Here is a 55,525-nt window from a genome sequence, read left to right on the forward strand (position 1 = left end):
GGCGGATGCCGGACCACCGGCATCCGCCCCTCCTTCTCCTCCCGGGAGAGAACATGACCAGATTCCTCATCGTCCCGCAGTGGCAGGGTTCACCCGCATCGCGTGCCATGCTGCTCGTCGACGGCGCCAACGCCATCGCCGGCGATCTGCCCCGCAGGGACACCACCATCCTCGACGTGCCGCTGGAGGCCGGCGAGTCGCTGGGCACCGGCGTGCGACGCCTGAGCGCGCTGCTGCGCGTGCGCGAGCTCATCACCGAGCACATGGCAGGCCCCGAACAGACCGTCCTGATCGGCGGCGACTGCAGCGTGAGCGTGTCCGCGCTCTCCGCCATCGACACGTCCGACCTGGCCGTGCTGTGGTGTGACGCGCATCCCGATCTCAACGACCCGGCGTCGTCGCCCTCCGGGGCGTTCTCCGGCATGTCGCTGGCGTCCGTGCTCGGCCACGGCGAGCCCCGGCTGGCGCTGACACCCGGCATCCCCGCCGAGCGCGTCGTGCTGCTGGGCGCGCGCAGCATCGATGAGGGCGAGCGGGCGCGACTGGGGTCGATCGCCGCCGTCGCCCCCGAGGATGCGCACGACCCGGATGCCGTCGCCGCGGCCGTCCGCGCGACGGGAGCAGCCCGCGTCTGGGTGCACATCGACGTGGATGTCATCGACCCCGCCGAGTTCGAGGGGGTCTCGGACGCCGAGCCCTTCGGAGTGGGTGCCGCAGCCCTCGCCGCGGTGATCCGGCGCGTTCGGGAGGAGGTCCCCCTGGCTGGGGCGACCATCGCGGGCTTCGCCCCGCGCAGCCCCGCCGACTCCGTGCGCGACATGGGCGCGATCCTGCGCCTGATCGGCGCGGTGGCATGAGCGACTGGCAGGCGGAGGCCGAACGGGCGCTGGTCCGGGGGCGGCGCTTCGACCGCCGCATCCCGTCATTCCTGCTGCGCTCTCCGATCAGCCGCCTCGGCTACTGGTGGGGCACCTCGGTCGGCTGGGTGTGGGGATCGCTGTGGAGCACCGGCCCGGTGCAGCGCAGAGCAGGGCTGTGGGTGTTCCGCGGCCTGCCGAGCTGGGCGTACGGCCGCGGCGGAGTGTGCGTGGGCGGCTGCTATCTGACCGGCGACGTGAATCCCTCTGTCGCGGTGCTGCGGCACGAGGGCGTGCACAAGCAGCAGTGGCTGCGCTACGGGTTCCTGATGCCCGTGCTGTACCTGTTCGCCGGACGCGACGCGCTGCGCAACCGCTTCGAGATCGAGGCGGGACTGGAGGACGGCGGGTACGTGCAGCGCCGCCCTTCACTTCGACTCGCTGACGCTCGCTCAGTACAGGCGACAGGCTCAGGGACCCAGATCAGTTCGGCTCAGAGGGCGTTCAGTCCGTAGGCTGCCGGCGCATGCACGGCTGACGGAGCGATGCCGCATCGCTCGATCAGGTGCTCGGCGATGTCGGCCGTGCCGAGGTCCCCGCCCAGCAGCGTCGCCTCGGTGCGCAGCGCTCCCTCGGACTCGTCGCAGAGCATCTCGTCCGCCCATGCTGTCGCCGCACGCGCGAGCAGTTCCCCGCTCGGATGGCGGACGCCACCCCGCCGCACGCGCGGCAGCCAGGACACCGTCATCCGCGGCGGCGCCGTGACGATGCCGATGTCATCGACGTCTGGCACCTCGATGAACACGCGCCCCACCGCGCAGAGCGGCAGCGTGACCAGGAGCGTCTCCAGTTCGGCGAGCGAATGCTCGTCCGCCGTGATCAGGTGCTGCAGCTGGGGACGCCGGGAGGCGCGGCGCGCGGCGCGCGCGCCTGCTGACGTCTCGACGATGCTCATGATCTGTTCATCGTACCACTGAGGAAGGGTTGCCTAACCTACCCTTCCATCACCAGCGCGACGCGCAGCGCCTGCAGTTCGGCATCCGTCAACCCCGACGCCTGCAGGTAGGCGGCGACGGAGCCGTACCGCTGCTCGAGGTCCGCGAGCAGGGCCGCCATGACGGTCTCCGGCGACTCGGTCGCCAGCTGGATCGCATTCCGCGCGTCGGGCAGGTGGGTCCTCAAGTACTCCACGACGGCCCGGTTCCGCTCCACCGGCAGTTGCGATGCCGTCAGCGCGTAGTCGGCCACCACGGCATCACGATCCGCACCCACGGCGCTCAGCGCCAGAGCGACGACCACGCCCGTGCGATCCTTGCCCACCGTGCAGTGCACGAGTGTCGGCTCCCCGTCCGACAGGATGCGCACCGCCGCGACGAGCTGAGTTGCGCAGTCGTCGACCAGATGCCGGTAGAGGCCTTCGAGATCCGTGTCCGCTGCGAAGAACGACTCCACCGAGCCCAGCAGCAGCGGGACACGCTCGACAGGCACCCCGGTGAGCGCAGACGGCTCGCGCAGCACCTCGGCGTCGTCGCGCAGATCGATGACGCGCGCGACCAGCGAGCGCAGGCGGCCCTGCCCCGCTGGCGTCAGCTGCGCGAGCTGGGCGGACCGCAGCAGGACCCCGTCGCGCACCCGTGATTCTCCGACGGGAATTCCTCCGACATCGCGGAGGTTGTGCACGCCGGGGATGCGAATGACAGTCACAGCACCAGCCTAAGCGAGCACTCGGATGCACTCCGCTCGATCCCTGATGCAGAATGACAACTCGAATACGGGCATTGACAGCACTTTATCCCCACCATGGTGAGTATTACTTGTCATGTTGCTCTCAAATTTCCTGTGAACCTCATCCCGATAGCAGAATATGGCCGTGACGAAAGACACCAGCGAGTTCCGCTACCTGCCCGCGCAGGCAGCCGCTCTGAACATCGCGCCGCCCGAGGCCCGACGCATCCGGCTCGACCTCCGCGACGGCCGAGCGCTCAGCGCACTGCGCTTCGGCGACGGCGCCCCCGAGGTCGCTCTGCTGCACGGCGCGGGCCTGAACGCGCACACCTGGGACACCGTGGTCCTGCGGCTGGGCCGCCCCGCGCTGGCCATCGACCTCTCGGGCCACGGCGACTCCTCCTGGCGGACGGACCTCGACTACTCCCCCGCCTCGCTGGCGGCCGACGTCGCCACCGCCATGGCCGAGTGGACCGGCGAACCGCAGCTGCTGATCGGACACTCGCTGGGCGGTCTGACCGCGGCGAGCGTCGCCGCCCGGCATCCGCAGCTCGTGCGCGCGCTCGTGCTCGTCGACATCGTCCCCGGGCTCGACACCGGCGCAGCGCCCGCCGTGCTGCGCGACTTCTACCAGGTGACCGACTTCGCCACGCGCGACGAGGCCGTCGATCGTGCCCAGAGCTTCGGCATGGGCGGGACGCGCGAGGACACCGAGCGCGGCGTGTTCTTCAACACGCGCGTGCGCGACGACGGCCGCGTGGAGTGGAAGCACCACTTCGCGCAGATCATCGGCCATGCCTTCGACGCACTGAACGCCGCGAATGCGGCATCCGCTCCCGGCGCCGATCCGTGGGACGATCTGCTGGCCGTCACCGCGCCGATCACCCTGGTGCGCGGCACGCACGGCTTCCTGCAGGATGCCGACGTCGCCCAGTTCTCCCGCCGGCTCCCCGCCGCGCAGGTGCTCACCGTCGATGCCGGGCACAACGTGCAGGAGACCGCCCCGGCCTCCCTGGCGGACCTGGCGTCCGAGATCCTGACTCATCCCTCCCGCTGACCCGAGCGGACCCTCCCGAGAGGACATCCCTGTGACACTCTTCCGCACCCCGCGCAGATCGGTCCGCCTGGCGGCCATCGGCATCCTCGCCGTCGGCGCCCTCGTGCTCACCGCCTGCACCGGCTCCGCAGACCCCCAGCCCACCTCGGGCGGCAAGATCGACACCAATGCGACGCTGACCGTGGGACTGGTCCTGGAGCCGGACAACCTCGACATCCGCCACACCAGCGGCGCCGCACTCGAGCAGATCCTCGTCGACAACATCTACGAGGGAGTGGTCTCGCGCACGCAGGACAACAAGGTCGAGGACCGCCTGGCGAGCTCGCACGAGATCTCCGCCGACGGCCTGACCTACACGTTCACGCTGCACGACGGCATCACCTTCCACGACGGCACCCCGCTCACCTCTGCCGATGTCGTCTCCTCGTACGAGACGGTGAAGACGGATGCCACGGTGCAGGGCAACACGGAGTTCTCCGGCGTCGCCTCGATCTCCGCGCCCGATGAGAAGACCGTGCAGATCGTGCTGGCACGCCCCGACCAGGACTTCCTGTTCAACCTCACCGGCCCCGCGGGCCTCGTCTTCAAGGCCGGCGACACGACCGATCTGAAGACCGCCGAGAACGGCACCGGCCCGTTCGTGCTCAAGAACTGGACCAAGGGCGCCGCGATCACCTTCGACCGCGCCGAGAAGTACTGGGGCGAGAAGCCGAAGCTCGCCGAGGTCGTCTTCCAGTACATCCCCGACTTCACCGCCGGCGTGAACGCGGCACTGGACGGCAGCGTCGACGTGCTGACGGCCGTGGACCCCAACCTGGTCTCCCAGCTGAAGGACACCGGCGACTTCACCATCACCACCGGCCAGACCACTGACAAGGCCACGCTGGCGTTCAACAACGCCAAGGCTCCGCTGAACGACAAGCGCGTCCGGGAGGCCCTTCGCCTGGCCATCGACCACAAGGCGCTCGTCGAGGCCGTCGGCGCGGGTCAGACCCTGTACGGCCCCATCCCCGAGCTGGATCCCGGCTACGAGGACCTGTCGAAGCTGGTGCCCTACGACCCTGCCAAGGCCAAGGAGCTGCTGAAGGAGGCGGGTCACCAGACGTTGGACCTGACCCTCACCATCCCGTCGTTCTACGGCACGACCGTCGCCCAGGTGCTGGTGTCCGACTTCGCGAAGGTCGGCATCTCGCTCAAGGTCGACCGCGTCGAGTTCCCGACCTGGCTCGACCAGGTGTACAAGAACCACGACTATGAGCTGAGCTTCGTGCTGCACGTCGAGCCGCGCGACTTCGGCAACTGGGCCAACCCGAAGTACTACTTCGGCTACGACAACAAGCAGGTGCAGGACCTGTACACGCAGTCGCAGGCCGAGCTGGACCCGGCGAAGTCCGCCGACCTGCTGAAGAAGGCCGCGAAGATCGTCTCCGAGGACGACGCGGCCGACTGGCTGTACACCGGCGAGACCCTCACCGCGCTCACCGCCGGCATCAAGGGATTCCCCAAGGACTCGATCAACTCGCGCATCGACCTGGCGGGCATCACCAAGACCGCCGGCTGAGCATGCTCCGCTACGCGCTGACACGAGGAGTCCTGCTGATCGCAGGGCTTCTCGTGTCGAGCGTGATCATCTTCTTCACGCTGCGGGTCCTCCCCGGCGACGTCGCCCAGCTGATCGCCGGCACCCAGGCGAGCCCCGACCAGGTCGAGGCCATCCGCGCGTCGCTGGGCCTGGACCGGCCGCTGCTCGCGCAGTACACCGACTGGATCGGCGGCATCCTGCACGGAGATCTGGGCACCTCCCAGCTCAGCGGAGCCTCGGTCGGCGCCGAGCTCGCCCAGAAGGCACGCGTGACGTGGCCGCTGGCACTGATGTCCATGACCATCGCCATGCTCATCGCCGCCCCGTTCGGCGTGATGTCGGCGGTGCTGCGCGGCCGCGCCGGTGGCACCGCGATGAACGTCGCGGCGCAGGCCGTTGCCGCCGTCCCCGTGATCTGGGCGGGAATGATGCTGGTCGTGGTGTTCGCGCACTGGCTGGGCTGGCTGCCCGCCCAGGGCTTCCCGCGCACCGGCTGGACGACGCCGGGCAGAGCCTTCGAATCCCTGCTGCTGCCCGCCATGACCATCGGGATCGTCGAGGGCGCCATGCTCATGCGGTTCGTGCGCAGCGCCACGCTGCAGGCGGCATCCCAGGACTTCGTGCGCACGGCGGCCGCCAAGGGCCTCACTCGCCGGCAGGCGCTGATCCGGCACGGCATCCCCGCCGTCGGCCTGTCCATCGTCACCGTGCTGGGCGTGCAGGTCGCGGGGATCATCGTCGGCTCCGTCGTGATCGAGCAGCTGTTCACTCTTCCGGGCATCGGACGGATGCTGGTGACCGACGTCGGCACCCGCGACCTGGTGAAGGTGCAGAGCGAGCTGCTCGTGCTGACCGGCTTCGTGCTGGTGGTCGGCTTCCTCGTCGACCTGGTGCACCACGCCATCGACCCCCGGCAGCGCGAGGAGGCCGTCTGATGCCCCGCTGGCTGCGCACGCTGCTCTCGTCCGGCACGGGACTGTTCGGCGTGATCGTCGTGCTGCTGATCGCCCTGACGGCGCTGGTCTCGGCGTTCTGGACACCGTTCGACCCGATGCTCTCGGACGTGCGCGGCCGGTGGGCGGGGCCCGGCTGGCCGCACCTGCTGGGCACCGACGGCACTGGGCGCGACATCCTCAGCCTGGTGATGGCGGGCGCCCGCACGACCGTCTTCGTCGCCGTCGGCTCGGGCGTCGTCGCCACCGCCGTGGGCGTCGCGTTGGCCGCGCTGGGCGCGCTCACGGCGCGGTGGATGCGCGAGACGGTGGCGGTGCTGGTCGACATCCTCATCGCCTTCCCCGTGCTGATGATCGCCATGATGATCTCTGCGGTCTGGGGCGGATCACTGTGGGTCGTCGTGCTCTCGGTGGGCATCGGGTTCGGGGTGAGCATCGCCCGCGTCACCCGGCCCGAGCTGCGTCGCGTGCAGCAGAGCGATTTCGTCGTGGCGGGTCGGGCGAACGGCCTCACCACCGGGCAGAACCTCGTGCGGCACCTGCTGCCGAACGTGGCGCCGGTGTTCATCGTGCAGCTGTCCTGGTCGATGGCGGTGGCCGTGCTGGCCGAGGCGGGGCTGTCCTATCTCGGGTTCGGCGCCACCCTGACGGAGGCGTCCTGGGGCACGCTGCTGGCAGATCTGCAGCGGTACATCGGCGTGCATCCGCTGACCGTCGTGTGGCCGGGCCTGGCCATCACGGTCACCGTGCTGGGACTGAATCTGCTCGGCGACGCGCTGCGCGAGGCCACGGACCCGACGCTCAGCCATCGCAGCGCACAGGTGCACGTGCCGGTGGTGGTCGCATGACCCTCCAGGTGCAGGACCTCGTGATCCAGTTCGACGGCACGCGTGTCGTGGACGGCGTGTCCTTCACGATCGAGGACGGGCAGCGCTTCGGCCTCATCGGCGAATCCGGATCGGGCAAGTCCCTGACGGCGCTGGCGATCCTGGGACTGCTGCCCGAGGGCGCGACCGCGACCGGCAGCATCCGCTGGAACGGCGCCGAACTGATCGGGATGCCGGATCGTGAGCTCGCGAAGCTGCGCGGCGACGACATCGGCATGGTCTTCCAGGAGCCCCGTACCGCGCTGAATCCCATCCGCACCGTGGGGCGGCAGATCGCGGAGTCGATCCGCATCCACGAGCGCGTCGGGCGCCACCAGGCCCGGGACAGGGCGATCGCCGAGGCCGAGCGCGTGCGACTGCCCGAGCCCGGGGCGATCGTCGACCGCTACCCGCACCAGCTCTCCGGCGGCCAGCGCCAGCGCGTGGCCATCGCCATGGCGCTGGCGTGCCGCCCGAAGCTGCTCATCACCGACGAGCCGACCACTGCGCTGGACGTCACGATCCAGGCCGAGGTGCTGAAGCTGCTGCTGTCGCTGGTGAGCGAGCACGGCATGTCGCTGGTGTTCATCACGCACGATCTGGCCGTGCTCTCGCAGGTGGCCACGCACGCGGTCGTGCTCGAGCACGGACGCATGGTGGAGCAGGGCGAGGTGGCGAAGCTGCTGAGCGCGCCCGAGTCCCCCGTCACCCAGGCGCTGCTGCGCGACGCCACCGCCACGCTGTGGCGCCCCGGGCATGTGCACGACGCCGACGAGGGAGGCGCGCCATGAGCATCATCGAGGCCACGGGCCTCAGCCGCTCCTTCACGGTTCCCGCGCGCTCCCTGTTCGAGCGACGCAGGCTCAGCACGGCGCTGCATCCGACCGACCTGGCCGTCGAAGAGGGTGAATCCGTCGGCATCATCGGCGAGTCCGGCTCGGGCAAGTCGACGCTGGTCAGGCTGCTGCTGGGACTGGACCGTCCGACCACCGGACGCATCGCCGTGGACGGCAGGGAGGTGGATGCCACGGCATCCGCTCGGTCCCTGCACTGGCTGCGCAGGCAGACCGGACTGGTGTTCCAGGACCCGTACGCGTCGCTGGACCCGCGCATGACCGCCGGGCGGATCATCGCCGAGCCGCTGTGGGCACTGGACATCCCGGGCGACCGTCGTGCCCGTGTGCGAGAGGTGCTCGCGCAGGTGGGGCTGGATGCCGACATGGCGGACCGCCATCCGCACGAGTTCTCCGGCGGGCAGCGGCAACGCATCGCGCTGGCGCGCGCGATCGCGCACCGACCGCGCATCCTCGTCGGCGACGAGCCGCTCTCGGCGCTCGACGTCACGGTGCGCGCGCAGATCCTCGAGCTGCTGACCGAGCTGCAGCAGCAGGAGGGCCTCACGGTGATCATGGTGTCGCACGACATCGGCGTGGTGCAGAACCTCGCCGACACGGTGGTGGTCATGAAGGACGGTCGGATCGTGGAGCGGGGCAGGACGGATGCCGTGCTGCAGCGCCCCGCGCAGGACTACACCCGCCGGCTGCTGGCCGCCATCCCGGTGATCCCCGAGGCCTAGAGACTCTTCTGCAGCAGGAGGACGCCCTGCGGCTCGCCGAACTTCTCCCCGACCTCGGTGAGCCTGCCGGCATCGGTGAACCCGGCCTTGCGGTGCAGGGCGATGGACGCGTCCGTCCCGCGATCGGAGATCACGGCGATCACCTGGCGGAAGCCCGCGTCACGGCAGGCGTCGAGGAACGTCGCCAGCAGCGCCCAGCCGATGCCCTGGCCTGCTGCCGAGGGCGCCAGGTAGATCGAGTTCTCGATCGTGAACCGATACGCCGACTTCGGCGACCACGGCTGTCCGAGCGCGTAGCCCAGCAGTTCGCCGTCCTCGCGCTCCGCCACCAGGAACGGGATGCCGGCGGCGGAGATGCGCTCCGCCTTGGCCGCCCAGGTCTCGGCCGTGGACTCCACCTCGTCATACGTGACCGTGGAGGTGCGGACGTAGTGGTTGTAGATGTCGCGGATGGCCGGCAGATCGGCATCCGCGACCGGACGGATGCTCAGCGGGCTCATGCCTCGCCCTCCACTCGCCAGTCGACGGGTTGCGCGCCCTGGGATTCCAGCAGCGCGTTGGCTCGCGAGAACGGACGCGAGCCGAAGAAGCCGCGGCTCGCCGACAGCGGCGACGGGTGCGCGGACTCGATGATCGGGGTGCTTCCCAGCAGGGGCTTCAGACCGCGGGCATCCGCTCCCCACAGGATGGCGACCAGCGGGCGCTGCCGCGCGACCAGTGCGCGGATGGCGAGCTCGGTGACCTTCTCCCAGCCCCAGCCGCGATGCGACGCGGGCGCGCCGGGCCGCACGGTCAGCACCCTGTTCAGCAGCAGCACGCCCTGGTCGCTCCAGGCCGTCAGGTCGCCGTGCGGTGCGGGAGGGATGCCGAGGTCGTCCTGGCGCTCCTTGTAGATGTTGCCGAGGCTGCGGGGCAGCGGACGCACCTCGCGGTCGACCGCGAACGACAGCCCGATCGGGTGCCCGGGCGTGGGATACGGATCCTGCCCGGTGATGAGCACCTTCACATCGGTCAGCGGACGCTGGAACGCGCGGAGCACGTTCGCGCCGGCGGGCAGGTACCCGCGGCCGGCCGTGCTCTCCGCGCGAAGCCGGTCGCCGAGCTCTGCGATCAGCGGCTGCACGGGCGCGAGCGCCTCCGCCCAGCCGGGGTCGAGCTGCCCGGCGTCGGCGAGCTGGGCGAGGGTCTGCGGCATCAGTCGACGTCGGTGCGCACGTGCAGCGGGCCGCGGGCCAGCAGGTGCTGGGCGGACTGCGCCACCGGGCGCATGGTGACCAGGTCGAGGTTCACGCGGCGCGGAGCGTTCAGCGCATAGGCGATGACGTCGGCGACGTCCTCGGCCAGCAGCGGCTCCTCGACCCCGGAGTAGACGGCCTCGGCCGCGATGCGGTCGCCGCCCAGGCGGTTCAGCGTGAACTCCTCGGTGTGCACCATTCCGGGGGCGACCTCGACCACGCGGATCGGCTCGCCGTTGAGCTCCTGACGCAGCACCTTCACGAGCATGGACTGCGCGGCCTTCGCCGCGTTGTACCCGCCGCCACCGGGGTAGGCGGTCTGGGAGGCCGTGGATGTGACGAACACGGTGTCGGCGTGGCCGCTCTCCTCGGCCGCCAGGCGCAGCAGCGGCAGGATGCCTGCGACGAGCCGCTGGGTGGACAGCACGTTCGCGTCGTACATCCACTGCCAGTCATCGATGTCACCGCCCTCGACGCTGTCGGTGCCGCGCGCACCGCCGGCGACCTGCACGAGGGCGTGCACGGGACCGGTGGCCGCGAGGCGGTCGATCAGCTCGTCCACAGCATCCGCATCCGTCAGATCGCAGGCGAAGGAGGTGGAGCCGATCTCGGCATCCAGCTCTTCCAGTCGCTCGGCGCGCCGAGCGACTCCCACGACATCCCAGCCCTGCGCGCGCAGCGCGCGGGCGGTCGCCTCTCCGATACCGCTGCTGGCTCCTGTGACCACGGCACGTCTGTTCACCATGCCTCCACCGTACGGCTTTTGCGGTCGTGAACCGGACACCGGTCTGTTACGTAACATTTCCCGCGGCTTGTCCGGGGTGCGCCCGGCTCCGTACTGTCGCAGAAGGGCACTCGCCCGCTACCCGACATCCATGCCCAGGGAGAGACGATGACCGCTGAAGACTGGCGTTTCGAAACCAAGCAGATCCACTCGGGCGCCGCCCCCGACCCGGTCACCGGCTCGCGCGCCACGCCGATCTACCAGACCACCTCGTTCGTGTTCCGCGACACCGAGCACGCCGCGAACCTGTTCTCGCTGGCCGAGACCGGCAACATCTACACCCGCATCCAGAACCCGACGCAGGATGTCGTCGAGCAGCGCCTGGCCGCGCTCGAGGGCGGCACCGGCGCCCTGCTGGTGGCATCCGGCATGTCGGCCGCGACGCTGTCGATCCTGAACCTGGCAGGCGCGGGAGACCACGTCGTCGCCTCGGCGGCCATCTACGGCGGCACCTACAACCTGCTGCGCTACACGCTGGCCAAGCTCGGCATCGAGACCACTTTCGTCTCCGACCAGGACGACCCCGAGGCATGGCGCAGCGCCGTGCAGCCGAACACCAAGCTGTTCTTCGCCGAGTCGATCGGAAACCCGAAGATCAACGTGCTCGACATCCGCACGATCGCCGACATCGCCCACGAGGCCGGCGTGCCGTTCATCGTCGACAACACGATCGCGACGCCGTACCTGCTGCGCCCGTTCGAGCACGGCGCCGACATCGTCATCCACGCCGCCACGAAGTTCCTCGGCGGCCACGGCACCATCATCGCCGGCATCATCGTCGACGGCGGCACCTTCCCGTGGTCGCAGCACGCCGACAAGTTCCCGGGCCTGACCGAGCCGGACCCGTCCTACCACGGTGTGAGCTACTCCGGAGCGCTCGGCGACGGCATCGCCTACATCATCAAGGCGCGCGTGCAGCTGCTGCGCGACACCGGCCCCGCGATCGCCCCGGCCAGCGCCTGGCAGCTCATCCAGGGCATCGAGACGCTGTCGCTGCGCATGGAGCGCCACGTCGAGAACACCAAGAAGATCGCCGAGTGGCTCGAGGGCCGCGACGAAGTCGCGTCGGTCAGCTACGCCAGCCTGCCCAGCTCGCCGTGGTACGCCAACGCGCAGAAGTACGTCCCGGGCGGCGCAGGAGCAGTGTTCTCGTTCGAGCTCAAGGGCGGCGTCGACGTCGGCCGCGCGTTCGTCGACAACCTGAAGCTGTTCAGCCACCTCGCCAACATCGGCGACGTGCGTTCGCTGGTCATCCACCCGGCCTCCACGACCCACTCGCAGCTGAGCCCCGAGGAGCAGCTGTCCGGCGGCGTCACCCCTGGCCTCGTGCGCCTGTCGGTGGGCCTGGAGAACGTCGAGGACCTCAAGGACGACCTCGCGCAGGCCCTGGCCGCCGCGTCCAAGGTGGCGGAGCTCGCTCGCGCCTGAGCGCCGCAGCATCGCACGGATGCCCCGGACCAGACGGTCCGGGGCATCCGGCTGTCTGAATGCGTAACCTGCTCCCCCGTGCGACGCGCACCCGGGAGAATGGGTCCATGGACTGGCAGACGACTTCGGAGGACACGGTGCCCTCGGCGCCCGTGACCGAGGCCGATGAGCGTCTGCTGCGCGCCAGGCCTCCTGCCACCGGAGCGTGGCGCGACGGAGATCCGGCAGGGCAGCGCAGGTTCACGTTCCTGGGTGACTTCCGCACCGAGAACGGCGCCCGGCTGCCCGTCACCCGCCTCGCCTGGGAGTCGTGGGGCGAGCTCAACGCCGCCTGCGACAACGCGATCCTCGTGCTGCACGCGCTCACCGGCGACAGCCACGTGCGCGGGGAGGCCGGCGCCGGGCATCCCACCGTCGGCTGGTGGAACGACATCGTCGGTCCCGGCGCCGCCATCGACACCGACCGATGGTTCGTGATCGCACCGAACATGCTGGGCGGATGCCAGGGATCCACCGGCCCCGCCAGCATCGCCCCCGACGGCCGGGAGTGGGCATCCCGCTTCCCGTACCTCACCATCCGCGATCAGGTCGCCGCGCAGATCCGTCTGGCGGACGAGCTCGGCATCCGGCAGTGGGCGGCAGTGATCGGCGGTTCGATGGGCGGCATGCATGCGCTGGAGTGGGCGATCATGCAGCCGGAGCGCGTGCGACGACTGGCCGTGCTGTCCTCTCCCCCGGTGACCACGGCAGATCAGCTGGCACTGAACTTCGTGCAGCTGGAGACCGTGCGCATGGACCCGCACTTCGCCGGCGGCGAATACTACGACGCCGCACTCGGCGAGGGCCCCCATCGCGGCCTCGCGCTCGCGCGGCGGATGGCGCTGCTGAACTACCGCAGCCCGATCGAGCTCAACCAGCGCTTCCAGCGCTCCTGGCAGTCCGGTGTGTCGCCGCTGGGCCGCGGCGGCCGCTTCGCCGTGCAGTCCTACCTCGACTTCCACGGCAACAAGTTCACCCGGCGCTTCGACGCCAACAGCTACATCACCGTCGTCGAGGCGATGAACTCGCACGACATCGGCCGCGATCGCGGCGGCGTGGAGGAGGCGCTGCACACCGTGACGGCGCGCAGCCTGGTGCTCGGCATCGACAGCGACCGGCTGTTCCCCGTCGACGGGCAGCAGCGCATCGCCCGCAGCCTGCCGAACCTCATCGACGACGAGGCCGTGGTGCTGTCGAGCGATTTCGGCCACGACGGCTTCCTCATCGAGACCGACGAGGTCGGGATGCACCTGCGGCGGCTGCTCGACGCCTGAGCCGCCGGACGATCTCAGATCGCGACGGATGCCCGAGGCGAACGCCGCTCGGCGGCATACGAGACCGCAGTGATGCCCAGGCCGAGCAGCGCGAGGACCGCGCCCACCCACTCCGGGGCGACGAATCCGAATCCGAGCGTGATCGCGACACCGCCCAGGAACGCGCCCAGGCTGTTGCCGATGTTCAGGGCGGAGTGATTCAACGCCGCGGCGATGGACTGGTTGTCGCCCGCGACGTCCATCAGCCGGGTCTGGATGGCCGGACTGATCATGGCGGAGAGCGCACCGATGAGCACGGCGAGGATGACCAGTGCCGCGTACGACCAGGCCAGCAGCGCCAGCAGCACGAGTGCGGCTGCGAGCCCCGCCAGCCCGAGGTGGAGGGTGGCGCGCAGGTCGCGGTCGGCGAAGTATCCGCCGGCGATGTTGCCGATGGTCATCCCGACGCCCACGAGCACCAAGGTCACCGGAACCGCCCACTGCGGGGCCCCGGCGATCTCGGTCACCAGCGGCGCGATGTAGCTGTACACCGCGAAGAACCCGCCGAAGCCGATGGCGCCGATGCCCAGGGTGAACCAGATCTGCGACGAGCGGAACACACCCAGCTCAGAGCGCAGCGTGCGGCCGGGGTCGCCCTCGTGCGCGGGGACGAACAGGGCGATGCAGGCGGCGGCGAGCGCGAACACCAGGGTGACGACCAGGAACGCCACGCGCCAGCCCCACCGCTGGCCCAGGTACGTGCCGAGGGGAACGCCGACGACATTGGCGATGGTGAGTCCGGTCAGGATGAACGCGACACCCTGCGCACGCCGGCCCGGCCCCAGCACGTCGGCGGCCACCAGCGCTCCGATGCCGAAGTAGGCGCCGTGCGGGAGCCCTGCCAGCAGGCGCGCCATGCCGACCAGGCCGAAGCCCGGCAGCACGACGATCAGCGCGTTGAAGACGGCCAGTGCGACAGCAAGGCACAGCATCACGCGGTGACGGGGATAACGCGCCACAGCCGCGGCGATGGTCGGCGCGCCGATGACGACGCCGAGCGCGTACATCGACACGAGCACGCCGCTCTGGCCGATGGCCTGCTCGGGGCTGTGCGCCCACACGGCGGGCAGCAGATCCTGGGCGACGTCGGGGAGCAGACCCATCATCACGAACTCGGTCATGCCGATGCCGAAGCTGCCGATGGCGAGGGAGAGGAGCGCCCTCATCGCCGCACCCCTCGAGAGATTCGAGGGAGTCACCCGTCAATGCTACCGGCGCAGGTACTCCCAGGGCAGCACGCCCATCAGCAGGCGATGCCGCGCCCCGGGATCCCCCGGCCGGTCAGGATAGTGCTCGTCACCGTCCCACATCACGAAACGCCCTCGCTCATCGGATCCCATCCGCGTGGCGAACAGCCCGAGGTCGCCCGCGGCGGCGAGCGCGTCGTCCACGGTGGTGTGCGGCAGCAGGAAGCGCAGCGTCATCCAGGTCGGCGGGAACAGCGTCAGCTCCCCCGCCGCGTGCTTCTCGAACGCCTGCGCCGGCGGGAGCCAGACCGCCTGCTCGATCTCACCGGGATTGGCACGCACGTCCCCCTCCGCGAAGCGCGCGAGGAAGAACCAGGTGCGGTACTTCACCGGCTGCTCCGCCGGAGGTGTCCAGCACGAGAGCGGGGTCAGATCGCGGATGCCGATGCCGGCCTCCTCGAAGGTCTCCCGCGCCGCCGCCGCACGAGCGGCATCCGTCTCGGTGCCGGCGTCCGCCTCGTCGCCCGGATCGACGCGCCCGCCGGGGAACACCCAGGCGCCCGCGAACGAGCCGCGATCGGGTCGGCGCAGCAACAGCGTCTCGAGTCCTGCGGCGCCGTCCCGCAGGACCACAGCGGTGCCGGCGACCCGCATGGGCTGCTGATCGGTCATGCTCAGTCGAGCTCCTCGATGGCCTGCTCCAGCCGCTCGATCTTGGCGTCCAGCTCACCGCTGAAGCCGGGGCGGATGTCGGCCTTGAGCACCAGCGACACCCGCGACCCGAACGGCATGACGGCCTCGGTGGCGCGCTTGACGACATCCATCACGGTGTCCCAGTCGGGGCCCTCGACCTCGGTGAACATGCTGGTGGTGCGGTGCGGGAGGCCGGATTCCCGGACCACGCGCACGGCGGCGGCGACCGCGTCGTGCACGGAGTCCCCGGAACGGCCGTTGCCGGATGGTGCGACTGAGAAGGCGACGAGCATGATTCTTCCTCCGGTGTTGCTCAGCGGGTTGCGATCACGGGAGCGACCGGTGCGCGCGGGATGCCGCGCGCGGCATGGATCAGCAGGACGACGAGCAGCAGGTTGCGCACGCTGAGGAGCAGGACGGGCAGCGCGTCGGCGCGCAGCAGGGCGTCGTAGGTGAGCGGGTAGATCGTGAACGTCAGGACGCACAGCACCAGCACCAGCACCGCGGCGGTCTGGGCGCGTGCCCGGTCGAACACGAACCACAGGACCACCGGCGCGATCAGCCAGGAGTGGAACTGCGGCGAGCCGACCTTGTTGGTCACCATCAGCCCCGTCACCAGCGCCAGCGCCAGCGGCGGCAGCAGCCGCTGCCATGCCGCACCCGCCCGTGCGCGGAGCACGCCCAGCACCAGGACGCCCGCGACCACGACGATCATCAGCACCGCGAGCGCCGAGGAGACGGCATCTGCTCCGGGGGCGGCGATCTGGAAGGTGAGGATGTCGTGGCTGTACTCGATCCGCGCCGCACCGAACACCGCCTGCCACAGGAACGGCGTGGCGGCGACGGCCTCGATCTGCAGACCGCGGCCGGTCTGCGCGGTCAGGAAGCCGAACACGTGTTCCCCCGCCCCCAGCAGCAGGAGCAGCACGACGATGGAGATCGAGACGGATGCGGCGGTCGCGAGCACCCGCCAGGCACGTCTGCCCGCGGCGACGGCCGCCAGCGCCAGGGCACCCGGCCAGATCTTCACCCACGCGCCGATGGTCAGCAGCACGGTGCCGGTGCGGGGGTGCTGCGCGAGCCAAAGACCGCCTGCCACCGCCAGCGGCACGGTGATCGCGTCGATCCGGTACATGGCGATCGGCCCCAGCAGCACGAGTGCGGCGGTCCAGAACCAGCCGGCGATGCGGCGACGCCGCGTGCCGCCGCGCCGCACGAGCGTCGCGAAGCCCAGCGCGTCGCACAGGGTCACCAGCAGCGCCCATCCGATCAGGTAGGCGCCCAGCTTGCCGAAGGCGACGACGAACGGCACGGCCAGCAGCTGTGCGAGGAGCATGGGCGCGAGTGCGAGCTGCGGATATACCCAGTCCTCGGTGATCCCGACGATGTCGTGGCCGCCGAGCGCCGCCGACGACCACGGCTGGTACACCAGCACCACGTCGCCCATGGGCTGGCTGGGCAGCACCCAGCCCAGCCATGCCACCAGCACGTGCGCGGCGAGGAATGCTCCCCACAGCACTACGGAACGCCTGCGCCTCGCCCTCATCGTGGGGTCGCCGCCGTCACGCGATCAGCTCCGCGATGGTGGCGGGCAGCGCCTCGGCCACGTCCATCGCGACGATCGGATGCCCGATGGCGCCGTCCTGCGCGCCGGATGCCCGTGCCGCGGCCGCTCCATGCAGCCATGCTGCCGCGGCCGCCGTGTGGGCGAGGGGCCGCTCGGGGTTGGCCGCGATCAACGCGCCGAGGATGCCCGCCAGCACGTCGCCGGTGCCCGCCGTGGACAGCCAGGCCGGGCCGTTGCCGACGATGAGGGACTCCGCATCCGGGGCGGCGACGACGGTGCGCGCACCCTTGCTCAGCACCACCGCGCCGAGGGCCGAGGCGGTCTCCTCAGCCTCGGCGACGCGGCGGTCATCGCCGGCGAGGCTGTCCCTGGGCTCGAGTCCGAGGCGCGCGCGCAGTGCTGCGAGTTCGCCGGCGTGCGGGGTCAGCACCAGCGGCGCCACGGCGCCCTGCGCGAGGTCGAGCGCCCCGGCGTCCACCACCACCGGATCCGTGCCCGCCAGGATGCGGCGCAGCTCGATCTCCTCGTGCTCGCCGCCCTGCGCGGCATCCGTGCCCGAGCCGATCACCCAAGCACCCACGCGGGTGCGCCCGAGCTCCTGGGCCGCGACGGTCTCCGGGCGCCGGGCCAGGACGGCATCCGCGGCGCCGCCCAGGTACCGCACATACCCCGCACCGGCACGCCAGGCGGCTTCGACGCCGAGCACCGCGGCGCCCGGGTATGCGGCCGAGCCCGTGCGCAGCGCGACGACTCCGCGGGAGTACTTGTCGTCGTCCGCCGTGGGGACGCGCAGGAAGCCCGCGGTGTCGGTCCTGGTCCACGCACGCGTCATGACTCAACGCTAGCGCGCCGATGCCGCGCCGCCAGCAGGTAGCGTCGAGATGTGACCCTGCTCTTCGCACCGCTGTCCTTCCGCTCCCGCACGTTCCGCAACAGGCTGTGGGTGTCGCCCATGTGCATGTACAGCGCGGTGGACGGCGTGCCGCAGCGCTGGCACCGTACGCACCTGGCGCAGTTCGCCTCCGGAGGCGCGGGCCTGATCATGGCCGAGGCCACCGGCGTCGTCCCGGAGGGTCGCATCTCCCCTCGCGACACCGGGATCTGGTCCGACGAGCAGCGCGACGTGTGGGCGCAGATCGTCTCCGACGTGCACGAGCGCGGCGGCATGATCGGCATCCAGCTCGCACACGCCGGACGGATGGCGTCCACCTGGTGGCCGTGGGCCTCGCAGCGCGGATCCGTGCCCGTCGCCGAGGGCGGCTGGCCGACGGTCGCGCCGTCGGCGATCGCCTTTGAAGGCTATGCCGCGCCCGGGGCGCTGGACGCCGACGGGATCGAGCGGGTCGTGACCGGGTTCGCCGACGCCGCGGGACGGGCGGTGGATGCCGGATTCGACGTGCTCGAGGTGCACGCCGCACACGGCTACCTGCTGCACGAGTTCCTCTCCCCGCTCAGCAACGCCCGCGAGGACGAGTACGGCGGGTCGCTGGAGAACCGCGCGCGCCTGCTGCTGCGCGCGGTGCGAGTCGTGCGCGAGGTCGCCGGCGAGGACCTTCCCGTGTTCGTGCGGCTCTCGGCCACGGACTGGGCCGAGGGCGGGTTCACCCCGGAGGAGGCCGCGCAGGTGGGCCGATGGGTCGTGGATGCCGGCGCCGACCTCGTCGACGTGTCCAGCGGCGGCATCCTCGCCGGTGTCCAGGTCGAGTACCGCCCGGGGTTCCAGGTGCCGTTCGCGGCGAGCATCCGCTCCACAGGTCGGGTGCCGACGGCGGCCGTCGGTCTGATCTCGTCCGGAGCGCACGCCGAGGAGGTGCTCTCCTCGGGAGCCGCGGATGCCGTGTTCGCGGGCCGCGAGTGGCTGCGCGACCCGCACTTCGGCTTGCGGGCCGCGCATGAACTGGGCGCCGAGGTGCCCTGGCCGCCGCAGTACCAGCGCGCGCACTGGCGCGACTGACGCATCAGCGGCCGTGGCCGCTCGCGTCAGCGGCCGTGACGGCTCGCCTCACCGGCCGTGGCCGCGGCGCGTGGCGTCCTGCACCTCGCCGACCAGCTCCTCGAGGATGTCCTCCAGGAACAGCACCGCGGTGGTCTCCCCGGCGGCATTCCGCACCTTCGCAAGATGACGGCCCGCACGGCGCATGGCCGCCAGCGCATCCTCCAGGTCGGTGTCCTCCTGCACGGGGATCATGTGGTGGATCCGCTTGGCCGGCAGCGGCGCGTCCAGGTTCTCGTCGGAGTCCAGGGCGGCGCGGAGCACGTCCTTCAGATGCACGTAGCCGACCGTCTGCTGCTCGTCGTCGACGATCACGTACCGCGAGAAGCCGTAGCGCGAGACCGCGCGCTCCACATCGGCGGGGCTGGCCGTCTCGGGCAGGGTGATCAGGTCGGCCAGCGGCACGGCGACATCGCGGGCCTTCTTGTCCGTGAACTCCACGGCGGCGGCGACCGCCCCGGAGCTGTCCTCCAGCACGCCCTCGCGGCGCGAGCGGTCCACGATGGTCGCGACCTCCTCGATCGTGAACGTCGAGGCGGCCTCGTCCTTCGGCTCCACGCCGAACATCCTCAGCACGATGTTCGCCGAGCCGTTCAGCACCCTGATCACGTGCCGGAACACGCGGGAGATCCACACCAGCGGCGGCGCGAGGATCAGCACTGCGCGGTCGGGCACCGAGAACGCGAGGTTCTTCGGCACCATCTCGCCGAAGACGACGTGCAGGAACGACACCAGTGCCAGGGTGACCGCGAACGCGAGCACTCCGATGAGCGCCGGATCCCAGCCCAGCGCGTGCATGGGGATCTCCAGGAGGTGGTGGATCGCCGGCTCGGAGACGTTCAGGATCAGCAGCGAGCAGATGGTGATACCCAGCTGCGAGGTCGCCAGCATGAGCGTGGCGTGCTCCATCGCGTACAGGGCCGTCTTCGCCGCTCGGGAACCGCGCTCGGCCAGCGGCTCGATCTGCGATCTGCGCGAGGAGATCACGGCGAACTCGCCGCCGACGAAGAACGCGTTGCCCAGCAGCAGCACGACCAGCCATACCAGGCCCGCCCAGTCGCTCATCGGTCCGCCTCCGTCTCGTCGGTCGCCGACACCGGGTCGGTGACGTAGCGGATGCGGTCGATGCGACGGCCGTCCATGTGCACGACGCTCAGCGTGCCGGTCTCGATGCGCACCTGGTCGCCCTGCGCGGGCACCCGCTCCAGGACGCTCATCATGTAGCCGGCGACGGTGTCGTAGACTTCGCCCTCCGGCACCTCGATGCCGGTGCGGGCCCGCAGCTCATCGGGGCGCAGCTCGCCGGGGAACGTGATGGAGTCCACGCGGCGCACGATCCCCGCACGGGAGCGGTCGTGCTCGTCGAAGACCTCGCCCACGATCTCCTCGATGAGATCCTCCAGGGTCACGATGCCGGCGGTGCCGCCGTACTCGTCCACGACGATGGCCATCTGGTAGCCCTTGGAGCGCAGCTCGGCGACCAGCACGTCCAGGTGCACGGTCTCGGGCACGCGCAGCGGTTCGGTGCTGAGCGCCCCGACGGGCACCTCCAGCCGCTTCTCGCGCGGCACGCCCACGGCGGCCTTCACGTGCACGACTCCCGTGATGTCGTCGAGGTCGTCGTCGTAGACGGGAAACCTGCTGTGGCCCGTGCTGCGGGCCAGGCGGATGACGTCGTCGGCGCTGTCGCCCACGGAGATCGCGTGCATGCTGGGCCGGGGCGTCATGATGTCGTCGGCCGTGAGGCGGGCGAACGTCAGACTGCGATCCAGCAGCGTGGCGGTGTCCTCCTCCAGCACGCCCTGGCTGGCCGATCGGCGCACGAGCGAGGACAGCTCCTCCGCGCTGCGCGCGCCGGAGAGCTCCTCCTTGGGCTCGATGCCCATGGCGCGCAGCACCGCATTGGCGCTGCCGTTCAGCAGCATCACGGCGGGCTTGAACACCACCGTGAACGCGGTCTGGAACGGAATCACGAACTTCGCCGTCGCGACGGGAAGCGCGAGCGCGAAGTTCTTCGGCACCAGCTCCCCGAGGATCATCGACAGGAACGTCGCCACCAGCATCGACACCGTCACCGAGATGGGCACCGCCACGGCGTCCGGTGCCCCCCACGCCTCCAGCAGCGGCGCCAGCAGCTTCGAGATCGCCGGCTCCATGGTGTACCCGGTCAGCAGCGTGGTCAGAGTGATGCCCAGCTGCGCCGAGGACAGGTGCGTCGAGGTGATCTTCAGTGCGCGGATGGTCAGCATCAGCCGGGGCTCGCCGCGCGCCTGACGCGCCTCCAGCTCGGCGCGATCCAGATTGACCAGTGCGAACTCGCTGGCCACGAACAGACCGGTTCCGACGATGAGCAGGAGCCCCACGCCCAGCAGCACGTACTCCATCAGGTGAAGTCCTCGTCGATCGCGAGGTGCGGGAGGTGGGGCCTGCGACTACAAGAGGGAGGGTCGTCCATGGTGCGCTCGATCTTACCGAATCCGGCTGGGAGCACGGGCGTCGGCCTGAGCGGCGCCCCGCGCTACCAGCTGACCGGGAGCGCTTTGCCCTCCTCGTAGCCGGAGGCGGACTGCAGGCCGACCAGGGCTCGGTCGTGGAACTCGGGGACCGTGGCGGCCCCGGCATAGGTGAACGAGGAGCGCACGCCCGAGGTGATCATGTCCAGCAGGTCCTCCACGCCGGGGCGCAGCGGGTCGAGATAGATCATCGACGACGAGATGCCCTCCGCGAACAACTCCTTGCGCGCCCGCTCGTAGGCGTCCAGCCGGCCGAACCGCGCCTGCACGGCCTTGGTTGAGGCCATGCCCCAGGACTCCTTGTACGCGCGCCCCTCGGCGTCGTGCAGCAGCTCGCCGGGCGCCTCGATCGTGCCCGCGAACCAGGACCCGACCATCACCGACGACGCTCCGGCGGCGAGCGCGAGCGCGACGTCGCGCGGGTAGCGCACTCCCCCGTCGGCCCACACGTGCGCGCCGACCTCGCGGGCGGCCTGCGCGGTCTCCAGCACGGCGGAGAACTGCGGGCGGCCGACGGCGGTCATCATGCGCGTCGTGCACATCGCGCCGGGCCCGACGCCGACCTTCAGGATCGATGCGCCGGCGAGGACCAGGTCCTGCACGCCATCGGCGGTGACGATGTTGCCCGCCGCGATGGGGATGCCCAGGCCCAGCCTCGAGACCTCCTCGAGCGCACGCAGCATTCCCTCCTGGTGGCCGTGGGCGGTGTCGACCACCAGCACGTCCACACCGGCCGATGCCAGCGCCCTGGCCTTCTCGGCGATGTCGCCGTTGATGCCGACCGCGGCCGCGACGGCCAGGCGTCCGGACGCGTCCACGGCCGGGCGGTACAGGCTCGAACGCAGCGCGGTGCGCGGGGTCAGTGTGCCGACGACGTGCCCGCGATCGAGCACCAGCACCATCTCGGCGTCCGCGGCCGCGATGGCGTCGAAGGCCGCCCTGCCCTCGCCGATGTCCTCGGCCGACACCGCCAGCGGCTCGGCATGCACGAGGTCGCCGAGTGCGGCATCCGGCAGCGCGGTCGCCAGCCGCGGTGCGGGCAGGATGCCGAGCACGTCGGAGCGCTCGAGCGCCTCATCGCCGGTGTGCGAGGCGACGACGATCCCGTGCCCCGGCGTCGCCGGAAGCAGGCGCAGTGCATCCGCGACAGTCGCGCCGGGCGCGAGCACCAGCGGCGTGTCCCAGCGCACCGGCTGGCGCTTGACCCAGCGGATCGCGGCATCCAGCTCCTGCAGCGGCAGATCCTGCGGCAGCACGCCCAGGCCGCCCCGACGGGCGAGCGTGGCCGCCAGGCGGGGCCCGGTGACCGAGTTCATGTTCGACGAGACCAGCGGAATGGTCGCGGGCGTGCCGTCGTCGGGTGCCAGATCCACGCTCAGACGACTGGTGACCGCGGAACGCCGTGGCACCAGGAACACGTCGGAGTAGGTCAGATCGACCGCGGGCTGCTCGCCGGAGAACTTCATACCGCCACGCTACCGCGCGCGGATGCGGGAACCGCCTGGCAGGGGCGCATTCCGGTCGGTGTTTGGCATTAGGCTTGATCACTGATACTCGTGTGCGACCCGATGCACTCAGCAACCGAGCCGCACGCACAGCTTCAGTGACGAAAGAGGGCGGTAAAGCGTGTCGAACCAGGTGACCGGCGTCAATGGCGACGGGGGGTTCGGAGCCAATTCCTGGCTCGTGGACGAGCTGTACGAGCAGTTCAAGCAGGATCGCAACTCCGTCGACAAGGAGTGGTGGCCGATTCTGGAGAACTACACTCCGGATGCCGCCGCGGCAGCGCCCGCGGCGACCGCCCAGGCCGCTCCGGCGCAGGTCGCCAACCCGGTGACCGCACCCATCCCCGTGATCGGCGCGCAGCCCGTGGCGCGCACCACCACCAAGCCCGCGAAGCAGGCCCCGATCCCCGCCCAGGCGCCCAAGCCGCAGGCCAAGGACGAGACCTCCACCAGTGAGGACAAGGTCACGCCGCTGCGCGGCATGCCCAAGACCCTCGCGGCCAACATGGACCAGTCGCTGACCGTCCCAACGGCCACCAGCGCGCGCACCGTGCCCGCCAAGCTGATGATCGACAACCGCATCGTCATCAACAACCACATGGCCCGCACCCGCGGCGGCAAGGTCTCCTTCACGCACCTGATCGGCTGGGCGCTGATCCAGACGCTCAAGGAGTTCCCCAGCCAGAACGTGTTCTACGCCGAGGTCGACGGCAAGCCCTCGGTCGTGGCCCCCGCGCACGTGAACCTCGGCATCGCCGTGGACGTGCCCAAGCCCGACGGCTCCCGTGCACTGCTGGTGCCCAGCATCAAGCGCGCCGACACGATGACCTTCGGCGAGTACCTCACCTCGTACGAGGACATCATCGCCCGGGCACGCACCAACAAGCTCACCGCCGCCGACTTCGCCGGCACCACGGTCTCGCTCACCAACCCCGGCGGCATCGGCACCGTGCACTCCGTGCCGCGCCTGATGAAGGGCCAGGGCTGCATCATCGGCGCCGGCGCCCTGAACTACCCGGCCGAGTTCCAGGGCTCCAGCCCCAAGGTGCTCACCGAGCTGGGCATCGGCAAGATCATCACCCTCACCAGCACCTACGACCACCGCGTCATCCAGGGCGCCGGCTCGGGCGAGTTCCTGAAGAAGGTGCACGAGCTGCTGATCGGCGAGCGCGGCTTCTACGACGACATCTTCGCCGCGTTGCGCATCCCCTACCAGCCCATCCGCTGGAACTCCGACATCTCCGTCGACCTGGCCGAGCGCGTCGACAAGCAGTCCCGCGTGCAGGAGCTCATCAACTCCTACCGCGTGCGCGGCCACCTGATGGCCGACATCGACCCGCTGGAGTACGTGCAGCGCTCGCACCCCGACCTGGAGATCGAGAGCCACGGCCTGACCTTCTGGGATCTGGACCGCGAGTTCGTCACCGGCGGCTTCGGCGGCAAGCGCGTGATGAAGCTGCGCGACATCCTGGGCGTGCTGCGCGACTCGTACTGCCGCACGATCGGCATCGAGTACATGCACATCCAGGACCCAGAGCAGCGCCGCTGGTTCCAGGAGAAGGTCGAGGTCAAGTACGTCAAGCCCGGGCACGACGAGCAGTTGCGCGTGCTCAGCAAGCTCAACGAGGCCGAGGCGTTCGAGACCTTCCTGCAGACGAAGTTCGTCGGCCAGAAGCGCTTCTCGCTCGAGGGCGGCGAGTCACTCATCCCGCTGCTGGACGAGATCCTGCAGGGAGCAGCGGATGCCGGCATGGACGGCGCCACGATCGGAATGGCGCACCGCGGCCGCCTCAACGCGCTCACCAACATCGCGGGCAAGACCTACGGCCAGGTCTTCCGCGAGTTCGAGGGCACCCTCACACCCGGCAACCAGCGCGGTTCCGGCGATGTGAAGTACCACGTCGGCACGAAGGGCACCTTCGTCGCCCAGGACGGCGCCGAGCTGCCGGTGTACCTGGCCGCGAACCCGTCGCACCTGGAGACCGTGGACGGCGTGCTCGAGGGCATCGCCCGCGCCAAGCAGGACCGCAAGCCCATCGGCACCTTCACCTGGCTGCCCATCCTCGTGCACGGCGATGCCGCGTTCGCGGGTCAGGGCGTGGTCGTGGAGACCCTGCAGATGTCGCAGCTGCGCGGCTACCGCACCGGCGGCACCGTGCACATCGTCGTCAACAATCAGGTGGGCTTCACCACCCTGCCCAACGACTCGCGCAGCTCGGTCTACGCCACTGACGTGGCCAAGACCATCCAGGCGCCGATCTTCCATGTGAACGGCGACGACCCGGAGTCGGTCGTGCACGTCGCGCGGATCGCGTTCGAGTACCGCAACCGCTTCCACCGCGACGTGGTCATCGATCTCGTCTGCTACCGACGCCGCGGTCACAACGAGGGCGACGACCCGTCGATGACCCAGCCGCTGATGACCGACCTGATCCAGGCCAAGCGCTCGGTGCGCAAGCTGTACACCGAGGCCCTGGTCGGACGAGGCGACATCACCCAGGAGGAGTACGACCAGGCCAAGGCCGACTTCCAGAACCGCCTGGAGATCGCCTTCGCCGAGACGCACGCCGCCGAGACCGGCGCCACGCCCATCGCTCCCGAGCTGATCCCCGTGGACGACCAGGTCGGCGCCCCCGATGTGACGGGCGTGCCGCTGGAGGTCATCCACCTCATCGGGGACGCGCACGCCAACAAGCCCGAGGGCTTCACCGTGCACCCCAAGCTGGACAAGCAGCTGCAGAAGCGCGTGAGCATGAGCCGCGACGGCGGCATCGACTGGGGCTTCGGCGAGCTGCTCGCATTCGGCTCCCTGCTCGTCGAGGGCACCGTGGTGCGCCTGGCCGGTCAGGACTCCCGCCGCGGCACGTTCGTGCAGCGCCACGCCGTGCTGCACGACCGCGTGAACGGCCAGGAGTGGCTGCCGCTGGCGAACCTCTCCGCCGGCCAGGGCCGCTTCTTCGTGTACGACTCCCTGCTCAGCGAATACGCGGCACTGGCCTTCGAGTACGGCTACTCGGTGGAGAACACCGAGGCGCTGGTGCTCTGGGAGGCGCAGTTCGGCGACTTCGTCAACGGCGCGCAGTCGGTCATCGACGAGTACGTCTCCGCGGCCGAGCAGAAATGGGGCCAGCAGTCCGGTCTCGTCATGCTGCTGCCGCACGGCTATGAGGGTCAGGGGCCCGACCACTCCTCGGCGCGCATGGAGCGCTTCCTGCAGCTGTGCGCGCAGGACAACATGGTCGTCGCCCGCCCGTCCACGCCCGCGTCGTACTTCCACCTGCTGCGCCGTCAGGCCTATGCGAAGCCCCGCAAGCCGCTGATCGTCTTCACCCCCAAGTCGATGCTGCGCCTGCGGAGTGCGACCAGCCAGGTCGAGGAGTTCACCAGCGGCCGCTTCGAGCCGGTCATCGACGACAGCCGCGACATCGATCGCAACGCCGTCAAGCGCGTGATCGTGCACTCCGGCAAGATCCACTGGGATCTGGTCAGCGAGCTCGAGAAGAACCCGAACCCCCAGATCGCCCTGGTGCGCCTGGAGCAGTTCTACCCGACGCCGATCGACGCGCTGAAGGCCATCACGGACTCGTACCCGAACGCCGAGCTGGTCTGGGCCCAGGACGAGCCCGAGAACCAGGGCGCCTGGCCGTTCCTGGCTCTCGCGTTCACCGACGTCCCCGGCCCGCGCCAGTTCCGTGCCGTCTCGCGCCCGGCGGCGGCATCGCCGTCGACCGGCTCGTCGAAGGTGCACGCCGTCGAGCAGGCCGCCCTGCTGAAGGCCGCACTCACGCTCGACTGAGCAGTCTGCGGATTCGAGAACGCCGCCTCCCTGATCGGAGGCGGCGTTCTTCGTGCGATCGGGTTCAGTACCAGATGCCGAGCGTCGGGGCGGGATCGGTGCGGAACGCCCGGCTCAGCGCGAGAACGGCGGATGCTGAGCCCTGCACGCGCCCGGCGGCGGCCAGCTGCGTGAGCGGGACTCCGCCGGCATAGATCGCGGACAGCTCGGCGACGCCCAGTACGACGTCCGGTGCGGCATCCGCCGGCTCCACAGCCGCAGTGCCGGAGGCGTCGACGCGCACCCGCCAGCTGCCATCCGCGAAACCGTACGGGTCGTCCACGCGCACCACGATGTCGGCGGATGCGCTGTACGCGCGCGCCTGAAGCGCCGCGGGCACATCCAGGACACGCAGCCAGCCGTGATCGTGCACGGTCAGCTCGACCGCACGCTGATCCGCGACCAGGTGCGGGATCGGGTCGTCGACGGGCCGCAAGTCCGCCTCGACGCGGTCGACGAGGTCGTGGTTCACCGCGAATCCCCACAGTGCGCGCAGTGCATCGTCGGTCTCGGCCTCCAGGTGGCGGATGCGCAGGATGCTGCGGAACGAGGCCGGGGCGTCCTTGAACGAGTACGCCATCGCGCCGCGCACCTCGCCGTCGGCGTCCACGTACCGCACGCCGCGCACCGAGGCATCCTTCTTCTCCTCGTCACCGCCCAGTCCGGACAGGCCCATCCAGCGCCGCCGCCAGCCGGGGACCTGACCGGCGCGACCCAGACGGGCGCGCTCGTGCACGATCTGGACCTCGCGCGCCACCGCGGCGGGCTCGACGTACTCCACCTGTCCCGGAACCTCCGCGGGGCGCCAGCCGGCGCGCGCGGTGTCGATCACGATGCGCGCGACCGGCACGGCGGAGCCGAAGCCGTAGCGGCCGTAGATGGTCGCCTCCGACACGGTGAGCCCCGCCAGTGGCACGCCGGCCGCGCTGGCAGAGCGCAGCTCGCCCTCGAGCAGGTTCCGCGCGATGCCGCGACGGCGGTGCGTGCCGGCGACGGTCACCATGCTGATGGACCACATCGGAACGGTGCCACCCGGCACGCTCATCGGCGCGACCCACGAGTTCACGGTGGCGACGGGAAGCGCCTCCGGTGGCGCCGACTGCTCGTAGACGCCGATGCTGCGGCGCTCGCGCCAGGTCTCGCGCATGGGCACGATCTCGGCATCCGTCGGAGCCGGTCCCAGGAATCCGCGCTCGGCCGCGCGGGCGAAGGGCACAGCGAGGGCATCGTCATCCATGTCGACGACGCGGTAGTCGAATCCGCTCGCACGCAGCCGCGCTTCGGATTCGGGGTCGACGGAGACGGTGCGCGCATCGATGAGGTTCACCCGATCAGACTACCCACCGCGTCGAGGCGACCGCCGTCGTCAGTGCGCTGCGGTCTGCGCCTCGCGCAGACGGGCGAACACCTGCGCCCGCAGTTCCTCGGGGGCTGTCTCCTTGCAGGCGCGGGCGACGACCTCGGTGAGGGTCGTCGCGACCAGCGCCTCGCTCCTGCAGACCTCGCAGTTCTCGAGGTGCTCGCGGATCTCCGAGTGCTCGGTCGTGCAGATCTCGTTGCGGAGGTATTCCTCGAGATCTTTTCGCGCTTTCGCGCAGCCGCAGTCGGTCATCTGGTGCTCCTTGGTTCAGCCGCGGCGATTCCCCGCTCCGCGGCATAGTCTGCCAGCAGCTCCCGCAGCATGCGCCTGCCTCGGTGCAGGCGGCTCATCACGGTGCCGATGGGGGTCTTCATGATGTCTGCGATCTCCTGATAGGAGAATCCCTCGACGTCGGCGAGGTACACCGCCAGGCGGAAGTCCTCGGGCACCTGCTGCAGCGCGTCCTTGACCGCGGATGCCGGCATCCGGTCGATGGCCTCGGCCTCGGCCGATCGACTGTGAGACGCCGTGGTCGACTCCGCGCCTCCCAGCTGCCAGTCCTCGAGATCGTCGATCGTGCCCTGATACGGCTCGCGCTGACGCTTGCGGTAGATGTTGATGTACGTGTTGGTGAGGATGCGGTACAGCCACGCCTTCAGGTTCGTGCCCTGCGAGAACGAGGCCCATGCGGCGTACGCCTTCACGAACGTCTCCTGCACGAGGTCAGCCGCATCGGCGGGATTGCGCGTCATGCGCATCGCCGCCGCGTAGAGCTGATCCATGAAGGGGATCGCCTGCTCCTCGAAATCCCGTCGAGGGTCTGCGGTTGTCGTCTCATCCATCACCGGCCAGTCTAGGCGGGCCGGTGCGTCCGCAGAGAAGGATCCGACGGCGTCGAGCAGCATCGTTGACATCCGTCACCTCCATCTCGCGTGTCTCGGGCTTCACTAGGCTAAGAACCGATGAGCACCCAACGGTATTCCCCCACCCCCACGCGCGGCTCCTACCGTGCGCCGGAGAGCGGAGCGCCGGTGGCCGCCACCGTCACGATCCCCGGTTCGAAGTCGCTCACCAACCGTGAGCTGATGATCGCCGCGATCGCCGACGGACCAGGGCGTCTGCTGCATCCGCTGCACTCCGATGACTCCGCCCGGATGGTGGACGCGCTGCGTCTGCTCGGCATCGGCATCGAGGAGGTGCCCGGCGACGGCGGCTTCGGCCCCGACCTGCTGGTCACCCCCGCGCCGCTCACCGGCGGCAACAGCATCGACTGCGGACAGGCGGGCACCGTGATGCGGTTCATCGCGCCTCTGGCGGGCCTGGCGACCCAGGACGTGCATCTGACCGCGCACGCGAGTGCCCTGCACAGGCCCATGGGAGCCCTGATCACCGGACTGCGCGACCTCGGAGTCGACATCGATGACGAGGGCACCTGGTCATTGCCGTTCATCGTGCACGGGCACGGCCGCGTCCGCGGCGGACGCGTCGAGATCGACGCCTCCAGTTCGAGCCAGTTCATCTCGGGGCTGCTGCTGGCTGCTCCGCGCTTCGACGTGGGCCTGCACCTGGTGCACATCGGCGAGCACCTGCCGAGCCTGCCGCACATCGACATGACCATCGAGTCGCTCAGCCGACGGGGCATCCGCATCGAGCGTCCCGCGGTGGGCGAATGGGTCGTCGAGGCGGGGATCCCGCGCGCGAAGGACGTCACGATCGAGCCTGACCTCTCCAATGCCGCGCCGTTCCTGGCCGCGGCGCTCGTCACGGGCGGAGAGGTCACGGTGGCTGACTGGCCGCTGCACTCCACGCAGCCCGGTGCCCTGCTGCCGGACATCCTGCACGCTCTGGGCGCGCACACCAGCCGGCATGCCGGCGCCCTCACCGTGCGCGCCGGCGACGGCATCCGCGGCCTGGATCTGGATCTGTCCGCAGCCAGCGAGCTCACGCCGACCATCGCCGGGCTCGCGGTCTTCGCTGACGGACCCACCACGATCCGCGGCGTGGCACACATCCGCACGCACGAGACCGATCGCATCGCGGCCCTGGTGAGCAACATCCGCGCGCTCGGCGGCGACGCCGAGGAGCTCCCGGACGGGTTGCGGATCACCCCGCGACCGCTGCACGGCGGCATCTGGCCCGCGCACCACGATCACCGGATGGCCACCACCGGCGCGCTGATCGGCCTGGCCGTGCCGGGTGTGGAGATCGACGACATCGGGACGACGGCCAAGACGCTGCCGGAGTTCGTGCAGCTCTGGGAGCGGATGCTGACGGGCGAGACCACGTGAGCTGGCTGGGCGACGACGGCGAGGAGCTCGAGGAGTACGAGGAGTACGACGAGAGCAGCGTCCGGACCCGCCCGAATCCGAAGGCCAATCGGCCCCGGACCAAGCGTCGTCCTGCCCATGCGGATGCCGAGATCGGCCGCATCCTGGGAGTGGACCGCGGTCGTTACAGCGTGCTGATCCGCGAGGACCGTCCCGACGAGCACATGATCACTGCGACGCGCGCGCGCGAGCTGCGGCGCACGCCCATCGTCACCGGTGACCGCGCACGCGTGGTCGGCGACACGTCCGGCGCCGAGGGCACCCTCGCCCGCATCGTGGGCCTCACCGACCGCACCTCGTTGCTGCGCCGCAGCGCCGACGACACAGACCAGGTCGAGCGAGTCATCGTCGCCAACGCCGATCAGATGCTGATCGTCGTGGCGGCGGCCGATCCGGAGCCGCGCGCCCGGCTCGTCGATCGCTATCTCGTGGCGGCACTGGATGCCGGCATCCGTCCGCTGCTGGTGGTGACCAAGACCGACCTGGCCGACCCGGCCGAGTTCCTGCGGCATTTCGACGGACTTGACCTGCGGGTGTTCACCTCGGCCCCCGGGCGCATGCCGACAAGCGAGATCGGCGCCGCGCTGATCGGTCACGCCACGGTGTTCGTCGGGCACTCGGGCGTGGGCAAGTCCACCCTGGTGAACGCGCTGGTGCCCGGTGCCGACAGGGCCACGGGGCACGTCAACGAGGTCACCGGGCGCGGGCGGCACACCTCCTCCTCCACGATCTCGCTGCGCTATGTCGACCGCGCCGGACGGGGCTGGGTGATCGACACCCCCGGTGTGCGCTCGTTCGGCCTGGGGCACGTGGAGCGGGCAGGCATCCTCGCCGCCTACACGGAGCTGGCAGAGATCGCCGAGGAGTGCCCGCGCGGGTGCACGCATCTGCCGGATGCCTCCGACTGCGCGCTCAACGAGGCCGCCGCCGCGGGCGAGCTGAACGAGGCGGGGCTCGCGCGGCTGGAATCCCTGCAGCGGCTGCTGGCCACGTTCGGCGGATAGGCTGGAGCGCATGACTGCGACGCGCCTGGAACCCGGAACGACCGCCCCCGACTTCACGCTGCTGGACCAGGACGAGAAGCCCGTGTCGCTGTCCGATCTGCGTGGACAGAAGGTCATCCTGTACTTCTATCCGGCCGCGATGACGCCCGGCTGCACCACCCAGGCCTGCGACTTCCGCGACAGCATCTCCTCCCTGCAGGGCGCCGGGTACACGGTCGTCGGCGTCTCCCGCGACACCCCCGCCAAGCTGCGCGAATTCCGCGAGCGCGACGCGCTGACCTTCGAGCTGCTCAGCGACCCCGATCACGCCGTGCACAGCTCCTACGGCGTGTGGGGCGAGAAGATGAACTACGGCAAGGTCGTCGAGGGCGTGATCCGCTCCACATTCGTCCTCGATGAGCAGGGCGTCGTCACCACCGCGCAGTACAACGTCAAGGCCACCGGGCACGTCGCCAGGCTGCGGAAGACCCTCGGCATCGACGCCTGATCCCGCTCAGTCGCCCGAGGACTCGTCCGTCCCGTCCTCGCGACGGTGCAGGCGCGGATCAGCGGCGCCCTCGCGGCGCACCGTGGCGATGAGCGCGACCAGTCCGACCGCTCCCGCGAGCCCGAGCACGAGCACGAACAGCCACGGGACCGGGCGGATGCTGCTCAGCGCGGCCAGCGCCAGCGCGATCTGGAGCACCTGCAGCACGATGCCGCCCGAGCGCGCCCACGAGGCGTGACGAAGCGTGCCGACCGCGAATGCGATGAGCCCGGCGGCTCCGACCAGGGTGAGCGCGATGAGCGCCAGGCCGCTGGCCGTCGACGACGCGCCGCCCTCCCCCAGTGCGAACAGCTCGAGCACCGCGATGACGACGAGAGCCGCACCCTCGAGCACCAGCACGGCTGCGGCGAGCACCGCGGTTCGGAACCTGGCCACCGGCACTCTCCTCAGCACAGACGTCAAGAGTCGTGCAAAAACCCTTGATTTCACTTTGTTTCTGTAACACAATGGATAAAGCCATGTGCTCCCACATCGGAGTGGGGCGGGCGCGCAGCCCGCATGACCAGGGTAGCCGACTCTCGATCCGCTTCCTGAACTCGAGTGCCGCCCGAGCGGCCACCACACCGAACATCAATCACGAGGAGCCATCAATGGACTGGCGCGACAAAGCGGCCTGCCTTACCGTCGACCCTGAGCTGTTCTTCCCGGTGGGGAACACCGGACCGGCCGTCGATCAGATCGAGAAGGCGAAGGCCGTCTGCGCCACCTGCACCGTCACGGAGATCTGCCTGCAGTACGCCCTGGAATCCGGCCAGGACTCCGGCGTGTGGGGCGGTCTCTCCGAGGACGAGCGTCGTGCACTGAAGCGCCGCGCGGCCCGCGCCCGCCGTGCCGGCTGACCCACGGCATCCGATGACGAAGCGCCGGTCTCCCTGCGGAGAGCCGGCGCTTCTCGCGTGAGCGGACGGAGCCTCAGGCGGCGATCCAGCGCATCGGGATCTCGATGGTCACCTGCGTGCCCTCGCCCTCGCTGCCCTGCCACTCGATCGACCCCGAGAGTTCGCCCTGGATGAGAGTGCGCACGATCTGCGTGCCGAGCCCCTGCCCCACCCGCCCCTCCGGCAGACCGAGGCCGGTGTCGGTGACCGTGACGCGCAGCTGCTCGTCGGTGCGGGTGGCCTCGATGCGGACGATGCCCTCCCGGCCCGCCAGCCCGTGCTCGACGGCGTTGGTGACGACCTCGGTGAGGGCCAGCGCGAGGGGCGTGGCGTATTCACTGGGCAGCATGCCGAAGCGACCCTCCAGCTGCGTGCGGGCGCGCGTGTTGGGAGCCGCCGCCACCTCGGCCACGAGCTTGAGCACGCGGTCGAACACGTCGTCGAAATCGACGGTCTGCGACAGGCCGCTGGCCAGGGTGTCGTGCACGACGGCGATCGACTCCACCCGGCGCATGGCCTGCGTCAGCGCCTCACGGGCGTCGTCGGAGCGCGTGCGCCGGGCCTGGATGCGCAGCAGCGAGGCCACAGTCTGCAGGTTGTTCTTGACGCGGTGGTGGATCTCGCGGATCGTGGCGTCCTTGGTGATGAGCTCCTGCTCCTGATGCCGCAGTTCGGAGACATCGCGGCACAGCACGATCGCGCCGATGCGCGTGCCGTGGTCGCGCAGCGGGATCGCGCGCAGTGAGACCGTCACTCCCCGGGCCTCCATGTCGGTGCGCCAGGGTGCGCGCCCGGTGACCACCACCGGCAGCGACTCGTCGACCTGGCGCGAGGGCGGCACGATGCGCGTAGTGACCTCGGCCAGCGACTCGCCCTCCAGCTCGTCGTCGAAGCCCATCCGGTTGAACGCCGACAGCGCGTTGGGGCTGGCGAAGGTCGTGATCCCGTCGACGTCCAGCCGGATCAGGCCGTCGGATGCCCGGGGCGCGCCGCGCCGCGGAGCGGTGGGCGCGGACAGGTCGGGGAACTCCCCCGAGGTGATCATGCGGAACAGGTCGTTCGCGCACTCGTCGAAGCTGATCTGCTGGCGCGACGGCATCCGAGCCTCGCCCAGGTTGGTGTGCCGGGTGATCACGCCCAGCACGATGTGCTCCTCCTGCTTGCGCAGGATCGGCACGGCGCGCACGCGCGTGGGCGTCTCCTCGAACCAGTCCGGCGACGACGAGTCCACGATCTCGCCGGACTCGAACGCGGCCTGCACCTGGGTGCGCCACTGCGGACGCACCTTCTCGCCGACGATGTCACGGTAGAAGAGGGTTGCCGCGCCCGAGGGGCGGGAGTGCGCGACAGCGATGAACGACCCGTCTGCGGTCTGGATCCACATCACGATGTCCGCGGAGGCGAGATCCGCCAGCAGCTGGCCGTCGCCCGCGAGGCGATGCAGCCACTCGACGTCGGCGTCCTTCAGGCGGCCCTGGGCGTGTGCGAGATCACTGAGCGTTGACACCCGCTCAGCCTACTGGGCGTGAGTGCCCCGGCCGATGGACGCGGCGGCCATGGCCGGTGGACCGGCCGGCGGATCGGTGCGCGTCGGTCACAGCACGGCGAAGGAGCTGGCCCGCCACCTGCCGTCGAGCCCCTCGAGCCGCACGGCGACGGCCCTGGTGCGTCCGGGCCCCGCGACCACGATGGCGGCCTCGACGATGCCGTCGACCGGCTGGGTGACGCGAATGGACAGGATCTGAAAGGTCGGCCGTGCGGGCGCCAGTCCCCGCGCACTGCGAGCGCGTGCGGAGAGGTTCGCACGCGTGGCGAGGGCCCGGAACGCGTCCTCGCTGAGCCAGCGCGCGAGCTGATCCACCTCGCGGATGCCCGCCAGCACCTCGAGCGCGCCGCGGGTGAGTCCCCGCAGCAGCGGAACGGGATCGGGCAGTGCCGACGAAGAGGTCGGCTGCGGTGCGAAGTACTCGCTGGACAGCATCGTCATAGTGCTCGATCCCCCCGGGTCGTGGCAGTTCCGTATAGACATCTCGATTGCGAACTCCCCTGAATTACAGCACGTGAGGGGCTTCGGCGGAAGGCGAACCGGAATATCTGTGGATAACCCGCACGCGGACCCGCTGCATTCGCCTACGCTCATTCGCGTGGATTGGGATCATCTCTTCGACGACCTGGAGAGCCAGCTCGCGGCCGAGTGGGAAGCCGAACGCGCAGCTCTGGACGCGGAGTCCGAGCGGCTGCGCATCGCCAAGCTGTCGCTGCGAGAGCGCCTGCGCACGATGACCGCCGGCGCCTCCCGCGCGGCCGTCGAGCTCACCGGCGGGGAGCGCTGGGACTGCACGCTGCGCGTGATCGGCGCGGACTGGATCGGGGTCTCCACACCCGACGACCGGCGACTGCGCCTGATACCGCTGACCGCGATCACGGGCGTCGCCGTCGATCACGGCACGCTGCTGGCGTCGTTGGCCGAAGGGACCTCGGATGCCCCGGGTGCCGCGCTGCGCGAGCGCATGTCGCTCGGCTTCGTGCTCCGGGACCTGGCCAGACGCCGGACCCCCGTCACGCTGGCGCGGCGCGACGGCGACCCGCAGCACGGCACCATCGACCGCGCCGGCGTCGACCACCTGGACGTCGCCCTGCACGATGCCGGCGATCCGCGACGCGCTCGCGCAGTGCACGGCTTCCGGATCGTGCCGCTGGATGCCGTGGCGTGGGTGCGCATCGAGCGCGGCGACTCCGCCGCGTCCTGAGAGCCCGGCGCGCCGGCCCGGCCGGCGGTCGCCCCCGGCGAGCGATCAGCCCCGGTGATAGGGCGTCGTCCCCCACACCTCGGGGAAGCTGGCCTCGTTGGCCTGGCGCCACAGCGCGCTGCGCCGGGCGTCCTCGGCCTGCTCGGCCAGGTAATCGGCGATCGATGCCTCCTCGACGCGCCAGCGCGGTGGAGAGCCGAGCTGGGATCCGCGCAGACGCCCCTCCTGCACGAGATGGATGACTTCGTCCACCTCGATGCTCATCAACTCTGCGACCTGCGCGGGTGCGAGGAAGCGAGGAGCCATGTCGGATGCGTCGGGCATGCGTTCATTCTTCCCTGCCGCGCGGGTTTCCGCTCCTGAGAATCAGCCCTGTGGATAACTTTTCGGACCCGATGACGGAATCTGCGACGATGCCTGCATGACGTCCTCCCATGCCCGCAGACCGTTCTTCGGCGATCTGCGCTTCCTCATCGGTCTCGTGCTGGTGATCGTGTCCGTCGCAGGCGTATGGATGCTGGTCTCCTCATCGCGGCGGACGACGCCCGTCCTGCAGGCCTCGCACACCCTCGTACCGGGTGAGAGCGTGGACTCCGGTGACTTCCAGGTGGTCGAGGTGGGGCTGAACGCGCTGACCGACGCCTATCTCGCCCCGCAGGACCTGCACAAGGGCGCCGTCGTCACGCGCACGCTGCCGAAGGGTGAGCTCGTCCCCCGCTCCGGCGTCGGCGATGAGAAGGACTCCCACGTGACGACGGTCGTCGTCAGCAGCACGGCGATCCCCGCCGGCGTGCGCGCAGGATCGGCCGTCGAACTGTGGCACGCCCCGCTGCTCGAGGACGGCCGCACGCCCGACACCCCCAGGATCCTCGTCGGCAATGCCGTCGTGTCGAGCGTGTCCGAGGCCGAGGGGATGCTCAGCCAGAGCCGCACGGACGTGGAGGTGGTGATCGACCGCGCCGACGTCGGTGACGTGCTGGCCGCGATCACCGGCGGGTCCACGATCTCGATCGTTCCGGCAGGAGCCGGCTCGTGACCGTGCTTCTGCTGTGCGCGGCCGACGAGGCCGCCGGGATGCTGGCCGCCGATCTGGAGCTGGAGGGAGCGCACGTCACGCGCATCGACGCGGCCCAGCTGAGCACGGCATCTCTGATCGGCGTGGATGCGCTGCTGGTCGCACCGACGCGTGCGATGACCCGCGAGTTGGTCGGGGCCTGTGATCGATCCGGCGTGCGCGTGCTGCTGATCGGCCCGGCCGACTCCCGCTCGGCGATGCGCCTGGGCCTTCCCGCACCGCTCCCCTACGACACACCGGCCGATCAGGTGCTGCGAGCTCTGGAGTCCGGCCCGGCCGCTGCCCCCGTCGCCCCCGCGTCGCGCGTCATCGCCGTGTGGGGTCCGCACGGCGCGCCAGGGCGCTCGACCGTGGCGATCCAGCTGGCAGTGGAACTCTCCAGGTCCGGAGCGCGCACAGCGCTCGTCGATGCCGACAGCGTCGCGCCGTCGCTCGCGCTGCAGCTCGGACTCGACGACGACAGTCCGGGACTGGCCGCGGCCTGCCGCCGCGCCGAGCTGGGGCTGCTGGACGCTGCGGAGCTGTCGCGGCTGTCGACGCCCGTGGAGACGTCCGGCGGCATGATCGAGGTGCTCAGCGGCCTGAATCGCCCCAGCAGATGGCCGGAACTGGGCGCGGCCCGCGTGCGCACGACGCTGAACACCTGCAGGTCGTGGACGCAGGCCACGGTCGTCGACGTCGCGGCGGAGCTGGACGCCGAGGACGACGGACTGGACCCGGGTGCACCACCGCGCCACGCCGCGACCGCCGCGGCGCTGATGGAGGCCGATGCCGTGGTGGCTGTGCTGTCGGCGGATCCGCTGGGCGTCAGCCGGTTCGTGCGCGAACATGCCGAACTGCGGCATCTGCTGGGCGGGACGCCGGTCACGGTCGTCGCCAACCGCGTGCGCCCCGGTCCGCTCGGCATCGACGCCCGAGGACAGATCCGGCGCACGCTGGACCGGTTCGCGGGCATCGGTGAGGTGGCGTTCCTGCCCGAGGATCAGCGTGCGGCGGACGCGGCAGCCCTGCACGCGCGCGCCATCGCCGACGTGTCGCCCCGGTCGCCGCTGGTCACGGCGGTGCGCCGGGTGGCGTCGGGTCTCGGCGCGCGGGCCGAGGTCACTGCCGGTAGCTCGCGAGAAAGTTCCCGAGCCGCTCGACGGCGGCGCTGAGCACGCGCGCCTCGGGCAGCGTCACGACACGCAGGTGATCGGGCGTGGGCCAGTTGAACCCGGTGCCCTGCACCAGCAGGATCTTCTCCGAGACCAGCAGGTCGTACACGAGCTTGGCGTCGTCGTGGATCTCGTGCACCTCAGGGTCCAGCCGCGGGAACGCGTAGAGCGCGCCCTGCGGCTTCACGCAGCTGACGCCGGGGATCGAGGAGAGCCCCTCCCAGGCGATGTCGCGCTGCTCGTGCAGCCGCCCGGAGGGGGCGATGAGCGTGTCGATGGACTGCACGCCTCCGAGCGCCGCCTGCACGGCGTGCTGCGCGGGCACGTTCGGACACAGCCTCGTCGAGGCCAGCAGCGTGATCCCCTCCAGGAACCCCCTGGCGTGCGCCTTGGGCCCGGTGATGACGAGCCAGCCGGAGCGGTACCCCGCCACGCGGTACGTCTTGGACAGTCCGTTGAACGTCAGGCACAGCAGGTCGGGCGCCAGCGTGGCCGTCGGTGTGTGCACGGCACCGTCGAACAGTATGCGGTCGTAGATCTCGTCCGAGAGCAGCAGCAGCTCGTTCTCGCGGGCGATCTGCACGATCCCCTGCAGCACCTCGCGGGAGTACACCACGCCCGTGGGGTTGTTGGGGTTGATGATCACGATGGCCTTGGTGTGCGGCGTGATCTTCGCGCGGATGTCTTCGAGGTCGGGTTGCCAGCCGTTCTCCTCGTCGCACAGGTAGTGCACCGGGGTGCCGCCCGCCAGCGAGGTCATGGCCGTCCACAGCGGGTAGTCCGGCGCGGGGATCAGCACCTCGTCGCCCTGGTCCAGCAGCGCCTGCATGACCATCGTGATCAATTCGGAGACGCCGTTGCCCAGGAACACGTCATCCGGATCGAAGCGCGGGAAGCCGGGGATCTGCTCGTAGCGGCTGACCACCGCGCGGCGGGCGGAGATGATGCCCTTGCTGTCGCTGTAGCCGTGCGCGGTCGGCAGTGCCGCCAGCATGTCGTGCACGATCTGGTGCGGGGCCTCGAAGCCGAAGGTGGCGGGGTTGCCGGTGTTCAGCTTGAGGATCTGGTGGCCCTCGGACTCCAGCCGCGCCGCCTCGACCAGTGCCTTGCCGCGGATCTCATAGAGGACGTTCTTGAGCTTGGACGACTGGTCCAGGGTTCGGCGGGTCATCCGCCAATGCTACCCGCCGCGCCGGGGGCGTCAGTCCGCGACGACGGGGACCGACCCGGTGCGCAGCGCCTCGGCGCGGGCCAGTCGGTCGCCGCGGATGCTCTGCACGTGCTCGTGCGCCAGCTGAGCGGCCCTGTCGCCGTCCCCGTCGCGGATCGCCTCGTGCAGCGCCACGTGCTCGTCGGCGATATGGCTCAGGTCGTCGTGCTGCGCCAGCTCCCAGCGAAGCCGGCTGCGGATGCTGCCCATCAGGTCGGCGAGCAGCCGATTGCCCGCCAGTTCCACGACGATCTCGTGGAACTCGGCCGCCGCGCCGATGGTCGATGGCGCGGCCGAGATGGCCCTGCGCAGTCGTTCGGCGCCCTCCTCGCTGCGCCGCTCTGCGGCGAGGCGCGCAGCCATCGGCTCGAGCACCTGCCGCACCTCGTCGAGGTCGGCGAGGTCCTCCTGCGTGAACTCCCGTACGATGGCCCAGGTGCGCGGGCGCAGCTCGACGAGCCCCTCCATCGCCAGGGCCTTCAGGGCGCTCCGCACGGGCACGCGGCTGACGCCGTACTCCGAAGCAAGATCCCGCTCGATCAGGCGGCTTCCCGGACTCCGCGCTCCCCTGACGATCGCATCACGCAGCCACGACGCGACTCTCGTCGATTCGAGTTCACGCTCCTGTGCCCTGTTCACGTGCTCATCCTTGCATGACAGCGGGGAGCACCGGCCACCGCCACCACCTGCCGTGCATGACGAAGGCCGGCCCTCGGGACCGGCCTTCATCATGCGCGGGGCGCCTACTTCTTCTTGCGGTTCTGCGCGCGGCGCTGCTCGCGATTCTGCGGGGCGGGCTGCTCGGCGGCATCCACCTGCTGGCCGAACGCACCGCGTGCGGTGGTGGCAGCGCGCTCTGTGGCCGCCCGCTGAACCTGACCGCGTTCGTTGCGCACCTCGACATCACCGGAGTCGTTGGGAGCGGAGTACTCGAGCTTCTGCTCGGGCTGGGGATCGGCAAGGCCCTTTGCCTCGACCTCGGTCTGGTCGGCGCCAGCGCGGCGCACCTCGACCTCGAGATTGTAGAGGTAGCCGACCGACTCCTCCTTGATCTGGCTCATCATGGTCTGGAACATGGCGTAGCCCTCGCGCTGGTACTCGATCAGCGGGTCGCGCTGCGCCATGGCGCGCAGGCCGATGCCGTCCTTGAGGTAGTCCATCTCGTACAGGTGATCGCGCCAACGGCGGTCCAGTACCTGCAGCACCACGCGGCGCTCGAGCTCCCGGGTCGCGGCCTCGCCGAGGTTCTCCTCGCGCTTCTCATACGCGATGAGGGCATCGGAGAGCAGCTCGCGCTTGAGTCCCTCGGAGGTGATGCCGCCCTTGCGTCCGCCGGCCTCGGAGACGACCTCGTCGATCGTGACGTTCACCGGGTACAGCGTCTTCAGCTCGGTCCAGAGCGCGTCGAAGTCCCAGCTCTCGTTGTGGCCCTCGGAGGTGTGGTCGTCGACGATGCCCCCGATGGCGTCCTCGATGAAGTGCTGCACGCGGTCGGCGATGTCGTCGCCGTGCAGGATCTGGCGGCGATCGGTGTAGATGGCCTCGCGCTGGCGGTTGAGGACGTCGTCGTATTTGAGGACGTTCTTGCGCATCTCGGCGTTGCGCGCCTCGACCTGGTTCTGGGCGCTGCGGATGGCGCGGCTGACCAGGCCCGACTCGATCGGCACGTCGTCCGGGAAGTTCGTGCGGGCAAGGATCGCCTCGGCCGCGCCGGACTGGAACAGTCGCATGAGGTCGTCGGTGAGGCTGAGGTAGAACCGGCTCTCGCCGGGGTCGCCCTGACGGCCCGAACGACCGCGCAGCTGGTTGTCGATGCGGCGCGACTCGTGGCGCTCGGTGCCGAGCACGTACAGGCCGCCGGCCTCGGTGACCTTGACGGAATCCTCGGCGACCTTCTTCTTCATGGCCTCGTAGGTGTCATCCCACGCGGCCTCGTACTCCTCGGGGGTCTCTTCCGGGTCGAGGCCCTTCGCGCGCAGCTCCTGCACGGCCAGGAACTCGGCGTTGCCGCCGAGCATGATGTCGGTGCCGCGGCCGGCCATGTTGGTCGCGACGGTGACGGCTCCCAGGCGCCCGGCGAGGGCGACGATCTCGGCCTCGCGAGCGTGGTTCTTGGCGTTGAGCACCTCGTGCTTGATGCCCTTCTTGGCCAGCAGACGCGAGAGGTACTCGCTCTTCTCGACACTGATCGTGCCGACCAGCACCGGCTGCCCGGCGGCGTGGCGCTCGGCGATGTCCTCGACCACCTGGGCGAATTTGGCCTGCTCGTTCTTGTAGACCAGGTCCGGCTGGTCCTTGCGGATCAGCGGCCGGTTGGTGGGGATCGGCACGACGCCCAGCTTGTACGTGGACATGAACTCGGCCGCCTCGGTCTCGGCGGTACCGGTCATGCCGGCGATCTTGTCGTACAGACGGAAGTAGTTCTGCAGCGTGACGGTGGCGAGGGTCTGGTTCTCGGCCTTGACCGGAACGTTCTCCTTGGCCTCGATGGCCTGGTGGATGCCCTCGTTGTAGCGGCGGCCGACCAGGATGCGGCCGGTGTGCTCATCGACGATCATGACCTCGTCGTTCATGACGACGTAGTCGGTGTCGCGCTTGAACAGGGCGATGGCCTTGATGGAGTTGTTCAGGAACGAGATCAGCGGTGTGTTGGCGGACTCGTACAGGTTATCGATGCCGAGGTAGTCCTCGACCTTCTCGATGCCGGGCTCGAGCACGCCGACGGTGCGCTTCTTCTCGTCGACCTCGTAGTCCACGCCTGCCTCGAGCGTGCGGGCGATCTTCGCGAACTCGGTGAACCAGCGGTTGGCCTCGCCTGACGAAGGACCCGAGATGATCAGCGGCGTGCGCGCCTCGTCGATCAGGATCGAGTCGACCTCGTCGACGATCACGAAGAAGTGCTCGCGCTGGACCAGGTCCTCCTTGCGCCACGCCATGTTGTCGCGCAGGTAGTCGAAGCCGAACTCGTTGTTGGTGCCGTAGGTGATGTCGGCCGCGTACTGCGCGCGGCGCACCTCGGGCGTCTGCCCCGAGACGATCACGCCCGTGGTCATGCCGAGGCCGCGGTAGACGCGGCCCATCAGCTCGGCCTGGTAGCTGGCGAGGAAGTCGTTGACCGTGACGAGGTGGGCGCCCTTGCCGGCGATGGCGTTGAGGTACATCGCGAAGACGGCGGTGAGCGTCTTGCCCTCACCGGTCTTCATCTCGGCGATGTTGCCCATGTGCAGGGCGGCACCGCCCATGATCTGCACGTCGTAGGCGCGCATGCCCAGGGTCCGGCGCGCGACCTCGCGCACCGCGGCGAACGCCTCGGGCATCAGCTGGTCGAGGGTCTCGCCGTTCTCGTAGCGCGCCCGCAGCTCGGTGGTCTCCTCGCGCAGCTCGTCGTCAGTGAGCTTCTCGAAGTCGCCCTCCAGCGCGTTCACGGCCTTGACGACCTGCTTCAGCCTGCGAAGGATGCGTCCCTCGCCTGCACGCAGCAGCTTCTCGAGAGGATTGGCCACGGAAATCTCCCTTGGATCTCGGGTGCCGGCGGGGTTCGCCGCCGGGCATACCGTGCCATGTTACCGGCCCGTGACATGCATCCGCTGTGCACGACGGGCCCGTCGTCGCACGCCGATGGCGAACGGACACGCGGATGCCGGATGCTGTTGCACTTTTCCCGATATGCATATACTCAGAAACGCAATACTCGGAAAACCGATCGGAGCGCCCATGTCCGTCCGTCAGAGCCTGCTGGCCATCCTCGACCAGGGCCCGTGCTACGGGTACCAGCTGCGCGCCGAGTTCGACCGGCGCACCGGATCGACCTGGCCGCTGAACGTCGGCCAGATCTACAACACCCTGGAGCGCCTGGAGCGCGACGGCCTGGTGCAGAAGGGGAACGTGGACGACCAGGGCCACGTCTACTACGAGATCACGGATGCCGGTCGAGCAGATGTGCGCGAGTGGCTGGCCTCTCCGGTCGAGCGCCAAGCGGGAACCCGCGACGAACTGGCCATCAAGCTGGCCATCGCCGCGACGCTGCCCGGGGTGGACGTGACCGCCGTGATCCACAATCAGCGCAGGGCATCGCTCGCGCAGCTGCAGGAGTTGAATCGGGCGAAGTACGCCGGCGCAGACCCCGAGGGCGCCGAGGAGCTGGCCTGGACGCTGGTGGTCGACTCGATGATCTTCGCTGCTGAGGCCGAGGTGCGCTGGCTGGATCACACCGAGCAGCGACTCAGCCTGCATCCGCAGCGCGCGCTGGAGCTGGAGCTGTCCACCGAGCGGCCCAAGCGCGGCCGCCCGTCGAAGGCACGCGCATGACCGCCGCAGTGCTGCGGATGGTGGGCGTCTCGCAGCAGTACGGCGTCGGGGAGCTCGCCGCCTCGGCGCTCAGCGGCGTGGATCTGGAGGTGATGCCCGGCGAGCTCGTTGCGGTGATGGGGGCGTCCGGTTCGGGCAAGTCGACGCTGCTGTCCATCGCAGGCGGGCTGCAGACACCCACCGTCGGCGAGGTGGTCATCGACGGCGAGCACCTCAGCACGGCGGCGCCCAACCAGCTGGCGGCCCTGCGCCGCAAGGCTGTGGGCTTCGTGTTCCAGGACTACAACCTCATACCCACACTGACCGCCATGGAGAACGTCACGCTGCCGATGGAGCTGGACGGCGTGAGCCGCCGCACCGTGCGGCGGGCCGGACGAGACGCCCTGGGCCTGGTGGGGCTGGGCGACCGCGGCGACGCCTACCCCGATGACCTCTCCGGCGGCCAGCAGCAGCGGGTGGCCATCGCCCGTGCCATCATCGGCGGCCGCCGACTGATCCTCGCCGATGAGCCCACCGGCGCACTGGACTCGGTGACCGGCGAGCAGGTGATGAGGACCATCCGCGGGCGCATCGACGCGGGCGCCGCCGGCATCCTCGTCACGCACGAGGCGCGACACGCGGCGTGGGCCGATCGGATCGTGTTCCTCCGCGACGGCCGCATCGTGGACGAGTCGCGGCGCGACGACGCGGACGCCATACTGGCGGGGCGGCCATGAGCAGGCGTGCGCGTCAGGGTGTGACGCTGAAGCTCGCATGGCGGCAGCTGCTGCGCACGAAGGGATCGTCGGTGCTGGTGGCGGCGCTCATCGCGGTGCCGGTGGCGGCCGCTGTCGGGGTGCTCACGTTCACCGAGAGCAAGGCACCATCACCAGAGCAGGCGGTGGCCCTCGAGCTCGGTAAGACGCAGTCGTGGATCCGGATCGAGGGCGGTGCGGATCCGAGCCGCGTGCAGGCCGTCGATCTGCCCTGGCTGACGAGCATGGACCGGGCCGATGACGGCTCCCCCGCCAACCCGGAGCTGCCCGCGCCGACCGATCTCCGCGAGGCCGGACTGCCCAAGAGCACCGCGACGATCGCGATCGCTGAGGGGTACGAGCGGATGACCACCCGCGACGGCATCGCCGGGTTCCCGGTGCTCTACGGCGACAGCTGGGATCCCCGCCTGGATGGCCGTTACGAAGCGGTGTCCGGCCGCACACCGCAGTCGGCTGAGGAGGCGATGGCGTCCCCGGCGCTCCTAGAGCGGCTGGGCGTGGGGGTCGGTGACGACGTCGAGCTGCCCGATCGTGGACAGTCCTACCGGATTGTCGGCATCCAGCGTGCGATGGACGGCAGTGCCTACCGCGAAGTGCTGTTCCTCCCGCAATCCGCTGCTCCGTCCAGCGACGACGCCGCAGGGCGCAGCACGATCTGGTTCCTGCCCGACTGGCAGCCCGACTTCACCACCCTCACCGACCTGAACCACACCGGTTATGTCGCCTACGCCCGCGATCTCGTGCTGGACCCTCCCGCCGGGGCCGAGACCTCGGCGACCATGATGGCCGGGCAGACCGACTCCGCGTGGCTGACACTCCTGCTCGTCTCCCTCGGGCTGGTGTTCGGCGGGCTGCTCGTCGGCCTGCTCGCCGCCGCCGCGATGGCAGTGAGCGCTCGTCGCCAGCAGCGCTCACTGGCGGTGCTGACGACGGTCGGTGCACGCCGCGGCGACGTGTTTCGCACGGTGCTCGCGCAGGGCGCGCTGCTGGGTCTGGTCGGCGGCGCGGTCGGTACGGCGGTCGGCATCGGTGCCGTGGCCGCGATCGATGCGCTGCTGGATCCCGGGGTGAAGAACACGTTCTGGTCGTCGTGGGGGCTGAAAGTGCCGTGGAGCGTGGTTGGGGTGATCGTCTTCGCGATGCTCGTCGGGCTCGTGGCATCCGTCGTCCCTGCCCGCGGCGCCACCCGGGGCGATGCCATCGCCGCACTGCGCGGTGCGCGACGTCCGGTCCGCATGTCGCTGCGCCGCCCTGTCGCGGGCATTGTCATCGCGCTGATCGGCGGCGCGACAGTGGTGGCCGGCGGCGTGCTGTTCGGCGTTCTCGCCGCAACCGACACCTGGGACCAGGGCCTGCAGACTACCGCGCTGTGGGCGTCGATCATCGGCGTGCTGCTGCTTCTGCTGAGCGTCACTCTCAGCGGACAGGGGATCCTCGCCCTCCTGGCCGGACTGCTGGCACGCTTCGGCTCGGCCGCCCGACTCGCGTCGCGGGATGCCGTGGCCAATTCACCGCGCACCGTGCCGGCATTCGTCTCGATCGCCGCCAGCACTGCCGTCGCCGTCTTCGTGCTGTGTGCGATCGCCATCCCGCAGGCCCAGTCGACGCGCAACTGGGCCTGGGCGGCGCCGAAGGGCAGCGTCATCGTCTCCAACTGGGGAGAGACAGCACCGGCGCAGGCCCCGGCATTCCTCTCCGACGCCCATCCGGAGCGGATCATCCCGGTGTCCTCCCCCATCGAACCCGCCGTCGACATGACGGACACGACGACGCCGTCTCCGGAGGTCGTGTACGCGTCGGTCTGGTCCCGGGAGATTCACCGCTGGATCAACGCCCCCGGCCAGACCCTGACGATCATCGAGCCCGACGACGTCGAGGCGCTGACCGGCCTCGACCTCACCGATGCGGAGCGCACGGAGTTCGCGGAGGGTGGCGCGATCGCGTCGTTGGCGCAGCGTCCGGTGCCGCGGGGATACGCCGAGTACGTCAACGACGACGACACCGCTCAACTCGCTTTCTGGAGTGCGAGAGACCTCTACACGGGCCAGATCCCGGAACCGCTGCGCACGGAGTCTCTGGCCACGCAGGTGCACGTCGGCATCAGCTCGGGCTACCCGCTGATCCTCTCCCCCGCCGCCGCGACGCAGCACGGCGTCCACACCGTCGTGCGCAGCTGGGTCGCGTTGTTCGACGAAGCACCCTCTGAGGCGACTCTGGACCGGATGCGAGCGGACGCCGAGACCGCAAGCACGGGAGGCGCGATGTTCGACGTGCGCGTGGAGAACGGGCCGGACTCGCCGCTGCCCTGGCTGGCCCTGGTCCTCGGCATCCTCAGCATCATCGTCATCGCGGCCGCGACGATCAGCCTGGGCCTCGCGCGCATCGAGCGACGTGAGGACGACGCGACTCTCGCCGCCGTCGGCGCCACGACGGCGCTGCGGCGTCGGGTCGCGGCATGGCAGGCGATCATCATCGCCGGAGTGGGGTGCGTGATCGGTGTGCTGCTCGGCCTCGCCGGCGCGTGGGCACTCACCCAGGCCATGCCCGGCTCTCGCTTGAGCGATGCGCCCGTGCTCTGGCTGCTGGGCATCGCCATCGGGCTCCCGCTGATGATCTCGTTGGTCTCTCTGCTGATCCGTCCCCCGCGGGCCGACCTCACCCACCGCACCGCGATCGCCTGACCCCGTCCTGTCCACCTTCGCCGATACCCCGACCTGCCGCCCACACCCCGTGTTGCCGACGCCCGCAGCACGGGGTGTCGGCGAGAAACCGGGGTGTCGGCGCAGGAGGTGTTCGCGGAAGGCACATCGGATGCACAGCGCGCACATTCCCACCGGACCGTAGGATCGATCCATGGCCGGATTCTGGGGCAGGAACAAGCGTGAACAGGAAGCGCTGGCGGCGCAGGATGCCGATCTCGCGCGCCGCGCCGAGCAGGCGCTGGTCGCCGCCGACGAGCGCATCCGCAGCACCGGCGAGGAGCTGGCGTTCGCGCAGGCTGAGCTCGGCGAGGCGCTGACGTCCGACACCAGGGCCGCTCTGGATGCCGTGCGCCTGCATCTGCAGGAGGCCTTCCAACTGCACCAGCTGAACCACGACGAGATCCCCGACACCGACGAAGAGCTGCGCACCCGCAACGCACGCATCGTGCAGCTGTGCGAGTGGGCCGAGGGCCTGCTGACCGAGAAGACGGGTGCGTTGGCCGCCACGGTCGCCAAGGTGCGCCGCACGCCCGAGGTGATCGCCCAGGTGCGCAAGGATGCCGAGGCGCTGAGCGCTCGCGTGCCGCAGGCCAGGGAGACCATCACCCGGCTCTCCGCACGCTACGCGGAGACGGCCATGCGGCGGATCGCCTCATCGGGCGACGAGGCCGAGCAGCTGCTGGCATTCGCCGTGCACGGTGCGGACGTGACCGAGCGCCGCCGTGCCGCGAAGCACAACGACGAGGCGATCATCGCGCTGGAGACCGCCACCGAGGCCGTCCGCCGCGCCGGTGCCCTGCTGGATGCCGTGGACGAGTTCGAGATCGAGGCGCTGCGCGCCGAGTCCACCCTGGCCAACGTCGTGGCCGACTCCCGTGGGGACATCGTGGCGGCCCGCAACGCTCCGCGTACGCCCGAGGTGGCGGCTGCCTCAGCGGCGCTCGAGGCGGCGCTCGGCGCGCTCGCACCGATCGGAACCCTGAACGACCCGTTCGCCGAGCTGACGCAGCTGCGCACCGCCAACAGCGATCTGGATGCCGCGATCAGCAGGGCGCAGTACCGCATCGAGCATCCGCTCCCCTCACTGGCCCAGGTGCAGAACGCGCTGGACGACGCCGACCGCCAGCTCGGCGTGGCCCGGGGGCTCATCGCAGGGCACCGCGGCTGGATCGGAGCGGATGCCCGCACCCGGCTCGCCGAGGCCGAGCGGCTGCGCGTGGATGTGCCGGCCATGCTCCCTGCCGAGGAGACGCGCGAGCAGGCGCTGTCCTCCGCGCGGCGGGTGGCGCAGCTGGCATCCGAGGCTCTGCAGCTCGCACAGCGCGACATCGACTCGTCCCGCCCGCAGGATCAGGACTGGGGCGGCGGTGGCTGGGGTGGCGGCGGACAGCGCGGCGGCAACGGCGTGATGGGCGGCATCCTCGGCGGCCTGGTGATCGGCAGCATCCTGGACGGCATCTTCGACTGATCACCGGAACCGACTCCGCGCGCTTGGCGCGGAGAAATGCGCTTCGCGCGGACGGATGCCGGGAATCCAGCCGCGCCAATCGGACAAGTCCGCGGGAAGCGCACGCACGCAGACGACGTCAGACATCCAAGAAGGGCAGAAGGCCCGCCCCGCGAACGGGACGGGCCTTCGGTCCTTCGACGGGCTCAGGAACCCAAGCGGGTCAGGACGCCAGCACCTCCGCGGGCGGAGCTGCAGTGGTCAGCGAGATGACGCCGTAGTCCCAGCCCTTGCGGCGGTAGACCACACTCGGGTGGTCGGTGCGAGCATCCACGAACAGGAAGAAGTCGTGCCCGACCAGTTCCATGCGGTCGACGGCCTCCTCGACGGTCATCCACTCCGCATCGAAGTTCTTCGTGCGGATCACGACCGGCGTGTACGCCTCTTCCTCGTCCTCGAGCACGGGGATGGCCCCGGTCGCGACGGCGCGGAGCACGTCGGCGGATGCCGGCTGCACGTCGATCCCGGTCAGCGCGCCGCTGCCCTTCTCGAAGTGCGCGCCCCGGGCCTGGTTGCGGCCGTCGATCCGCTTCTCCTTCGCGCGGCGAAGCTGCTCGGAGAGCTTGTCGAGCGCCAGATCCAGCGCAGTGAACTTGTCAGCATCGACAGCCTCCGCGCGGACGACGGGACCCTTGCCGAGCAGCGTGAGCTCGACCGTCTCATCGGGAACCCGCCCGTTGCGATATGCACGATGCGTGACCTTGATCTCGAGTCGGAGCGCTCGCGGCGCGAGCGTCTGGATCCGCGCCGTCTTCTCCTCGACAACCGTGCGGAACCGGTCGGAGATGCTCACTCCGACGCCTACGATGCTCGTTTCCATCACTGCCTCCTTGTCCCGGTCCTCCCGGCCAAGGGCGGACCGTGGTCGCCTTGTGGATCCCTACGCTAGTACTCGCACCCAGACATGTCACTATCCGTTCACCTGGATCTCCCGCGTGTCGCGACGAACGGGCGTGGCGGCCAGAGCGACCGCGCAGATCGGGCGGAATCCCGCGGCGCGCAGGGCTCTCGCGGCCTCGTCCAGCGTGGCTCCGGTGGTGACCACATCATCGACGATCACGACCTGACGCCCTCCCCCGGACCGCACCGCGCGCAGACTGCCGGCCACGTTGCGGGCGCGCTCCTCTCGCCCCAGGCCGCGCTGATCGCCCGTGGGCCGGGCCGCGCGCAGCATCCGCGCAGGTGTGAATCCGGCATGCCCGACCAGCAGCTCCGGCACTCGGTACCCGCGTCGCCGGTAGGCGGCGTGCCCGGTCGGCACCGGAACGACCAGCGCTCCCGCCGGCGCCTGCGCCGCCAGCACCGACCGCAAAGCGCCGCCCAGCGGGCGCGCCAGCAGCGTCGCGCCGTCCTCCTTCAGGCGGCGGATGCAGCGCGCCGCGACTCCCTCGTACGCCAGCGCCGCATGCACGTCGAGACCACCGGGGCTGATCGTCCGCAGCGGGTCGGCGACCAGCCTCCACCGGCAGTCGTCGCACAGCAGCGTGCCCACGCGATCGCACCCGGGGCAGGACGACGCCAGCAGCAGCGCCATCACCTCCTGCGCGATCCCCCTGATGCCGTCCATCCGACGATCCTCGCGCAGGCCGCAGGCCACGACGGACCGCGATCACGGCATCCGTGCACAACCCGAAGAACCCGGCGATTGTGCAGAAGGATCAGATCGCGCGGCTCAGTAGCCCGCCCGAGTGCCCAGCACCCGCGCACTCTGCACGGCGATCTGCCACGACGAACCGCGCTGCGCATAGACCGAGCCGTCCGAGGACAGCACACGCAGCCCCGTCGGCGTCTTGGCCCCGGCGATCGCCACCGCGCCGTCCGGGGCGGCGAAGGCGCTCACCGGACCGCCGATGACGAACGTCGTGAAGACCGGATCGGGCGTGCTGCTGATCACGGCGAGAGTGTCCGAGCCGAACCACGCCAGCCCCCGTGAGGCACCCGTGACCTCGCCGATCGTATGCGGCGCACCCAGCTCGACGGGTTCGGAGTTCTGGCCGCGCACGATCCCGGCCACGACGACGGTGCGCTGGCTTCCCGTGCTGACGACCGCGGCGACCCGCGTCCCGTCGGCGGACACGCGAAGCTGGCTGATGCTGTCCGCCCCGGGCCAGGCGTTCGCGATCGGATGCTGCCCCCTGTCGGAACCCCACGCCACGAGCATGGCCGGAGCGTCGTCGGGCACCGTCCAGACGTACCCGAATGGATCCAGAGAGGGCTCGATCAGGTCGTCCCGGTCATCCAGCGCCGTCTGCTCGCCTGACGAGATCGCGGCCACGTCGCCGTCCCGCAGCTGCACGGCCGCCAGCGTCGCGTCCAGTGAGACATCGATCGCCGCCGGAGGAACCGCCATCTTGGCGATCTGCGCGGTGAGGCCCCCGACCGGCTCGACGCCGTCTCCGGAGAGTATGCGGCCGAAGCCGTCGTCGGTGAGCACGAGCACTCCCGGGTCGACGACGTTCTCGTCGACGGGTACGAGTCCTGCTTCCAGCGGCGCCCCGTCGACGGTGAAGCGCACCTCTGACACTCCGGCGCCGGCCAGGCTGCTCTCCAGCTGCGTGCGCATGCGCGAGAGGTCGATGGCCGACGCGGACATCGCCGTGCGCGAGAGCGCCACGGTCGCGACCTGCGAGGAGTCGACGGTCACGGCATCCCCCGCCAGGGAGATGTCCCCGGTGAAGGCCGAGCGCACCGCGGGCGTCAGCCACTCACTGGGCTTTCCTGAGATCAGCGCGCGGGCGATGGTGGTGGCCATCGAGGGCCGGCGCGGGAACCAGCGCACGTCGGGCACGAGATGCTTCCACCCCGGATCGAAGTACTTCAGCGTGTACTTCTGGTACACCCGCGGGAACGTCGGAGCATCGAGCACGATCCCGTCGCTGGCCTCGGAGATGCGCCATTCCCCGCCCTTCTCCCGCTTGAGCTTGTAGGTCGCCTTCGCCGTGCCGGAGTCGCCGGTGTAGGCACCGGAGGCGTCCACGCTGGCGACCTGCTGGAACTGGGCGTGCACCTCGGCGGACTTCGCCGACTTGTCGTCGGCCTTGACCGTGGAGGTGAACTCGCGCGTGGTCACGGACTCGTCGATCGTCACCGACGACCCGGGCTTCCAGGTCCCGCGGAACCCGTCCGTGAGGTACTTCTGCGCAGTGTCCCAGTTGCTGGTGGGCGTCATGGACGCCTCCAGGAACCCCTTCACGATCTGCTCGGGGCTGTCGCCCGGTTGCGGATCCGAGGCGGTGGGGATGAAGATCTGCTCCTGGCCATCGTCGCCGATGGTCAGACCCGGGTTCGGCGGGCCCGACGTCGGAAGCCCCGAGCACCCCGCCAGCAGCAGGCCGGCCACGGCGATCGCGAGCAGGCGGATGCCTCTTCTGGGCCTCATCGCCGATCCTCCCCCTGCTCGTCGCCTGCGCCGTCGCCTCCCAGCCTGATGGGCTGCGTCAGCGTGCCGAGGTCGACCAGCGCCTCCTCGGGCTCCAGCGGGACCGGGCCCTGACCGGTGATCTCGCCGCCCGAACGGGGAACAGTCAGCACGAAGTTGCTGCCGACGCCCAGCTGCGACCACACCTGCAGCGTGCCCCCGTGCAACTGGGCATCGCCCAGGGCGATCGAGAGTCCCAGTCCGGTGCCGCCGATCGTGCGCTTGCGAGAGGGATCGGCGCGCCAGAACCTGTCGAACACGTGCTCCGCGTCCTCCGGCCGCATCCCGAGTCCGAAATCGCGCACGCCCACCGCGACCGCGTACTGATTGCTGTCCACGGTGACCACGACGGGGCGCCCCTCGCCGTGCTCGATGGCGTTGCCGACCAGGTTGCGCAGCACCCTGCGCACCCGCCGCGGGTCCATGTCCACCGGCGAGTACCCGCCGGGAGCGACCATCCGCAGCTCGGTGTCGTGCGCCTGCGCGAGCGGGCGCATCTGATCGACGATCTCCTCCGCCAGCTGGGCGAGGCTCGTGGCCTCGACCTCGAGCTGGACGGAACCCGCGTCGTAGCGGCTGATCTCCAGAAGATCGGCGAGCAGCGTCTCGAAGCGCTGCACCTGCGTGTGCATCAGCTCGACCGTGCGCGCGGTCATCGGGTCGAAGTCGTCCTTCTGGTCGTTGATCATCTCCGACGCCAGTCGGATCGTGGTCAGCGGGGTCCTCAGCTCGTGCGACACGTCGGAGACGAAGCGCTGCTGCACGAGCGACAGCTCCGCGAGCTCCTTGATCTGCCGCTCGATGCTGTCGGCCATGGCGTTGAACGAGCGGCCGAGACTCGCCAGCTCGTCCTCGCCGTGCACGGGCAGGCGCACGCCCAGATCGCCTGCCGCCAGTCGGGCGCTGGTCTCCGCCGCCTCGATGATCGGCGCGGAGACGGATCTCAGCACCAGCCAGCTGATGCCCCCGATCAGGGCGATCAGGGTGAGTCCCGCCAGCCACAGGGTGCGCTGCACGAACAGCAGCGTGTCATCGGCGTCCGCAAGGTCGTAGGCGATGTAGATGTCGTAGGTCGCCACGTCGGGGATGGTGAGCATCTGCCCGACCACGATGCCGGCGGATGCTGGTCGGTCGCCGTTCGGCAGGGCGATGGACTGCCAGGCCTGCCGGGTCGGGACCTTCTGCACGCGCGTGCGCAGCTCGTTGCTGAGCTGCTGATAGGTCAGTTGCAGACTGCCGAATCCCAGCGGCGTGTAGCCCTCGCCGATCCGCTGGGCGAGGTTGCCGACGATGAGATTCGACGACGAGGCCCGGCCCAGCTCGCGCTGCGCCTCGTTCCAGAGGTTGGTGAGCGTGGCGCGGTCGTCGCCGGCGACGCCGGCATCGACCACGCGCTGCGCCTGCGCCACGGCGACCCTGGCGTTGTGCAGCGCCTCGTCCTTGCGTGCCTCGAACAGGTCGTTGCGGATGACCAGGCCCATGATGACGCAGATCACCAGCACTGCGAGCGACGTAGCGGCCAGCGTGATGGCGGTGGCACGGAAGCGCATCGAGCGCCGCCAGTTCACCGCCAGCGCGTCGGGCCAGGTGCGCGGCGAGCGCCAGGATGCGGGTCGCAGGCGCGTCGCGGATGTCGCGATCACCGCGGGCTCCTAGCTGATGCTCCCGGCGCGGTAGCCGACGCCGCGCACGGTCATCACGATCCGGGGGTTGTCCGGATCGAGCTCGACCTTGGCGCGCAGTCGCTGCACGTGCACGTTGACCAGGCGCGTGTCGGCCTTGTAGTGGTAGCCCCAGACCTGTTCCAGCAGCATCTCGCGGGAGAACACCTGCTGCGGCTTGGAGGCCAGCGCGACCAGCAGCTGGAACTCCAGCGGGGTGAGGGGGATGGATTCCGTGCCGCGGCGCACCTCGTGCGCATCGACGTCGATGGTGAGATCGCCCACGCGCAGCACCTCGGCGGTCGCCTGCGGCGCCGGCCGGAGGCGGGTGCGGATGCGGGCGACGAGCTCCTTCGGGTTGAAGGGCTTCACCATGTAGTCGTCGGCGCCGACCTCGAGGCCGCGGACGACGTCGGCCGTGTCGCTGCGGGCGGTGAGCATGATCACCGGCACGCCGGACTCCGCGCGGATGCGGGTGCAGATCTCGATGCCGTCCATGCCGGGGAGCATGAGGTCGAGCAGCACAAGATCGGGACGGGAGGAGCGCCACTCGTCCACGGCCAGCGCGCCGTCGGCGCAGAACAGCACGTCGAAACCCTCCGTGCGAAGCACGATGCCGATCATCTCGGCCAGTGCCGTGTCGTCGTCGACCACGAGGATCCGTGAGGTCATCTTGTGCCCAGCCTCATCTTTCTGTGCGATGCGTACGGCGATTCCCCTGCCGTCCACAACTCGGATCAGCCTACTTGACATTACCGACAGCGTCCCGATCACGGGCGCGTGCCGACGATGCGGCGACTCGTTTATGCAACCATGGGAGTGCACACGGAGGGAGTGCTCGATGAGCGGTCAGGCCTGGACGCCGGCGCCCAAGAAGGGTGCCTTCCCCCTGCATCCGATGACATTCGGAACGGTGCTCGGGCGCGCGTTCGCCGCGCTGCGGCACAACCCCAAGGTGCTGCTGGGGTTCGCCGTGCTCGTGCAGTTCGTGGTCACGGCGATCACGACCGGCGTGCTGCTGCTGGTGATGTTCTTCATCGTGGCGCGCATCGCGACGGTTCCGGCCTCCTCCGCCGACTATCTTCCGATTCTGATCGGATCGACGGCGCTGGGCGGCGCAGCCGTGCTGGTCATGTCGCTGGTCGCCATCGGCTTCACCGCCGTGGTGCAGGGCCTGGTCGCCGCCGACGTCTCGTATGCCGCGCTGGGGCGGAAGGCTTCGCTGCGCTTGCTGTGGCGACGGGTGAAGCCCGCATTCTGGCGCCTGTTCTCCTACTCGCTGCTGCAGGCCCTGGCCGTGGTGGTCTGGGTCGCCGTCGCATTCGGGATCGTGTACGGGCTGGTCTCGGCGACGGGGTCGAACGGCTTCGAGCTCATCGGCATCGCGGTGCTGATCGGACTGGTCATACTGCTGCTGAGCATCCCGCTGTTCGTGTGGCTGACGACCAAGCTGCTGGTCGTCCCCGCGGTGATCGTGCTGGAGGGCGCAACGCTGCGCACCGCGCTGGTGCGCTCATGGCGGCTCATCCGCGGCCGCTTCTGGTTCGCGTTCGGCATCGCGTTCCTCATCCAGGCGATCATGGGCGTCGCCGTGCAGGTGGTCTCCTACCCGGCGACTCTGCTGTCGGGGATCTTCGGGGGCCTGCTGGCGCCGACCGGCGCCGACGAGCCCACCCGGATCGTCACGATGATCGTCGCGAACGTCGTCCCCCAGGTGCTCGTGCTGGTGGTCTCTGCCATCGCCCTGGTCGTTCAGGGAACCGGCGCCACCCTGGTGTACGTCGACAGCCGAATGCGGTTCGAGGGTCTCGACCAGGCGCTCATCCGGTACGTCGACCTCAGCGCGCAGGGCGCCTCGGATGCGGCGCTCGGCGACCCGTGGGCAGTGGATCCCGCCCGGGCCGTGCCGAAGAACCCGCCGCCGCGGATGCCCGCCCTCGCCTATCCCGGGCAGTACTCGGGACAGTATCCGCATCCGGCGCCGTACCCGTACGGTGCGCAGGCTCCGTACCCGTACGGTGCGCCCGCGCCGTACCCCGCACCCGCGCCGTACCCCGCACCCGCGCCCTACCCGGCGCAGCAGGGCTACCCGGCGCAGCAGGGCTACCCGGCGCAGCAGGGCTACCCGGCGCAGCAGGGCTACCCGGCGCAGCAGGGCTAC

At 70.1% G+C, this 55,525-nt stretch carries 51 protein-coding genes and 1 pseudogene; 24 read left to right on the forward strand and 28 right to left on the reverse strand.

Features of this window, described 5'->3' with window-relative positions; translation table 11 throughout:
• Positions 1-53: 53 nt before the first annotated feature.
• Positions 54-857, forward strand: coding sequence for an arginase family protein (locus WA967_RS05695; RefSeq protein WP_424419943.1), 804 nt, complete (start codon positions 54-56; stop codon positions 855-857).
• A pseudogene (locus WA967_RS05700) lies at positions 854-1,279 on the forward strand (Fe-S oxidoreductase); the annotation flags it as partial. The gene WA967_RS05695 and the pseudogene WA967_RS05700, both read left to right, overlap by 4 nt.
• A 71-nt stretch (positions 1,280-1,350) precedes the next feature.
• Here the strand turns inward: WA967_RS05700 and WA967_RS05705 are convergent.
• Together WA967_RS05705 and WA967_RS05710 are read right to left on the reverse strand one after the other, a co-directional pair.
• The gene (locus WA967_RS05705) at positions 1,351-1,812 is read right to left on the reverse strand and encodes an SIP domain-containing protein (RefSeq protein ID WP_424419945.1); all 462 of its coding nucleotides are present in this window, start codon (positions 1,810-1,812) and stop codon (positions 1,351-1,353) included.
• Positions 1,813-1,850: 38 nt separating this feature from the next.
• A complete protein-coding gene (locus WA967_RS05710) occupies positions 1,851-2,561 on the reverse strand; it encodes a tyrosine-protein phosphatase (RefSeq protein ID WP_424419947.1) in 711 nt (236 codons plus the stop codon).
• A gap of 160 nt (positions 2,562-2,721) precedes the next feature.
• Between WA967_RS05710 and WA967_RS05715 the strand changes: the two genes are divergently transcribed.
• Genes WA967_RS05715 through WA967_RS05740 form a run of 6 tightly spaced genes read left to right on the forward strand, consistent with a single transcriptional unit; the run spans position 2,722 to position 8,616 of the window.
• Positions 2,722-3,639: an alpha/beta fold hydrolase gene (locus tag WA967_RS05715; RefSeq protein ID WP_424419948.1), complete on the forward strand. Its 918-nt coding sequence runs from the start codon at positions 2,722-2,724 to the stop codon at positions 3,637-3,639.
• A gap of 31 nt (positions 3,640-3,670) precedes the next feature.
• Positions 3,671-5,200, forward strand: coding sequence for an ABC transporter substrate-binding protein (locus tag WA967_RS05720; protein ID WP_424419950.1), 1,530 nt, complete (start codon positions 3,671-3,673; stop codon positions 5,198-5,200).
• Between the two features lie 2 nt (positions 5,201-5,202).
• Entirely contained in the window at positions 5,203-6,156 is a 954-nt protein-coding gene (locus tag WA967_RS05725) for an ABC transporter permease (RefSeq protein ID WP_424419952.1), read from the forward strand.
• Positions 6,156-7,022: an ABC transporter permease gene (locus tag WA967_RS05730; protein ID WP_424419954.1), complete on the forward strand. Its 867-nt coding sequence runs from the start codon at positions 6,156-6,158 to the stop codon at positions 7,020-7,022. Before WA967_RS05725 ends, WA967_RS05730 begins: the two co-directional genes overlap by 1 nt.
• Complete coding sequence (locus WA967_RS05735; protein WP_424419956.1) at positions 7,019-7,831, forward strand: ATP-binding cassette domain-containing protein; 813 nt, start codon at positions 7,019-7,021, stop codon at positions 7,829-7,831. The genes WA967_RS05730 and WA967_RS05735 overlap by 4 nt, the downstream gene beginning before the upstream one ends.
• Positions 7,828-8,616 (forward strand): ABC transporter ATP-binding protein, encoded by a 789-nt coding sequence (locus WA967_RS05740; RefSeq protein WP_424419958.1) that lies wholly within the window; start codon positions 7,828-7,830, stop codon positions 8,614-8,616. Before WA967_RS05735 ends, WA967_RS05740 begins: the two co-directional genes overlap by 4 nt.
• On the opposite strand, the gene WA967_RS05745 is transcribed toward WA967_RS05740, so the two are convergent.
• Genes WA967_RS05745 through WA967_RS05755 form a run of 3 tightly spaced genes read right to left on the reverse strand, consistent with a single transcriptional unit; the run spans position 8,613 to position 10,596 of the window.
• Positions 8,613-9,116: an N-acetyltransferase family protein gene (locus WA967_RS05745; protein WP_424419960.1), complete on the reverse strand. Its 504-nt coding sequence runs from the start codon at positions 9,114-9,116 to the stop codon at positions 8,613-8,615. The two genes, WA967_RS05740 and WA967_RS05745, sit on opposite strands and share 4 nt — an antisense overlap.
• On the reverse strand, positions 9,113-9,811 hold the full coding sequence (locus tag WA967_RS05750) for a uracil-DNA glycosylase (protein ID WP_424419962.1): 699 nt from the start codon (positions 9,809-9,811) through the stop codon (positions 9,113-9,115). Before WA967_RS05750 ends, WA967_RS05745 begins: the two co-directional genes overlap by 4 nt.
• Positions 9,811-10,596, reverse strand: a complete 786-nt coding sequence (locus WA967_RS05755; protein WP_424419964.1) for an SDR family oxidoreductase — start codon at positions 10,594-10,596, stop codon at positions 9,811-9,813. The genes WA967_RS05750 and WA967_RS05755 overlap by 1 nt, the downstream gene beginning before the upstream one ends.
• Before the next feature lie 147 nt (positions 10,597-10,743).
• Between WA967_RS05755 and WA967_RS05760 the strand changes: the two genes are divergently transcribed.
• Together WA967_RS05760 and metX are read left to right on the forward strand one after the other, a co-directional pair.
• Complete coding sequence (locus WA967_RS05760; protein ID WP_424419966.1) at positions 10,744-12,063, forward strand: bifunctional o-acetylhomoserine/o-acetylserine sulfhydrylase; 1,320 nt, start codon at positions 10,744-10,746, stop codon at positions 12,061-12,063.
• Between the two features lie 107 nt (positions 12,064-12,170).
• On the forward strand, positions 12,171-13,376 hold the full coding sequence (metX, locus tag WA967_RS05765) for a homoserine O-acetyltransferase MetX (RefSeq protein ID WP_424419967.1): 1,206 nt from the start codon (positions 12,171-12,173) through the stop codon (positions 13,374-13,376).
• A 14-nt stretch (positions 13,377-13,390) separates the two neighbouring features.
• Here the strand turns inward: metX and WA967_RS05770 are convergent, their stop codons facing one another.
• From WA967_RS05770 to WA967_RS05790, 5 genes are read right to left on the reverse strand one after another with little or no spacing between them, the layout of a single operon-like run.
• Complete coding sequence (locus WA967_RS05770; RefSeq protein ID WP_424419969.1) at positions 13,391-14,581, reverse strand: MFS transporter; 1,191 nt, start codon at positions 14,579-14,581, stop codon at positions 13,391-13,393.
• A gap of 42 nt (positions 14,582-14,623) precedes the next feature.
• Positions 14,624-15,274, reverse strand: coding sequence for an NUDIX hydrolase (locus tag WA967_RS05775; protein WP_424419971.1), 651 nt, complete (start codon positions 15,272-15,274; stop codon positions 14,624-14,626).
• Positions 15,275-15,276: 2 nt separating this feature from the next.
• Positions 15,277-15,588 (reverse strand): thiamine-binding protein, encoded by a 312-nt coding sequence (locus tag WA967_RS05780; protein ID WP_424419973.1) that lies wholly within the window; start codon positions 15,586-15,588, stop codon positions 15,277-15,279.
• Positions 15,589-15,608: 20 nt separating this feature from the next.
• Positions 15,609-16,814: a hypothetical protein gene (locus tag WA967_RS05785; RefSeq protein WP_424419975.1), complete on the reverse strand. Its 1,206-nt coding sequence runs from the start codon at positions 16,812-16,814 to the stop codon at positions 15,609-15,611.
• A gap of 43 nt (positions 16,815-16,857) precedes the next feature.
• Positions 16,858-17,694, reverse strand: coding sequence for an ADP-dependent NAD(P)H-hydrate dehydratase (locus WA967_RS05790; RefSeq protein WP_424419977.1), 837 nt, complete (start codon positions 17,692-17,694; stop codon positions 16,858-16,860).
• 51 nt (positions 17,695-17,745) lie between these two features.
• Here WA967_RS05790 and WA967_RS05795 point away from each other — a divergent pair, with 51 nt between their 5' ends.
• Complete coding sequence (locus tag WA967_RS05795; RefSeq protein WP_424419979.1) at positions 17,746-18,816, forward strand: NADH:flavin oxidoreductase/NADH oxidase; 1,071 nt, start codon at positions 17,746-17,748, stop codon at positions 18,814-18,816.
• A 48-nt stretch (positions 18,817-18,864) separates the two neighbouring features.
• On the opposite strand, the gene WA967_RS05800 is transcribed toward WA967_RS05795, so the two are convergent.
• The 3 genes from WA967_RS05800 to WA967_RS05810 all read right to left on the reverse strand — a co-directional run bounded on the left by WA967_RS05800 (position 18,865) and on the right by WA967_RS05810 (position 22,834).
• A complete protein-coding gene (locus WA967_RS05800; RefSeq protein ID WP_424419981.1) occupies positions 18,865-19,920 on the reverse strand; it encodes a hemolysin family protein in 1,056 nt (351 codons plus the stop codon).
• Positions 19,917-21,239: a hemolysin family protein gene (locus WA967_RS05805; RefSeq protein WP_424419983.1), complete on the reverse strand. Its 1,323-nt coding sequence runs from the start codon at positions 21,237-21,239 to the stop codon at positions 19,917-19,919. Before WA967_RS05805 ends, WA967_RS05800 begins: the two co-directional genes overlap by 4 nt.
• Before the next feature lie 134 nt (positions 21,240-21,373).
• The gene (locus tag WA967_RS05810) at positions 21,374-22,834 is read right to left on the reverse strand and encodes a GuaB1 family IMP dehydrogenase-related protein (protein ID WP_424419985.1); all 1,461 of its coding nucleotides are present in this window, start codon (positions 22,832-22,834) and stop codon (positions 21,374-21,376) included.
• 160 nt (positions 22,835-22,994) lie between these two features.
• On the opposite strand from WA967_RS05810, the gene WA967_RS05815 reads away from it, so the two are divergent.
• The gene (locus WA967_RS05815) at positions 22,995-26,669 is read left to right on the forward strand and encodes a multifunctional oxoglutarate decarboxylase/oxoglutarate dehydrogenase thiamine pyrophosphate-binding subunit/dihydrolipoyllysine-residue succinyltransferase subunit (protein WP_424419986.1); all 3,675 of its coding nucleotides are present in this window, start codon (positions 22,995-22,997) and stop codon (positions 26,667-26,669) included.
• A gap of 64 nt (positions 26,670-26,733) precedes the next feature.
• Here WA967_RS05815 and WA967_RS05820 read toward each other — a convergent pair whose 3' ends face one another.
• The 3 genes from WA967_RS05820 to WA967_RS05830 are packed head-to-tail and all read right to left on the reverse strand — an operon-like array spanning position 26,734 to position 28,910.
• A complete protein-coding gene (locus tag WA967_RS05820; RefSeq protein WP_424419988.1) occupies positions 26,734-28,035 on the reverse strand; it encodes a GNAT family N-acetyltransferase in 1,302 nt (433 codons plus the stop codon).
• Positions 28,036-28,074: 39 nt separating this feature from the next.
• Positions 28,075-28,320: a zf-HC2 domain-containing protein gene (locus WA967_RS05825; protein ID WP_424419989.1), complete on the reverse strand. Its 246-nt coding sequence runs from the start codon at positions 28,318-28,320 to the stop codon at positions 28,075-28,077.
• Positions 28,317-28,910, reverse strand: a complete 594-nt coding sequence (locus WA967_RS05830; protein ID WP_424419991.1) for a sigma-70 family RNA polymerase sigma factor — start codon at positions 28,908-28,910, stop codon at positions 28,317-28,319. Before WA967_RS05830 ends, WA967_RS05825 begins: the two co-directional genes overlap by 4 nt.
• A gap of 120 nt (positions 28,911-29,030) precedes the next feature.
• Here WA967_RS05830 and aroA point away from each other — a divergent pair, with 120 nt between their 5' ends.
• Genes aroA through bcp form a run of 3 tightly spaced genes read left to right on the forward strand, consistent with a single transcriptional unit; the run spans position 29,031 to position 31,886 of the window.
• Positions 29,031-30,356, forward strand: coding sequence for a 3-phosphoshikimate 1-carboxyvinyltransferase (aroA, locus tag WA967_RS05835; RefSeq protein WP_424419993.1), 1,326 nt, complete (start codon positions 29,031-29,033; stop codon positions 30,354-30,356).
• The gene (gene rsgA / locus WA967_RS05840; RefSeq protein ID WP_424419995.1) at positions 30,353-31,399 is read left to right on the forward strand and encodes a ribosome small subunit-dependent GTPase A; all 1,047 of its coding nucleotides are present in this window, start codon (positions 30,353-30,355) and stop codon (positions 31,397-31,399) included. The genes aroA and rsgA overlap by 4 nt, the downstream gene beginning before the upstream one ends.
• A 10-nt stretch (positions 31,400-31,409) precedes the next feature.
• Positions 31,410-31,886: a thioredoxin-dependent thiol peroxidase gene (gene bcp, locus WA967_RS05845; RefSeq protein WP_424419997.1), complete on the forward strand. Its 477-nt coding sequence runs from the start codon at positions 31,410-31,412 to the stop codon at positions 31,884-31,886.
• A 6-nt stretch (positions 31,887-31,892) separates the two neighbouring features.
• On the opposite strand, the gene WA967_RS05850 is transcribed toward bcp, so the two are convergent.
• Positions 31,893-32,321, reverse strand: coding sequence for a hypothetical protein (locus tag WA967_RS05850; protein WP_424419999.1), 429 nt, complete (start codon positions 32,319-32,321; stop codon positions 31,893-31,895).
• Between the two features lie 215 nt (positions 32,322-32,536).
• Here WA967_RS05850 and WA967_RS05855 point away from each other — a divergent pair, with 215 nt between their 5' ends.
• On the forward strand, positions 32,537-32,785 hold the full coding sequence (locus tag WA967_RS05855; protein ID WP_071641453.1) for a WhiB family transcriptional regulator: 249 nt from the start codon (positions 32,537-32,539) through the stop codon (positions 32,783-32,785).
• 73 nt (positions 32,786-32,858) lie between these two features.
• Here the strand turns inward: WA967_RS05855 and WA967_RS05860 are convergent, their stop codons facing one another.
• Together WA967_RS05860 and WA967_RS05865 are read right to left on the reverse strand one after the other, a co-directional pair.
• Positions 32,859-34,331 (reverse strand): sensor histidine kinase, encoded by a 1,473-nt coding sequence (locus WA967_RS05860; RefSeq protein ID WP_424420002.1) that lies wholly within the window; start codon positions 34,329-34,331, stop codon positions 32,859-32,861.
• Positions 34,332-34,418: 87 nt separating this feature from the next.
• Positions 34,419-34,805 (reverse strand): Rv3235 family protein, encoded by a 387-nt coding sequence (locus WA967_RS05865; RefSeq protein ID WP_424420037.1) that lies wholly within the window; start codon positions 34,803-34,805, stop codon positions 34,419-34,421.
• Positions 34,806-34,968: 163 nt separating this feature from the next.
• Between WA967_RS05865 and WA967_RS05870 the strand changes: the two genes are divergently transcribed.
• A complete protein-coding gene (locus tag WA967_RS05870) occupies positions 34,969-35,574 on the forward strand; it encodes a hypothetical protein (RefSeq protein ID WP_424420004.1) in 606 nt (201 codons plus the stop codon).
• 45 nt (positions 35,575-35,619) lie between these two features.
• Here the strand turns inward: WA967_RS05870 and WA967_RS05875 are convergent, their stop codons facing one another.
• On the reverse strand, positions 35,620-35,898 hold the full coding sequence (locus tag WA967_RS05875) for a helix-turn-helix domain-containing protein (RefSeq protein ID WP_424420006.1): 279 nt from the start codon (positions 35,896-35,898) through the stop codon (positions 35,620-35,622).
• Positions 35,899-35,995: 97 nt separating this feature from the next.
• Here WA967_RS05875 and WA967_RS05880 point away from each other — a divergent pair, with 97 nt between their 5' ends.
• Both WA967_RS05880 and WA967_RS05885 read left to right on the forward strand, forming a co-directional pair.
• Positions 35,996-36,610 carry an SAF domain-containing protein gene (locus WA967_RS05880; protein ID WP_424420008.1) on the forward strand — a complete coding sequence of 205 codons (615 nt, stop codon included), beginning with the start codon at positions 35,996-35,998 and terminating at the stop codon, positions 36,608-36,610.
• A complete protein-coding gene (locus WA967_RS05885) occupies positions 36,607-37,803 on the forward strand; it encodes an AAA family ATPase (protein ID WP_424420009.1) in 1,197 nt (398 codons plus the stop codon). The genes WA967_RS05880 and WA967_RS05885 overlap by 4 nt, the downstream gene beginning before the upstream one ends.
• Here the strand turns inward: WA967_RS05885 and WA967_RS05890 are convergent.
• The 3 genes from WA967_RS05890 to secA form a co-directional block, all read right to left on the reverse strand.
• Positions 37,751-38,974 (reverse strand): pyridoxal phosphate-dependent aminotransferase, encoded by a 1,224-nt coding sequence (locus WA967_RS05890; protein ID WP_424420011.1) that lies wholly within the window; start codon positions 38,972-38,974, stop codon positions 37,751-37,753. The two genes, WA967_RS05885 and WA967_RS05890, sit on opposite strands and share 53 nt — an antisense overlap.
• Positions 38,975-39,004: 30 nt before the next feature.
• Complete coding sequence (locus tag WA967_RS05895) at positions 39,005-39,652, reverse strand: GntR family transcriptional regulator (RefSeq protein ID WP_424420013.1); 648 nt, start codon at positions 39,650-39,652, stop codon at positions 39,005-39,007.
• A 104-nt stretch (positions 39,653-39,756) separates the two neighbouring features.
• Positions 39,757-42,516 (reverse strand): preprotein translocase subunit SecA, encoded by a 2,760-nt coding sequence (secA, locus tag WA967_RS05900; RefSeq protein WP_424420015.1) that lies wholly within the window; start codon positions 42,514-42,516, stop codon positions 39,757-39,759.
• A 211-nt stretch (positions 42,517-42,727) separates the two neighbouring features.
• On the opposite strand from secA, the gene WA967_RS05905 reads away from it, so the two are divergent.
• The 4 genes from WA967_RS05905 (at position 42,728) to WA967_RS05920 (ending at position 48,246) form a co-directional block, all read left to right on the forward strand.
• Positions 42,728-43,321: a PadR family transcriptional regulator gene (locus WA967_RS05905; RefSeq protein WP_424420017.1), complete on the forward strand. Its 594-nt coding sequence runs from the start codon at positions 42,728-42,730 to the stop codon at positions 43,319-43,321.
• Positions 43,318-44,037, forward strand: coding sequence for an ABC transporter ATP-binding protein (locus WA967_RS05910; RefSeq protein WP_424420019.1), 720 nt, complete (start codon positions 43,318-43,320; stop codon positions 44,035-44,037). Before WA967_RS05905 ends, WA967_RS05910 begins: the two co-directional genes overlap by 4 nt.
• A complete protein-coding gene (locus WA967_RS05915) occupies positions 44,034-46,757 on the forward strand; it encodes an FtsX-like permease family protein (RefSeq protein WP_424420021.1) in 2,724 nt (907 codons plus the stop codon). The genes WA967_RS05910 and WA967_RS05915 overlap by 4 nt, the downstream gene beginning before the upstream one ends.
• A 172-nt stretch (positions 46,758-46,929) precedes the next feature.
• Positions 46,930-48,246 (forward strand): hypothetical protein, encoded by a 1,317-nt coding sequence (locus WA967_RS05920; RefSeq protein ID WP_424420023.1) that lies wholly within the window; start codon positions 46,930-46,932, stop codon positions 48,244-48,246.
• A 202-nt stretch (positions 48,247-48,448) separates the two neighbouring features.
• Here the strand turns inward: WA967_RS05920 and hpf are convergent, their stop codons facing one another.
• The 5 genes from hpf to mtrA form a co-directional block, all read right to left on the reverse strand.
• Positions 48,449-49,105: a ribosome hibernation-promoting factor, HPF/YfiA family gene (gene hpf / locus WA967_RS05925; protein ID WP_424420025.1), complete on the reverse strand. Its 657-nt coding sequence runs from the start codon at positions 49,103-49,105 to the stop codon at positions 48,449-48,451.
• A gap of 90 nt (positions 49,106-49,195) precedes the next feature.
• Positions 49,196-49,852 (reverse strand): ComF family protein, encoded by a 657-nt coding sequence (locus WA967_RS05930; RefSeq protein WP_424420027.1) that lies wholly within the window; start codon positions 49,850-49,852, stop codon positions 49,196-49,198.
• A gap of 105 nt (positions 49,853-49,957) precedes the next feature.
• A complete protein-coding gene (locus WA967_RS05935) occupies positions 49,958-51,664 on the reverse strand; it encodes an LpqB family beta-propeller domain-containing protein (RefSeq protein WP_424420029.1) in 1,707 nt (568 codons plus the stop codon).
• Positions 51,661-53,346, reverse strand: coding sequence for an MtrAB system histidine kinase MtrB (mtrB, locus tag WA967_RS05940; RefSeq protein WP_424420031.1), 1,686 nt, complete (start codon positions 53,344-53,346; stop codon positions 51,661-51,663). The genes WA967_RS05935 and mtrB overlap by 4 nt, the downstream gene beginning before the upstream one ends.
• A gap of 9 nt (positions 53,347-53,355) precedes the next feature.
• Positions 53,356-54,036 carry an MtrAB system response regulator MtrA gene (gene mtrA, locus WA967_RS05945; RefSeq protein ID WP_424420033.1) on the reverse strand — a complete coding sequence of 227 codons (681 nt, stop codon included), beginning with the start codon at positions 54,034-54,036 and terminating at the stop codon, positions 53,356-53,358.
• 169 nt (positions 54,037-54,205) lie between these two features.
• Here mtrA and WA967_RS05950 point away from each other — a divergent pair.
• Positions 54,206-55,525 (forward strand): glycerophosphoryl diester phosphodiesterase membrane domain-containing protein (locus WA967_RS05950; protein ID WP_424420035.1); only part of this gene is annotated, 1,320 nt, incomplete at its 3' end.

Origin of the sequence: Microbacterium sp., assembly GCF_049650565.1 — a bacterium.
Taxonomy (GTDB): Bacteria; Actinomycetota; Actinomycetes; order Actinomycetales; family Microbacteriaceae; genus Microbacterium.

Excerpts from the sequence above, each read along its gene's own strand:
- WA967_RS05695 (WP_424419943.1), top strand. The coding sequence starts at position 54 with ATGACCAGATTCCTCATCGTCCCGCAGTGGCAGGGTTCACCCGCATCG.
- WA967_RS05705 (WP_424419945.1), bottom strand. The coding sequence starts at position 1,812 with ATGAGCATCGTCGAGACGTCAGCAGGCGCGCGCGCCGCGCGCCGCGCC.
- WA967_RS05715 (WP_424419948.1), top strand. The coding sequence starts at position 2,722 with ATGGCCGTGACGAAAGACACCAGCGAGTTCCGCTACCTGCCCGCGCAG.
- WA967_RS05725 (WP_424419952.1), top strand. The coding sequence starts at position 5,203 with ATGCTCCGCTACGCGCTGACACGAGGAGTCCTGCTGATCGCAGGGCTT.
- WA967_RS05730 (WP_424419954.1), top strand. The coding sequence starts at position 6,156 with ATGCCCCGCTGGCTGCGCACGCTGCTCTCGTCCGGCACGGGACTGTTC.
- WA967_RS05735 (WP_424419956.1), top strand. The coding sequence starts at position 7,019 with ATGACCCTCCAGGTGCAGGACCTCGTGATCCAGTTCGACGGCACGCGT.
- WA967_RS05740 (WP_424419958.1), top strand. The coding sequence starts at position 7,828 with ATGAGCATCATCGAGGCCACGGGCCTCAGCCGCTCCTTCACGGTTCCC.
- WA967_RS05745 (WP_424419960.1), bottom strand. The coding sequence starts at position 9,116 with ATGAGCCCGCTGAGCATCCGTCCGGTCGCGGATGCCGATCTGCCGGCC.
- WA967_RS05750 (WP_424419962.1), bottom strand. The coding sequence starts at position 9,811 with ATGCCGCAGACCCTCGCCCAGCTCGCCGACGCCGGGCAGCTCGACCCC.
- WA967_RS05755 (WP_424419964.1), bottom strand. The coding sequence starts at position 10,596 with ATGGTGAACAGACGTGCCGTGGTCACAGGAGCCAGCAGCGGTATCGGA.
- WA967_RS05760 (WP_424419966.1), top strand. The coding sequence starts at position 10,744 with ATGACCGCTGAAGACTGGCGTTTCGAAACCAAGCAGATCCACTCGGGC.
- metX (WP_424419967.1), top strand. The coding sequence starts at position 12,171 with ATGGACTGGCAGACGACTTCGGAGGACACGGTGCCCTCGGCGCCCGTG.
- WA967_RS05770 (WP_424419969.1), bottom strand. The coding sequence starts at position 14,581 with ATGAGGGCGCTCCTCTCCCTCGCCATCGGCAGCTTCGGCATCGGCATG.
- WA967_RS05775 (WP_424419971.1), bottom strand. The coding sequence starts at position 15,274 with ATGACCGATCAGCAGCCCATGCGGGTCGCCGGCACCGCTGTGGTCCTG.
- WA967_RS05780 (WP_424419973.1), bottom strand. The coding sequence starts at position 15,588 with ATGCTCGTCGCCTTCTCAGTCGCACCATCCGGCAACGGCCGTTCCGGG.
- WA967_RS05790 (WP_424419977.1), bottom strand. The coding sequence starts at position 17,694 with ATGACGCGTGCGTGGACCAGGACCGACACCGCGGGCTTCCTGCGCGTC.
- WA967_RS05800 (WP_424419981.1), bottom strand. The coding sequence starts at position 19,920 with ATGAGCGACTGGGCGGGCCTGGTATGGCTGGTCGTGCTGCTGCTGGGC.
- WA967_RS05805 (WP_424419983.1), bottom strand. The coding sequence starts at position 21,239 with ATGGAGTACGTGCTGCTGGGCGTGGGGCTCCTGCTCATCGTCGGAACC.
- WA967_RS05810 (WP_424419985.1), bottom strand. The coding sequence starts at position 22,834 with ATGAAGTTCTCCGGCGAGCAGCCCGCGGTCGATCTGACCTACTCCGAC.
- WA967_RS05825 (WP_424419989.1), bottom strand. The coding sequence starts at position 28,320 with ATGACCGACTGCGGCTGCGCGAAAGCGCGAAAAGATCTCGAGGAATAC.
- WA967_RS05830 (WP_424419991.1), bottom strand. The coding sequence starts at position 28,910 with ATGGATGAGACGACAACCGCAGACCCTCGACGGGATTTCGAGGAGCAG.
- aroA (WP_424419993.1), top strand. The coding sequence starts at position 29,031 with ATGAGCACCCAACGGTATTCCCCCACCCCCACGCGCGGCTCCTACCGT.
- bcp (WP_424419997.1), top strand. The coding sequence starts at position 31,410 with ATGACTGCGACGCGCCTGGAACCCGGAACGACCGCCCCCGACTTCACG.
- WA967_RS05855 (WP_071641453.1), top strand. The coding sequence starts at position 32,537 with ATGGACTGGCGCGACAAAGCGGCCTGCCTTACCGTCGACCCTGAGCTG.
- WA967_RS05865 (WP_424420037.1), bottom strand. The coding sequence starts at position 34,805 with ATGCTGTCCAGCGAGTACTTCGCACCGCAGCCGACCTCTTCGTCGGCA.
- WA967_RS05875 (WP_424420006.1), bottom strand. The coding sequence starts at position 35,898 with ATGCCCGACGCATCCGACATGGCTCCTCGCTTCCTCGCACCCGCGCAG.
- WA967_RS05880 (WP_424420008.1), top strand. The coding sequence starts at position 35,996 with ATGACGTCCTCCCATGCCCGCAGACCGTTCTTCGGCGATCTGCGCTTC.
- WA967_RS05890 (WP_424420011.1), bottom strand. The coding sequence starts at position 38,974 with ATGACCCGCCGAACCCTGGACCAGTCGTCCAAGCTCAAGAACGTCCTC.
- WA967_RS05905 (WP_424420017.1), top strand. The coding sequence starts at position 42,728 with ATGTCCGTCCGTCAGAGCCTGCTGGCCATCCTCGACCAGGGCCCGTGC.
- WA967_RS05910 (WP_424420019.1), top strand. The coding sequence starts at position 43,318 with ATGACCGCCGCAGTGCTGCGGATGGTGGGCGTCTCGCAGCAGTACGGC.
- WA967_RS05915 (WP_424420021.1), top strand. The coding sequence starts at position 44,034 with ATGAGCAGGCGTGCGCGTCAGGGTGTGACGCTGAAGCTCGCATGGCGG.
- WA967_RS05920 (WP_424420023.1), top strand. The coding sequence starts at position 46,930 with ATGGCCGGATTCTGGGGCAGGAACAAGCGTGAACAGGAAGCGCTGGCG.
- hpf (WP_424420025.1), bottom strand. The coding sequence starts at position 49,105 with ATGGAAACGAGCATCGTAGGCGTCGGAGTGAGCATCTCCGACCGGTTC.
- WA967_RS05930 (WP_424420027.1), bottom strand. The coding sequence starts at position 49,852 with ATGGACGGCATCAGGGGGATCGCGCAGGAGGTGATGGCGCTGCTGCTG.
- WA967_RS05935 (WP_424420029.1), bottom strand. The coding sequence starts at position 51,664 with ATGAGGCCCAGAAGAGGCATCCGCCTGCTCGCGATCGCCGTGGCCGGC.
- mtrA (WP_424420033.1), bottom strand. The coding sequence starts at position 54,036 with ATGACCTCACGGATCCTCGTGGTCGACGACGACACGGCACTGGCCGAG.